Origin of the sequence: Pedobacter cryoconitis, assembly GCF_014200605.1 — a bacterium.
GTDB classification, from domain to species: Bacteria; Bacteroidota; Bacteroidia; order Sphingobacteriales; family Sphingobacteriaceae; genus Pedobacter; species Pedobacter cryoconitis_B.
The window spans coordinates 115,343-173,013 of sequence record NZ_JACHCE010000010.1 but is presented as its reverse complement, the minus strand read 5'-3'; the positions used below and the strand labels follow the sequence as shown (position 1 = coordinate 173,013).

Sequence of the window (57,671 nt, the reverse complement as noted above, 5' to 3'; positions counted from 1 at the left end):
AAAACTGATAAGCCGTTTAATGAACCGGCTGGTGGTTGCTGTGCTGATGTCCGGATTGTTTATTGGGTCGGCTATACTGGTTATGGCAGATAAAGCTCCCCGGTTTAATGGAATACCTGTACTTGCGCTGTTTGGTTTCCTGATTAGTATGGTATTGGGTATTGTGTTGTTCATCTCGTGGATGACTAAGGACAAATAAATCCCATGCACCTGAGTTAAAGAGAAGGAGCCTTTCCATACTGTTTTTTAAAGGCGGTAGAAAAATGCGAATAATCTTTAAACCCTACATCCAGATATACAGCTGTTGACCGCATTTTCTTTTCTTTGATCAGATAATATGCATCTTCTAATCGTTTTTGCAATAACCATTTATTAGGTGTTATATGATAGATCTTTTCAAAGTCCCTTTTGAATGTAGATAAACTTCTTCCGGTAAGGTAGGCGAAATGACTAAGGTCACCATTGTATTGGTAATGCTCGTTCATATAAGCTTCAAGATCTATTTTACCAGGTTCGTTAAAATTAAAAAGAATATCCTTTAACTGAGGATTGGCTTCCAGAAAGATAAGCACTGCTTCTTTGATTTTAGCTTTTAAAAGCGCACTGTTTATTTTTGTGCCGTTTGCTAAGTAAGGTAAAAGAGAATCGAAATAATTATGAAATATCTTACTCGGATTTAGTGGGAAGACGTTTTCGAAAGTATAACTGGCTATTTTATTCAACTGATACTGATCTTTCATTTCAAGCAATGTATCCTGATCAATGCAGATGGATATTGACCGGTATTCGCCTCCTAAAGGCGGTTGCTTTGTAAATTTACTAAGACGGTTTTTTACAGCAAAGCGAAAATCGCCTGTCTTGTATAAATAAGATCTACCACCAAAATAAACTTCAGAAGTACCTGAAATGATATAATCGAACACATGTTGTTTAATAAAAATTTCTCCTTCAATAATGCGTTTTGAAGTAGCTGAATAAACAATCTGCGGAATATTTGGATCTGTAATATTTGACATCTTAAAAAATAAGCAGCACTAATATAATCGGAATTAATGCTGCTTTTAAATTTTTATAAAGCTTTTTATTGGAAGGTTATTGCGCTAAAAAAAGATGAGCCATTTCTTTAATTGAGGCTTCTGCGCCAATTTCTAAACGTCGTTCATGCATACTTACCGAATCCGGGCCAGCAGTATAATGTACCTGATCTTTACCATCGGTTGACGCTTCATATGCTAATTCGGCTATCTGTTCAACGGATGAACCGCTCGTATCTGGATCCATCATGCTAAATACCACCTCAAGGTACTTATCCATTAAGGGTTCATAGGCTTCATGATGTGTCATCAGGATATTTGATGCAAATTCACTTCTTATATAACCAGGTGCTATTGCTTTGATGCCGATACCAAAAGTTGCCAGTTCATAGCTCATTCCTTCTGTCCATCCTTCCATACCCCATTTTGCTGCATGGTATAAGCTGTCAAAAGGAAAGGTCACTAAGCCGGCAATTGAGGTGATATTTATAAATAAACCACTTCTTTTCTCTCTGAAATGGGAAATAAATGCCTTTGTAACCCTGATGGCACCAAGTAAATTTGTGTCAATCTGGTTAAGCAATTGTTCATCGCTTACGCTTTCCAACGGACCTATAGCTCCATAAGCGGCGTTGTTGATCACTACATCTATATCTCCTAAAGCAATAGCAGCAGCCACAGTGCTGTTTACCTGTGCAGGATTGGTAATATCCAGAGGTAAAACTGTAACCCTTTCTAAAAGATCAAAGTCTTTTATTTTATCCGGGTTACGCATAGTGGCTATTACACTCCAGCCTTTGCTGTGAAATAATTGAACCATTGCTTTTCCAAGACCGCTGGAGGTGCCGGTAATAAATATTGTCTTCATAATTTTTCTATTTTATTCATTACAAAGAAAGTAGAAGCAACAGTCTGCAGCATTGCTGTGAAGGTCAATCTGCATTGTTTTAAAGTTCAAATAATTTAAAAGTTCAAATCATGAGCTGTCAGAATTGTAAAAGCTATTGTCGCTCTTTAACGGAAATCGGGTAGGCTTTTGAACGGTCTTCGAGCATTTGATCTGCTACTGAAATGCCATTTGGTACATGGTTAGGAATGAAAAATAGTTTTTTATCCTCAGCACTGGTATTATCAGCTACCTTTTCTATTGTTATCGTCCCCAAAAGTATCTTTTTCCTGGAATCCGGCCATGCTATAGATGGATCTTCAATTTGATCACCAGCTTCAGCTATTTGAGCATATAATTTAAATTTAACCGGATGCAAGGCTACTCTTTTTTTGATCTCGGCACTTAAATAATCAGGACCTGAAGCTAAGAGCTGCTCTTTTGAAAGAAACTGTTCTCCAGCCTCTGGGATGAACTGATAACGGACATAGTGAGATTGTCCTTTCTTATTGGTGAACTTGAAAGTATTTACACCATAATAGGAGAGTGTCCCGTAACTTACAGAAGCAGGTTTTTGTGTTGTAAGAAAGGTTTTTGCTATAGGATGTGTGCCCAGAAATCGTTCCAGGTTAGTTGGTTTTGGTGCATCGGCGCCGCTGGATGCTATAGCCAGTAATAAAGTCCTGAATTCATCGGTGGTGGCCACCGGGAAGCCATTAAAACTATGAGCAACAATATCAGTCGTAGAGCCGTCAGGCAAATAGAATTTTACGGCGAGACCTCTGGGATTGGATGCCGCTACGGTATCCGGAATATTCGGAATGCCTGTGAAGTCAGAAAAGCGCAACGTTACCGGCACAGTTTTTTGCTGCAAATGAGGGGCACTGCTGAGTTGATATGCTTCTGGAGCAGGAGTGAATTTTGCCGTTAAAATAATTCCTTTTGCATGAACGGCGCGGGCGGACGGATGTTTACCAAATACGGTATGTAATGCATCTACCATTTGAGCCGGTTGCGATACTGTAGTGTTACTTTGAGCGTGTGCGTTGACAGATAATAAGGCGGTTAATGTGATACACAGCAATAAGGATTTCTTTTTGCTGTATTGGGTTGTTGCAATGTTTGTCATATGATGTTTTTTGAGTAAACGGTTTATTATTTTACTCAAAGGTATTATTGGGCTATTTTATAATTGGTGACAAAAGTCACTGGCATACTTTCTCCTGGTATCCGGACTTCTTTAATCAATAAAAGCTTTAAAAAAAGAACCGCCTCCTGTTTTTATTCAAGAGGCGGTTCTTCTTCTTTTTATTGAAGCAGTTCTTCTTCGATTATATTTAATTTTGTAAAAACCGGATCACTGCTTTACCGTCTGCGTCCTTTAAGCTGATCCCTAAAAGTTTAGCTACCGTTGGAGCCACATCTTCCAGTCCGATTGAATCCAGGACAACTCCGTTTTTAACCCCTGCTCCGGCAATAATAAAACCGGTTTGTATTTCGGGGATATCGGGGAAAAAACCATGAGCGCCTCCTTTTTTAGGACTAACTACTGCTCCTGAAGCAGCATCCTGAATATAAACTCCTTTTGAAGCAGCTAAAGCAAACATGGCATGTGGATCTGCTCCGATTTTATCCAGCTCCTCCCGTTCTACTATTCTGAACATTTGCTGATACTCCTGAGGTAATCCGGCCAGTTTTTTACGGACTTTAGCCAGTGTATTCAGATCTTTAGGATCTCTCAGGTGAAAAAAAGCAGCCCCGCCTGCGGATTGAAATTTTGCTATAGGCTCAACTGCACCGACCTGGCTATCAATCCCGATTTCTGTCAGCCAGACGTTGGGAGAAAGTCCTTTATTGATATCTAAAAAGCCGTGATCACCTGTAATGATAAGCGTTGTGCTCTGTTCCAGTCCTGCTTTTTTTATCGCATCTATCAGATTCATAACCGCATGATCTGCAGCAGCAATTGCTTTTCTTACACCAGGTCCGGAGCGCCCTTCTTTATGTTCTGCCCCGTCAACTCCAGCAATGTGAATGGTTAAAAGACTGGGTTTATATTTACAGAAAATATAGGCTGCCATCCTGCTGTTGTTTTCATCCATTGCTAAAGAACTCAGGTTAAGATCTTCCATGCCAACATCTCCAATGGCGTATTTTTCCATTTCTTCCAGTAAACCTTTTGGTGTTGCAAATTCTGATATAGCACTTTTACGGTCGGCCATATTGGTTGCAGACCATATTTCGGGTAAATTATAATCAATTTCAGCGCCAACAGATATTGGCCAGGAGATAGAGGCAGATTTCATTCCTCCTTTTTTTACCGCCTGCCATAAAGTTTCAGCTTTGATTTTTTTACTATCCGTTGTCCATTCATATTTTCGCTGTTCATTGGGCATGGTGTTATATGTGATACCGTGGCTGGCCGGGAAAGTTCCTGTGATCAGGGTAGTATGCGAAGGATAGGTTACACTTGGGAATATGCAGCGGACACCCTTTGCATAAGATCCATCTGTCATTAACTGTTGCAGATTGGGTGCAGGCCAGCTTTTATCGAGATAAAAATCAGGGCGGAAGCCATCGATACTCACTAAAATAACATGTTTAGTGGTTTGCGCATTAACGTTAACAATTGTGGCTAACATTAAGCCTGTATATACTTTTAAAATATTGTATTTCATCAGTTGGATTAATTAATAAACGGGAAAATTTCTTTGGCTGTTTTGTTGGCTACCATGACCTTATTCATGTCGTATTTCATGGTTACCACACCGGTTGCAGTATTATTTGTAAAATCGTCCATTTCCCTGTTTTTTGGAATAAAAGCTGGAATTTGTGCAACCAGATCGGCGGGTTTTACATTTGGATTGTTCAGCTGTTCGGTTTGTGATACAGGAAATTTAATGCCCAGATCGGTCATCCTTCTTCCTTCGGAAATAAAGATTTCCTGTCTCATTCTATAAACCAGGTATAAAAGGGCATCCTGTGTGGTTGCCGAATTGATATCATCGGCGGTAACCATAGTGCCCGAAACGGTAGAAATATTGATGTTGGCAATTTTTCTGTTTAACACATAACCGCTTCGTTCGATATCATTTTTATCGAACTGAACTTTCACTGCTGTTAAAGGATAATCAGTCCTGTTGCCACCGTTGCGGGTTTCTTTCACATCGCTCAAAGATACTACCGGGCGTTTGGCAATGACATCAGTCAAAAGGTTTTTTAAGGTAGTTTGTGCACCTGTCAGGTCATTTCCGGAAACCTGGACTTCTGCGACAATCAGGTAGGCTTCTTCTGATTTGATATAGCTCACTGGTTTTTGATCCAGTGCAATCGTTGTGGTGTTATAATATTTGGGATCCAGGAAATCAAGGCGTGGGAGTGGTGCAAACTCATTAGTTGTTGAGGAGAAAATATAGGTCTGGAAATCATTTGGGGCACCATTTTGACCATCAAAGGCCTGTTGTTTTAATAATAATGGATTAGCCATTGCTGCGGTGGCAAATATTCTGGCCTGCACAGCATCGCCCATATCGTAATATACCCTTGCTTTTAGCAAAGTATAGGCTAGTTTTTCGCCTGCATCTGTTTGCAGGGCCAGTGCCTGATCGAGCGCGGTAATAGCCAGTGCATAATGTTGAGCAGGACTTAATACAACACCTTTTGCTGCTCCCGGAAGGCCGGTGAATAATTCTCCGCTAAGCAGGTGTGAATAGGCATTGATGAAGTACATTTCTGCTTTTTGTACTGCGGTAGTAGTTTTATCTGCATTGATAACTGTTGTCAGTCCATATTCTGAGGATTCACGTAATCTTTGGATAGCAGACTGGATATTATTGACATCCAGATCGAAGTTATCAATCTGAGGAATGTCAAATACCTTGTTACTTAAAGTTCTATTGTTATAGTAGTTATCTGATACGAGTTCAGTATTGACAATTACCTGGTTCATTGTCAGCGCCATTTGTCTCTTCAGTCCTGCTAACCAGGTTGTGGATACGTTTGTGGTGTTCAGATAAACTTCATCTGTAATATTTGGATTGTCTTTTTTGCAACTTAAAAAGCTGATGGATATTGCTGTAGCAATAAATATGTTTTTGATATATGTCTTCATTTTCTGATCGTTAAAAATTTGCTCTGAGTGTAGTTACAAATTGCCTTGGTGCTGAATAAGTAGAGTAAGAAATACCTCCGGTTGTTGCGCCATTCTGCCCTTGTGAACTTCCGCTTATCGTGGCCTCAGGATCGAAGCTTGATGCAGAAAAGTTTAACGGATTGACTACAGAAAAGCCTATATTGATGCTTTTTGCTATACCTTTGGCAGGCTTAAGATTATAATTGACACCAATGGTTCTTACTTTGATGAAATCTGTTTTCTCTACGAACATATTGGTGAAATCAAGCCATCTGGTTCTCCCGCTTTTATCAATTTCTGCCTGTGGAATCCCTTCGGTTGAAGCCCCGTAATTGAACCTGAACTGTCTGTCGAATGATACTGCATAAGCACCTTTCTGGTAATCGGCATTGGCAAAGAAGTTGAATGACTTATATTGGAAGTTGATCCCCATGCTGCCAAAGAGATCAGGCACCGTTGTGCCCAGATTTTGCTGTGCAGTTGTACTCACTAAAAGTCCTTTATCATCGAATACACCGTAATTACCTCTGATAAAACCAATCGGGTAACCTTCCTGTACCACAGTTTGAACCGTTCTGGCACTAAAACCGTTAATATTAAATGGAGCGGCACCCCCAGAGCTTAATACTTTGTTATAGAGTGTGTTTACTGATAAATTAAACTTCAGACTGGTACTTCCGGTCTTGATTGGTGTAAGAATCGTATTGAATTCCAGCCCGCGGTTAAGGATTCTGCCTGTATTTTGCAATTGGCTGGTTTGTCCTGTTGAAGGTGCCGGCGGAACTACAAAAAGAGCATCCCTGGTAATGGAATGATAAAAACCTGCTGAAATGATCACCTGGTCATTTAGAAAACCAAGGTCAATTCCTGCCTCGATTGTACTTGTTTTCTCAGGTTTCAGATCAGGGTTACCAGGTTGTCCGAAAGAAGCGGCCTGAGCACCATTGAAACCAACAAATGATATAGTACGTTCGTTGGCAAATGGGGTAGGGAAGTTTCCGGCAATACCATAGTTACCACGGATTTTAGCGGAAGAAACTACATTAGCAATGGCTTTGAAATAAGGTTCAGCACTCGGAATATAAGATATCCCGATTTTAGGATAATACTGTATGCCAATATTCTTTCCAAAAGCAGAGTTTCCATCTCCGCGCAGACCAAGGTCCAGAAACAGCTTGTTTTTATATCCGGCGTTCTCCTGAAGGTATATTCCATAACTCGTTACCGCAGAATAATATTCATCACTCGTACGGGATGCTGCAATGCTGATGGTTTGTGCACCATCTCTGATGTTGGAACCTAAGTATTCTATTTGGTGATCCTCATTTCTAAAGAACTGCCCGCCAGCAGTGGTAATAAAGGAGAAGTCTCCTGCTTTTGCCTCGTATTGTCCGTTGAATTCGAAAGTCAGGCCAAGGTAGTTCCTATCGAAGTTATCAATGCTTCCCTGATCGGTTATAGAGGTATTAGTGGTATGGGAAAGATATTTATTGGTGGTAATGATTTGTTGGCGCTGTGCCCTGTAATCAACACCTCCGGTCGCTTTGAAAGTAAGGTTTTTAAGTGGCTGATATTTGAATACCTGGGAAGTCTGAAACCTGTTGATGGAAATACCATTGTCCTGTAGCGCCTCTGCCTGGTCAACGTATGCTTTAATAGCCGCGTATTCGTCGGGTGTCATGGCATCCAGGTCATTTTTAAACTTGGGGCCGGTGATAGCCGATGCGCCACTTTCGGCAAACCATAAGCCGGTATAGCCACCCTGATTTCCGTTACGACTGCGTTTGTACTTGTTGCTGACATAACTAAATGAACTCTCATAGGTAACATTATTGCCCAATGTAGCTCTCAAGCCTGTTCTGAGGTCGATTCTTCTGTTGCTGTTCTGATCGTAGATTTGTGTACCCGTACTGTTTTGATAACCTCCTGAAAAGCTGTAACCAAATTTTCCATTACCACCGTTTAAGGCCAGGTTGTATTTCTGGTAAAATCCGTTTTGAAAAAGCAGATCTTTAGTTCGTTTAAAGTGCAGGTAATCAGCGGTAGGAGTTTCTACACCCAATTGTGTTTCGAGTGTGATATCCGTTTTATCGGCACCGCCTTTTTTTGTAATAATCTGAATCACACCATTGGCTGCATCCGAACCATATAGGGTAGTAGCTGCCCCACCATTCACAAACTCAATTTTTTCAATATTATCCATCGGGATATCTGAAATTGAACTTATTGCGGCACCTGTTGCACTCCCTCCACCCAGGGTAGCTTTGGTATTAAGGTTGTCCATTCGTACCCCATCAACATAAATAATAGGGGTAGAACTGATAAAGGCTGAGTTTACTCCCCTTGACCGGATAATAGAGGTTGCTCCGGCCTGTCCGCCGGTTAACCTGATCTGTGCATTTGGCAATTTGGATTGCAGCAGCTGATCTATTCTGGAAGCCGGGATATCCCTGATATCTTTTTCAGAAATACTCACTACATTAGAGGATAGTCTTCTTTTACTCACGTCAATTCCCTGGCCGGTTACCACAACCTCATCCAAACCTAAAAGGTCTTCTTCCAGTTGAACATTGATAGTCAGGTTTGCAGTGTTTCTTAAGATATTGAATTCTCTGGCTTTAAAACCTATTGATCTCACCTCAATGATTACATCCTCTTTATCGGTTGGAATTGATAACCTGTAGCTACCTTTACTATCAGTTTGGGTCACAGTTGTACTTCCTTTCACTTTGATACTTACACCAGGAAGAGTTTCGCCTGTGCGCTTATCGGTAACTGTACCAGAGACTACCATTGGAGGAAATACTTTCCGTGTATTGATCAGAATATACTTATCACTGATCTGACGAATCTCTACGCTGGAGTTTTTCATCAGTTGTTTCAATATTTGAGCTACTGATTGTTGTTTGGCATCTATATTAAATACTTTGCCGGTATTGATAGTATTGTTCTCATAGCCAATAACAAAAGATGATTTTGTCTCGATCAGATCGAGAACCTTTCTTAAAGGGAGATCCTTTGCGGAAAGGTCTATCTTCATATCATTCATAGATTGCCCGGCGGTTGGACCTGCGTAGAGCAAAGCATTTGAAAGGAAAAGCAGGACGATTGTTAGCTTCATTTTTAGGGTAAAAAGTGACCATGTCGGGTGTTTGGAACCCGGGTAATATTTTTGCATCTTTGATTAAATTTTTAATGTTTGAATGAGCATTTGAAATAATGAGCATTGCTGCAATGCTCATGAAGAGCCGAAAATGTTAGCGCATTTTTGGCTTTTTTATGTTTGATTCTTTTACATAATCTTTATTTAATGGTGATTTGATTGGTTTGATAAGTAAATTTTCTTTTGGTCAGTATGGATAAGATTTCCATGACCCTGTTTGCTGGTTCTTTATTAAATTTTATCGTGTAGCGTTGTCCCTGATCCAGCCTGGTATTGAACACAACTTTTAAATGATAATATTTTTCAAGCTGTCTGGCAATTTCACTTATTGTGGCATTGTCTATATAGAGTTTATTGTCCTTCCAGGATGAAATAAGTCCGGTATCCTCAGTTTTGAGTTCTGTTTTTCCTGTGGTTTTATAGAAACTTAGTGTTGCACCCCTTGTCATTCCGCTGGCTATAATTTCCTCAACTCCGGCAATTTTTTTAGATACCCTGACTTTACCCGTCAATACTGCTATTTTTATCTTATCCATATCTGAATAAGCGTTGATATTGAATGAGGTTCCAACAACCTGGGTTCTCAAAACACCTGATTGGATAATAAATGGCCGGCTTTTGTCTTTAGCTACTTCAAAAAAAGCTTCACCGTGAAGTATAACCTTGCGCTGGGTTTCTCCAAAATCTTTTGAGATAACCAATTCGCTTGCTACGTTCAGCAATACTTTTGAGCCGTCGGGCAACAGGAGTTTCTTTTGTGTGCCTGCACCAGAAAAGAAGACAATTTCTTTTTTTGAAGCCTGTTTTAGTTGATGGAGATAGGAGTAGCCCAAAATGCCGGTACTCAGCATGAATACTACAGTAGCAGCATATTTAAAATAAGTTGTGTTGAGCCAGTGTCTTTTTTTGTGATGTATCTGATTGGCTAAATAAAGTTTAATATTGCTGCCCAGTTCAGCTTTTGAATTGGGGTCATTCAGTAATGGGGCTTCTTCATTGATAGAACCGATGGTATGATACCAGGAGTCTATTGCCTTGCTTACCTGAGCATTTGTTTCGTTTTTAAGATATTTCTTTAGGGTAGCTTTTAGCTCCTGCTGTTTGTTATAGTCTGACATCGTTACTATAGATATAACAGCTGGAGGGAGAGGGTACTTTAAGCGAATGTTACCAATACATCAATTATTTGTGGTAAAGGAAAGCGGCGAGTGCTAAAATAAAGCTGATCGTAGGATCAGAATCATGTTTGCCAAGTCTGAACCTTATTTGATTGAGTGCAGAAGTGATATTGTTCTTGACGGTTTGTTCCGATATAGAAAGTTTTAGTGCAATTTCTCTGATTGTTAATTGCTGTTCTCTGCTTAGCCGGTATGGCACCTGGAGCCGTTCAGGAAGGTTACTTATTTCTGAGTCTACTAGTTGCTGAAGTTCTTTAAGCAGCAGCGGATCATCTGTTTTTGTTCCTGATGGCGAATTAAGCGCAGCATATAAGGCGTTTTCATTGGTGATCGTAATTCCTGGTCTGGAAAAGTAGTTAATTATGGCATATTTTGCTGCCATGAATAAATAAGGTGCTATACTATCTCTTTCATCAGTAACAATTTTAGCCCTGTTTTTCCATAGACCAAGGAAAATGTCCTGAACGATATCTTTTGCCTCGTCAGAGTTTTTGATCTTTTGCCAGATGTGGCGGTATAAATCTTCCCAATACCTATCTACCAGCGCGGTGTACGCAATATGGTTATCGGTTTTAACCGACTCAATCAAACTGCTATCAGAGGACGGATTCATAAATTGCAACAAAACTACAAGCGCACTATAAACTCCATATTAAATTTAAATTAATACCCGATATTAGTTTCTATGAAATTACATCGTTTAGAATTTAAGGATGAATATAATCTTTCATTCCTTGAGCCGGGAGATGTGCATACAGAAAACAGCCCGGGAATGCGATGATTGAAAATATGACTAAAACACCTGGTCAGTTCGGAAACGACTTTGCTTTTATGGGAGGTAATTCAGATTGAAGTTAGATGAGATTAAGATTTTAATCGGATAATCGGTGATATATAATCTTTAAAACAAAAAAAGGCAACGTCTGGAGCAACGTCGCCTTTAATTAAGAGATAAATCTCTTGTACACCCAATAGGATTAATATTGAACCAATTTGTTGAGAAATTAGCAAAATTGCAAGAATACGGTTGTAAAATTTCGAAATGATTAACAATAAATAAATTACCAGGTTTATTTCAAATAGAAATACATTGGCAAATCAATCACACGATCTATGTCAATCATACCTGATAATTATCATCAGACACTTACGGAATTAAAGAAAAGGATAAGTCAAGCTCAATATAAAAGCTTATTAGCGGTCAATCAAGAATTGATTCTATTATATCTTGATATTGGAAAGATATTATCAGGAAAGCTCAAATCTGGTTGGGGGGACAGTATTGTAGATAATTTAGCAAGTGATATTCAAGCTGAATATTTTGGCTTAAAAGGTTTTTCATCTCGTAATCTAAGAAGGATGAGACTTGTATATGAATATACTAAAGGAGATACATTTTGGACACAGCTTGTGTCCAAAATGCCATGGGGACACACTAATTTAATCTTTGCTAAAATAAAAGATAAACAGCAGAGAATATTTTATTTACAGATGTGCATAGAAAGAGGATGGAGCAGGAGCATTTTGGAAGAAGAAATTAAGTTCGATAGTTATAGTAAACAAGAGAACTTTCAAAATAACTTTCCTAAGACGTTAAATGAACTTCATTTAAGTTTACATCGTTTAGAATTCAGAGATGAATATAATCTTTCATTCCTGGAACTGGAAGATACACATACAGAAAAGCAACTTGAAAATGCGATGATTGAAAATATCACAAAAACACTTGGACAGTTCGGAAACAACTTTGCTTTTATGGGAAGACAATTCAGATTAGAATTAGACGAGAAGGAATATTTTATAGATCTGCTGTTCTATCACCGTAAGCTTAAATTAATGGTAGCGCTTGAGTTGAAAACTACTGAATTTAAACCCGAGCATAGTCAACAGCTTAATTGGTACCTTCATTTATTGGATAAAACTGTAAGATATCCGGAAGATAATCCAAGCATTGGTATTTTATTATGCAAGAGTAAAAGTAAGCTGACTGTTGAATACGCGCTTGAGTTAATAAGTAAACCAATGGGAGTGGCTACTTATAAGTATAGGCAGTTGCCGAAAGACATAGCCAGGTATTTGCCAACGGAAGAAGATTTTAATCGGATAATCGGTGATATATAATCTTTAAAACAAAAAAAGGCAACGTCTGGAGCAACGTCGCCTTTAATTAAGAGATAAATCTCTTGTACACCCAATAGGATTCGAACCTATGACCTACGGTTTAGAAAACCGTTGCTCTATCCAGCTGAGCTATGGATGCATTTCCCCTTGTTAGGGACGACAAAGGTAAGATTAAAGTACTTTAAACGCAAATCTATTTTAAAATAATTCTAGAAATGCATAGATTTTAAGATGTCAATTCTTTGCTGAGGATGAGATTCTGCATAAGAAAGAACCATATTTAAAATATAATCATTTGATGTATAAGGAACTATGCACGACTTTAAATTTTCTATATCCGTGATATCGCTATGAAAAGAAATATAGCCCATGCCATGAAATTTACCTTCTTCAACCCATAAACAGCTCTTTTCTTCCTCATTTCTGCCAGAATCTATCAGAGCAAAGGAGGGAAGTGCAGATTTTAAATGTAGAATTGCTTCATTTACCCGGCTATTATAAGCAACAGGGTCTTCTAAACCAAAACATGCACCATGACAATTTCCTGTATCATGCGCAGTACAGGCTGACCTGTTCTTCTGAATGAAACATAGTTTTTCGCATAAGGTATGTTCAGTAATCATTCCTCTTAACATACTTTGTCCGGATAACAGACTATTGAAAGTATACAAAGCATTACTGTTCTTTTTATACTTATCAATACCCAGGCGGATATAACCTTTCTGATCTTCGAAATCATATAAAGCATATTTCTGTTCAAAACGCTTTAAAGCCCTGTTCTTTTCTGGCCAGTGTTTCTGAATTTCTGAAGCTTCCAGAATAAGCGCCATCAGTTCAGTACCACAGATTGTGAAATCAACGGCATAAATTTCTTTAAGAAAGTCCTGTCTTTGCTGATTAATCTTGTTTCCTGAAAAGTGAGAGCATACCCGCTTTTTGATATTAACGGCCTTACCCACATAAATAATTTTTCCCTTCTGGTCTTTAAAATAATAAACTCCCGGCTGATCAGGTAAAGCATCAATATTATCTTTTGATAAATTAGGGGGCAAAACCTGTTCTTTAGAAGTTTTAAGCAGAGAAAGCGGAATAGCTCCGCCCGCATCTTTTTCCAGCAAAAGCCGAAGCAATAATGCTGTTGCTGCGGCATCGCCACCAGCACGGTGACGATCATTCAGAGGAATACCCAGCGAAGCACAGAGCTTGCCCAAACTATAAGATGGAAGGCCAGGAATGATCTTCCTGCTCATTCTTACCGTACACAGCTTTTTTGACTGTAATACAAATCCTGACTGCGCAAGCTGGTGCCTGACAAAAGAGAAATCGAAATTGACATTATGGGCTACAAATATCTTATCATTTAACAGCTCATAAATCCGGGGTGCAACCTCTTCAAACAGCGGGGCACTACTAACCATTTCATCACTGATCCCGGTTAGCGTTTGTATATAAACCGGTATATCCTGCTGTGGATTAATCAATGTTTCAAATCGATCTATGACGTTTGAACCATCATGGATAAGAATAGAAATTTCTGTAATCCCGTTACCAGAGGCGAAACCACCGGTAGTTTCAATATCTACGACTGCGTATTTTAACATTTATGAATTGATAGGCGAATACAAATGTGCTAATAATTTTAGTAATATAAGTGATTATTAAAATTATTATCTGATTTGTAGATGATTACCTATACCGTAGTTGTTTCTATCTGTATAGGATTACTTAGTATTTTGTGAATCGGGCACTTATCTGCGATTTGCATCAGCCTGGTCAATTCTTCTGCTGATAAATCTCCGCTAAATTCAATTTTACGGGTAATCTTCGTTGCCGGTGACATCTCTTCTTCATTAACTATAGCCAAATGAATTTTAATGCCCTCCAGCGGCATTTCCTTCCTGTCTGCATACATTCTGATCGTAATCGCAGTACAGCTCCCTAAACTGGCTAAAAGTAATGCTCCGGGATTCATCCCTTCATCTGTTCCGCCAACATCAGCAGGTTCATCCGCATAAATGAAATGTCCGCCTGCATAAACTTTAGTCAGGTAATGTGAACGGTCCAGTTCTGTAACTGCGGTGATTTGTTTCTTATCCATAAGGTCGCTTTATTTGTTAAATTTAAAATTAGAAAAATTCATTCATGGAACAATCAGAAACACACGAACGATTGCTTTTTTTACAATCTTTTACAGGAAAAGAACTATCGGGATCGCCATCCAATTATATGAACTGGTTAAAGCCAACAGTTGTCCATGCAGAAAAGGGAGCATTGACTTTTAGTTATTTGATAAGAAATGAAATGACAAATCCCAATGGAATATTACATGGAGGGGTAACTGCAGGAATTATAGATGATCTGATTGGCGCCACGGTCTATTCACTGGGCTTAAATGATGCATTCACTACAGTTAATAATTCGATAGATTATTTTTCTCCTGCCAAAGAAGGAGATTTGATCATTGCTAAAACTTCAATTATCAAACAAGGCCGAAAAATTATCAATTTACAGTGTGAGGTATTTCTGCCTAAAAAAAACAGATTAATTGCAAGAGGGTACTCTAACATGCTTAATGTTAGCTAGGATTTAACAGAAAAATGTTGTCAATTTAAAATTGGTTAAACATTTGATAACCATATTTGTTATGATTGATGAACTAACCGGATATGACTATGTTAAGTAATTATCTCAATTTCGAATTTGATGTACAGGGTAAACCTGTCAATGGTTTTTGTATGAGAATTCAGGATGATTTTCATGAAACATATGCAGTGATCATGGATGGTTATCATTCATTTTGTATCTGGCTTGATCAGCCATCCTCTACCTGGAAGTCTTCAAAATATACCAACGTAGAACCAGGTGTACTGGAAAAAATCATCAGTCATTTAAACATACATAAATTAGCTTAATCCATATAAATATATAAAAAAAGCTCCTTTTGATATACAAAAGGAGCTTTTTTTATATTTAATAAACCGGGAGATGACTACAAATCCTGGGCTAATGGAAAAATAAATAAGCGACAAATACTGCGGCAATTATTCCTGCTAAATCCGCCAGTAGTCCGAAAGGAATAGCATAACGCGTACGTTTAATCCCCACAGAACCAAAATAAAGGGCTACAATATAGAAAGTCGTATCTGCTGAGCCATTAAAAACACAGGACAGGCGGCCTACAAATGAATCAGGGCCGAAAGTTTTCATGGTATCTACCATCATTGCTTTTGCACCGCTGCCACTAAGCGGTTTGATCATCGCCGTTGGCAGGGCAGGGGTAAAATCAGTATTGATGCCCAGGTGTACGAAACACCAGGTAAAACCATCAACTATATAACCCAGTACACCAGAATTTCTTAAAACACCAATAGCAACCAGCATGCCTACCAGATAAGGGATGATGGTAATACAGGTTGTAAAACCATTTTTTGCGCCTTCAATAAAAGCATCATATACATTTACTTTTTTGCGCATGGCACCCAAAATAAAAGCAATGATAATAAAGAAGAGGATAAAGTTTGAGGCTACTCTTGAAACTACCTCTATCTGCTCTTTACTAAGGAAATTGGTGAAATAGTAAATCATTCCAACCAGAAAAAGGGTAATTCCACCTAACCAGGAAATAACTACTGAATTAAACAGATTGATTTTTTGTTTAATTGCCACGGCTATTAATCCAACTACAGTAGCCACATAAGTAGCAATCATGCAGGGGATAAATATATCGGAAGGATCTGCAGCGCCCAGAATTGCTCTTTGTGCCATAATACTTAAAGGAATAAGTGTAAGGCCTGAGGTATGCAATACCAAAAACATAATCTGTGCATTGCTCGCGGTATCCTTATCCGGATTGATTTCCTGTAAACTTTGCATAGCCTTTAAGCCAAAAGGAGTGGCTGCATTATCCAGACCAAGCAGGTTAGCCGAGAAATTCATGACCATATGCCCTGTAGCAGGATGATTTTTAGGAACTTCAGGGAAAATACGGCTAAAAAAAGGGCCGATAATACGGGACAGAAAATTAATTGCTCCTGCTTTTTCTCCAATATTCATAATACCCAGCCATAAGGTCATAATACCAACCAGTGGTAATGCAATATCCATTACACCCACTTTAGCAGATTCAAATGTACCGTCTACAATCAGTTTGAATATTTCAGTATCACCGAAAAAGATTAACCTGATCAGTGCAACAACGAATGCGATGATAAAAAACGCAATCCATAGATAATTTAATGCCATATTTTAGTTTGAAGCTATGAAAGTAAAAAAAAGGATCTGCATTCATTAGAATACAGATCCTTTTTTATAATCAAAACGAATAATGTGAGCTTATGGCTTCTCGTCAGTCAGCTCAAAACCCCATGTTTTACCTTTTTCTGTAGCAGGTATTCCACCAGTCATCCAAACCGGTGCCTTTGCGCCTTTCAGGTAATAATCAAAAAACTGCTGTTCACGGATCTGTATATCTTTTTTATTCTGACGAAGAACCAGGTTATGCGCTTCATTGTTATAATTTAATAACCATGAAGGTTTACCTAATCTTTTCAAAGCAGTAAACATTTCAATTCCCTGGTACCATGGTACGGCCCCATCAGCATCATTAGACATGATTACTATAGGTGTGGTTACTTTAGGTAAGGAGAAAAGAGGCGAGTTCTCTATATATAACTCTGGTTTTTCCCATAAGGTTGCACCAATTCTGCTTTGTTGTTTCTCATACTGGAATTGTCTGTTCATTCCGGTTTCCCAGCGGATACCACCATAAGCAGAAGTCATGTTTACTACAGGTGCCCCAGCCCAGGCAGCAGCATACATATTTGTAGCTGTAATCAGGTGTGCAACCTGGTAACCGCCCCAGCTTTGACCCTGGATACCAATTTTTGTACCATCTACCCAGCTATTTTTCTTTAACGATTCTACACCCGAGTTGATATATTCTTCAGCTGATTTACCAGGATGTCCGGTTTCATAACTAATATCAGGTGCAAACACCAGGTAACCATTACTTACAAAGAATGAAATATTTAATCTCGATGGAGTAGGGGCTGGTGGTTGATAATTGTAAAGGCCGTCAGTTAGTTTTTCATAGAAATAAGCAATCATTGGATATTTCTTGGCCGGGTCAAAATTCTCCGGTTTGTATAAAATACCTTCTGCTTTATGTCCTTTTGGCGTAGTCCATTTAACTAATTCTGCTGTACCCCAGTTATAGTTCTGCTGCTGCAGATTCGTATTGCTTAGTTTTGTTTCTGTTTTCAAATCAGCAGATACATATACATTAGGGGAGGCTGTGTAACTTGCTTTATCATAAATAAAACGTTCAGCTCCTTTTGCTTTAGCCAGTGAGGAGTATTTGAATTTGGCCATCACAGCTATTTCAGGGCTCTTATTATCACCAGCCTTTGTTTTGTAAAAACCTTTCTCTTTGGTTAGGTGGTTATAAGCATTCAACCATAGGTCATCTCTTTTACTGATGAATTGTGCAGTTGTATCTAAGTTCTCATAACGGAAAGTAATACTATTCTGTCTGCCAAATCCATTGGTCATGTTTTTAGGTGCAGATTTACCATCTGGTGTAAAGCTCCAGATGTCATATTTATCATAGATTAAAACCTGTTTATCTTCTTCAGTCCATCCGGCAAAGCCATAAACTTTAGGGTCATCAGGTAAGTCGTTGTCTTCATCAGCAAATTTTACCATAGCACTGGTATTTAGTGCTGTGATCTTTCCGGTAGCTACTGTATAGGCAGACCAGATTCCTGTTTTATTATTATAAAACAATACATAATTTCCACCCGGAGAAACAGAAGCTTTACCATCTAAAGCAGAGATGATCTTCTTCTTATTACCTGTTTTAGTATCAACCAGGTAATAGTCAGCGATTTTGGAGCCAGTCCATTGTGCTTGTGCACGATTTCCGAAGTCTGTAGAAGCTAACACGAAATTTGCATCGCCTTCTCTGGCAATACTGGCTTCAGAAAGTTTAATATCTGTTAACGGAACGATTTTAGGATCGCTGCTAAAAATATCAATTACCGCCAAATAACTTCTTTTACTTTCTTTGTCTGCATTTTTCAACTGAATAGGTTGTAAATAATCATCTTTATATCCCCATATATCCAGTTTAGCATGCTCAAAATCAACCAGTGTAGTATCTTTTTCCTTTTTTACAGGAGCAATGCCAAAGAATAACTTATTTCCATCTTTACTAAAAGTAAGTTTTCCATCTCCGCTAACTGCCCATTTAGCTGGCATACCATCAATTTCATAATCGACCAATGCCTGTGCAGTATCCAGGGTCAGGGTATTAAAGTAGATGCTGTAATCTTTGATTTCTTTTTTTTCAGGAGAGGTTTCTCCTAAAAATGCAACCTGTTCACTAGCCTCATCAAAGATGAAACCTTTAAAGTTACCTTTAGCACTAACTAATGTTTTGACTGTTCCTTTTTCGGTATTCAGTAAAAATACACCAGGCTTTGCTGTTTTATCTGTCTTAGAACCCAGGCAATCAAAAACCAGTTGTTTTCCATTTTTGCTGAATTCATATTCAGAAACGTATTTAAAAGTTCTTTCTGTTCCAGTTAGCAGATTTCTCAATACCAGGTCTGACCCGACTTTTTTAGCATCTTTTTTAGTCGTTTCTTTCGCAAAGAAATCATTTGCTCCATCTTCCTTTTCTTCAGCGGCAGATTTGGCTTTTTTAGCTGTATCTAAAAGTGGTTCCTTCTGATAAGCTAAAAAGTTTCCTGCATTTTCAGGTATTTTGAATGATTTAATTCTTGGGACTTTAACAATTGCAGCAGAAGTAAGATTGACAAAGCCTAAAGAGTCTTTAGTCATTTCCTCTGGTTTTTTCTTTTTAATTTTTTCCTGACGTGTAGTCGTAAATAATGGTTTAATCAGAAAAGCAGCGAATTTTGAATCTGCGCTGAATTTAGGTTTCTCACCTCTTGGTACATTAATTTTAGCAAGCCCGGTTAAGCTGCTTATATATAAATTTGCATCACCTTCTTGTTTAAGTATGGAATAGGCGGCCCATTGTCCGTTGTCTGATAACTGTTTAATACCGATACTTTCCCAGGAATCATAAACCGAATGATCGAGCGGTTTTTTCTGAGCGAAAGTAGCGGTCGCAAAGCATAAAAAAATAAGAGTAAGGGTTTTCTGCATAATGTGTGTTTGAATTTAAATCAGCCTTAAAATTTGTAATTTTTCACCAATATATGCCATTTGTATATTAAATTTTACATTTTTCACAAACAATCATCGTTTGCTAAAAGGTATTAAAACATAAAAGGCAGCCTTTCTTATTGAATGGCTGCCTTTTGCATTATCGAATGAATGATTATTTATTCTTTTTTTCCTGTGTTTTAACTTGTTGTTGCTGACGCATATAATCGTCTAAACGAGTCTGGAACTTAGATTTTTTCTTTTGCTCTTCAGGTTTCTTTTTGTTTTCCTTAAGGATATTGTGAATTTTCTCGTCGTTAACCATTGATTTAATCAGGAACTGCTGACCAAAAGTTAACATGTTCGCAAGGAAATAATAATAGTTCAGACCAGCAGGGTAGCTGTTCAGTACACCTAAAAATACAACTGGCATAATATAACCGATGTATTTCATTTGTCCTGTAGCGCCAGATACCTGGTTATTGAAATAAGTATAGATCAATGTAGAGATCGTCATCAATACACACATTAAACTTAAGTGATCACCAATAAATGGAATTGTAAATCCAAATTTAATGAAGTCATCATAGGTTGAAAGGTCATGCATCCATAAGAAACTCTGTCCTCTTAATTCGAATAAATTCGGGAAGAAGAAGAAGAAAGCCATTACGATAGGCAATTGAAGCAACATAGGTAAACAACCGCCCAGTGGATTTACGCCAACCTGTTTGTATAATTTAAGATATTCCTGTTGTAATAAAGTAGCATTGTCTTCACCTACTTTGGCTTTTATCTCATCCATTTCTGGTTTCAATATTCTCATTTTAGCCATAGAGATATAAGACTTGTAAGTCAATGGTGACAATACAACTTTTAAGGCGATAGTTAAGACCAGAATGATCAGACCATAATTCCAGCCAAAACCTTCAAGGAAGTTAAATACCGGCAATACAACAAACCTGTTGATGTATTTCAATGGCCAGTAACCCATTTCTACCAGTTTCTCAATTTCTTGTCCCTGAGCTTTTAATACTTTGAACTGATTGGTTCCGAAATAGAACTTCATTTTATAGTTCTGCGCATCAAGCTGGTTGAAAGGAAGACTTACTTTTGCATTATAACCCTTTACCTGGCCTGGTGTAGTCAGTATTCTTACACCAAGATTAACCTTGGCAAAAGGATCAGCAGGAATCAGGACAGCTGAGAAAAAGTGCTGCTTAAAAGCAATCCACTCAATTTTAGCTTTAGATAAGTTTTCTGTTTCATCTTTAGCAATACTCAGGTGATCTGGATTTTTTTCTACATACTTATAGTAAGGTGCAGAATATTGCTGTTCGTTTTTCAGCGATTTTTCCTGTTGAAGTAATACCGTTTCCCAATCCAGTGAGATGCTATCTCTCTGAATAACCTGGTTCATCCCTTTTAAGTTGATGTTAAAACCAACATTATGAGATTTAGGCTGCAAATCGTAAACAAACTCAATGTATTTATCCGCACTGTAATTAGCACGCATCACCATTGAATTGTTAGTTTGTGTTGCCGTAAAATAAAGGTCATTTGTTTTTACCAGTTTACCGCCAACGTTTAAGGTTAAGCCGAATGTGTTTTCGTCACCATCAAACAATACTACCGGTTTATCAAGGTAAGTTTTTTCACCTTTAACTTCTACAGCCTTAATTTTACCACCTTTATTAGTGAAAGTTAATTTTAAAGCTTCATTTTCTAATACAGTTGTAGTAGCTGTACCAGAAATATTTGTGCCGAAAGGACCTTTCAGCGCTGCTGAGTCTAGTTTTGGAGCCTCTGCGTTTTCAGCAAGAGCAGCCGGAGCGTGTTTAACACCAGCTTTACTAGCGGAATCAAGAGAAATCCGCTCCCGTTCTTTCTTCATTTCAGCCTCACTAGGCTTGAAGAAATAGAAAGAACCCGCCAAAACGATCATGATCAGGAACAATCCTGTGAATGTATTTTTATCCATTATTGTTATTTAAACGCGTATTAGTTTGTTTTTTTCTTCGCATACTCCATCGCAGCGGCGACAAATTTAACAAAAAGTGGGTGAGGATTAGCAACAGTTGACTTTAATTCCGGATGAAATTGTCCACCAACAAAAAACGGATGGTTTTTAAGCTCTACAATTTCCACTAAATGACTGTCAGGATTAGTACCTGAAGCGATCATACCAGCTTCTTCATATTGATTTAAATAAGCACTGTTAAACTCATAACGATGTCTGTGACGCTCATTAATATGTTGTTTACCATAAGCAGCAAAAGCTTTAGTTCCTTTTTTAAGATCACAAGGATAAGAACCCAGACGCATAGTACCACCTTTAGTCGTAACTGTTTTCTGATCTTCCATCATATTAATAACAGGATCTACAGTTAATTCATCAATTTCTGTTGTATTTGCTGTTTTTAAGCCCAGTACATTACGGCCAAACTCAATAACCGCACACTGCATACCTAAACAAATACCAAAGAAAGGAACATTATTTTCACGAACGTAACGAATCGCATCAATTTTTCCTTCAATACCACGGCTACCAAATCCAGGTGCAACTAAAACAGCATCAAGATGACCTAATTTTTCCTTCGTATTTTCGGCGTTAACCTCTTCAGAATGAATATATTCTACTCTTACTTTACATTCATTTTTAGCACCTGCATGAATGAAAGCTTCAATAATTGATTTATAAGCATCCGGTAATTCAACATATTTACCTACCAGACCAATTCTAACCTCGGAAGTTGGGTTTTTAAGTCTTCCTAAAAAGTCTTTCCAGCTTTCCATATCCGGCTCATTTTTCTGTGCCAGTTTAAGTTTGCTCAATACTGTTTTATCCAGTTGCTCCTTCATCATTAACAAGGGAACAGAATAGATTGATGAAGCATCAATAGATTCGATTACTGCATTTACATTTACATTACAGAACAGGGCAATCTTTTTACGGATATCCATGTTAATGTGCTGCTCTGTACGGCATACCAGAATATCTGGCTGAATACCATATTCCAGTAAGGCTTTAACAGAGTGTTGTGTTGGTTTGGTTTTAAGCTCACCAGCTGCTGCAAGGTAAGGGATTAGTGTTAAATGGATCACAATAGCGTTATTGGCACCGGCTTCCCATTTAAACTGTCTTACTGCCTCAATGAAAGGAAGGGACTCAATGTCTCCTACAGTTCCGCCAAGCTCAGTAATTACAATATCGTAATCTCCTGTTTCACCAAGGATACGCATATTACGTTTAATCTCATCAGTAATATGAGGAACAACCTGAACTGTTTTTCCAAGATATTCACCCTGACGTTCTTTGTTGATTACATTCTGATAAATACGGCCTGTAGTGATGTTATTGGCTTGTGAAGTCGGAACATTTAGAAAACGTTCATAATGACCTAAGTCCAAATCAGTTTCTGCACCATCTTCTGTTACGTAGCATTCGCCATGCTCATATGGGTTTAATGTTCCCGGATCAATATTGATATACGGATCGAATTTCTGAATGGTTACACGGTAACCTCTTGCTTGTAAAAGTTTGGCCAATGAAGCGGAGATGATGCCCTTACCTAAAGAGGAAGTAACACCGCCCGTAACAAAAATATACTTAGTCATGTTTGTGAGTTTGTGAAATAAAAGCCGCTTTTAAGGGCGTTTTTATTGTTTTTGTACGGGATACAAAGCTACGGAAATATTGTGGAACTGGAAAACTAATTATGAATCAAATCTTATTATCTGGAATCAGAGGGAGTATTATACAAAAAAAAGACCAGGTAAATTACCTGGCCTTTCTCAATGTTATATTTGGTTAGAATATGCTTGGTTGAATAAATGTTAAAACGCTATGCCATAACACTAAGGTAAATCTAATATTAATTTTACAATTTAGTATATACATTGTCTAATAAAATCACTTTTAATTGTAAGTTGCTGATATTCAGGTATATTAATTGTTGTTTTATTCTGGTTATAACTGTTTTTGTAAGAAAATCGCAATATTATGTTATTTTAACGTAAATAGGTAAGCATGGCCCATTAATTATAAAATGCTTATCCAATACACTAACATTGCTGCGCTATTTACAGCATTCGTAATAGTTTTTCACCTTTTTATCCTGTTCAGACCAGGCAATATATACCTTGCTTTCTTTGCCTAAACGATACTTGAAACCATTCAGGCCAGTCCTTTTTAATTCTTCAAAAAAGTTTTTATCCGGTGTATTATTGTCAGGTTTTTCTGATTCGGTAACGGCGGGTTCAATAAAATTTTCCTCATCAAAAAAAAGAGAAAGTTCCTCTCTCATAAACTGCAACTGTTCTTTCTTTTTTGCCAAATCAATACTTTCTTTATAATTGTCAAGCAATGCTGTAGCTTTCAGTGTTTTGGTGTAAATCTGATGACCACCCTTAGGGGTAATGGTAAAAACAAGCTCCATGTTTTTTGGCTCATCTCCTTTAAGCACAATTTTGAAAGTGTCTAATTTTGTGGTATCACTAAAAGAACGCAGGGCTATTTTAGTGTTGGATGCAGGATCATGCAGTCCGGCAGGCTCAGAAGGGCTACAGGCTGTTAAAAAAAAAGGCAGAATCAAAAAGTAAATATAAATGCTTTTCATGCAGAGGTATTTTATCCCTAAGATAGGGAATTAATTGCCCTTAATCCTAATGATCTTATCCAGATCTTCGGGTGTGTCAACGGCAATTGTCTCTAAATCAGTTACCTTGGTTTGTATTTTATAGCCGTTTTCTAACCATCTCAGTTGTTCCAGGCTTTCTGCAACCTCCAGTGAAGAAGGTTTAAGCTTCGTGATTTTTAACAGGGTTTCCGTTGTGTAACCATAAATTCCGATATGCTTATAGAACTGAAAGGTTTTTAGCCAGTCTTGCGGAGCTGCGGTCCTGATAAAAGGGATAGTTTGTCTGCTAAAATAAATGGCCTCCTGATTAGAATTAAGAACAACTTTAGGGATATTCTGGTTGAACAGTTCCTCTTCAGAAGATATTTTTTTGACCAGGGTCGCTAATTCTACCTTTGGATTTTGAAAACAAGAACTCAGCAAATCGATTTGTACAGGGTCAATATAAGGTTCATCTCCCTGAATGTTGATGATTACATCAAAGCCCCTGAAATTCTCAGCTACTTCTGCACAACGATCAGTGCCACTTTGATGATCTGGTCTGGTCTTTGCATATTCACCGCCAAAACGCTTTATTTCGGCAATAATTCTATCGTCATCAGTAGCTATAACAACTTTATCAAGGCTTGCAGAACTGCAAGCCTGTTCATAAACACGCTGAATCATACTTTTACCGTTGATATCAATCAGCGGTTTGCCCGGAAATCGTGTAGATGCATACCGGGCAGGAATAATTCCAAGTTTAGCCATTTTAAAAAAGTCCGTGTATTTCTGCTTCTATAGCTTGTATTACCGTTCCCAGATCTTCCGGGTTATTTGTGAAATCTAATTTATCCTTGTCCAGAATTAATAGCTTACCCAAAGAGTAATTTTTAATCCAGGCCTCGTACTTCTCGTTCAGTTTTGACAAATAATCTAAACGGATACTTGCTTCATAGTCACGTCCCCTGCGTTGAATATTGTTAACCAGTGTAGGTACAGATGCACGCAGATAGACCAATACATCAGGTGGTTTAATGAAAGAAGTGATGTTTTCAAAAATATCTCTGTAATTCTGATGATCTCTTGTGGTCATCAAACCCATTTCATGCAGGTTTTCTGCGAAAATATGTGCATCCTCATAAATGGTCCGGTCTTGTATAACATCCCGTTTATTGGTCTGGATATCTACGATTTGCTGAAAACGGTTGTTCAGAAAGTAAATCTGTAAATTGAAACTCCAGCGTTTCATATCACTATAGAAATCTTCCAGATACGGGTTGTTATCTACTTCTTCGTACAAAGCTTCCCAACCATAATTCTTAGCCAACAGGCTTGTTAAAGTAGTTTTACCGGCGCCTATATTGCCAACTATTGCTATATGCATATGATTTTTATGATGAGCTTAAATTAAGCTAAATTTATTAACAAATATTAAAATGGTTTGAAACCTATCAGTTCCCTAACGTCTTTTATTGTCTTTCTTGCACTCTCTCTTGCCTTCTCTGCACCAAGATTAGCGACCTTACGTAAATATTCAGTGTCTTTTGAGATCTCTTCAATACGTTCGCGGATTGGGGAATTGAAAATAATCATGTCTTCGGCAAGTTGTTTCTTGAAATCACCATAACGAATCTGGCATTTGTTGTAAAGTTCGTCAAAATGCGCAATGGTATCTTCGGTTGAAACAATCTTCATCAGGTCGAACAGATTTTGAATAGCCTCTGGTTTAGGCTGGTTCTCTTCTGTCGGGCCACCATCAGAAACTGCTTTTAATACCTTTTTGCGAATAATTTCAGGAGAGTCAGCCAGGTAAATACAGTTGGCATCACCTTCTGATTTTCCCATTTTTCCTTTTCCATCCAAACCAGGAACTTTAACCAGGTTTGCAGAATAACTGAAAGCAAAAGGTTCAGGGAAATAGGCTGAATCATATAAACGGTTAAAGCGGTTTCCAAAAGTACGCGTCATTTCCAGATGCTGCTCCTGATCTTTACCTACAGGGACTTTCAGTGCTTTATGGATCAGAATATCTGCAGCCATCAATGCAGGGTAAGTTAATAGGCCTGCATTCACATTATCTGGCTGAGAACGGACTTTATCTTTGAAAGAAGTACTTCTTTCCAGTTCACCCATATAAGCATTCATATTCAGGTACAGGTATAACTCAGTTACTTCCGGTACATCAGACTGGATATAAATTGTTGCGACCTCAGGATCAATTCCGCAGGCCAGATATTCTACCAATACATTTTTAACGTAACCATGCAGGTCCCCCGGAGTAGGGTGGGTAGTTAATGAATGTAAATCAGCGATGAAGAAGAAACAATTATATTCATGCTGCATTTTAATAAAGTTGGCTACTGCGCCAAAATAATTGCCAAGATGTAATTTTCCTGTTGGACGTATACCACTTACTACTATTTCTTTCATTTTGCTGGATTTGTTTTGCTGAAACCTGTAATGTTAAATATAAATTGGCTGACATAAATCCTGCCGGCAGAGGTTTCTGAAGGTCGAAATTAATAAAAAACCCTTATCCGAAGGTTTAATAATTAATTTTAATGTTTGAACAGACTGTATATGACCTATATAATATTGAGATCTGGTTAACAGCGATCTGCATGCACACTGAAGCTATGTTACGTCTGCTTTTCCCTCTAAACAGGTAGTTCACTATTAAAAAACCTTTGTATCAGAGGTGTATTCGTGTTCAGGCCACTGTTATCTTATCAGATATTGCTGACAAAATAGTATTTTTGAGCTAAGAAAAATATCCTTTAAAAGATGAACATAGATAAAGCGACGATTTATAAGGTAGCAGACCTGGCAAGGATTGAGATTGCAGAACAAGAAGTAAGTACTTTACAAGCTGATATGAATAAGATCCTCACTTTTATGGAGAAATTGAATGAGCTGGATACAGCAAATGTAAAACCACTTGTTTACATGAATCCAGAAGTGAATGTATGGAGAGAAGATGTGGTAAAGCAGGATATTGCTGTGAGTGAAGGATTGAAAAATGCTGCCTTGCATAACGAAGAGTTTTTTCTTGTTCCGAAAATACTCGATAAGTAATTTCGTTTGTAACAACAGGAGTCTTAATAGGTCTAACCTCAGAAGCTACTAAAAGCTTGTCATTGTTAAAATATAGGCGCAAATGGAAAAACCATTAATTGTTATCAAAGAAATAGGTCGTAAATATGTGATAGGAACTGAGGTTATCCATGCCCTGAAATCAGTTTCACTAAATATTAATAAAGGTGAATTTGTGGCCTTAATGGGGCCTTCAGGTTCAGGGAAATCAACTTTGATGAATATTCTGGGTTGTCTGGATACACCTAGTAAAGGAGATTATATCCTCAATGGAATTGATGTAAGCCATATGACTGATGATGCGCTTGCAGAAGTCAGAAATCAGGAAATCGGATTTGTATTCCAGACTTTTAACCTGCTGCCACGGTCTACTTCGCTGGATAATGTTGCTTTACCGCTGATCTATGCAGGTGTAACCAAAAAAGAGCGGGACAGACGTGCTTCTTTAGCATTAGAAAACGTTGGCCTGGGAAATAGGGTTACACACAAGCCTAACGAGCTTTCGGGTGGTCAGCGTCAGCGTGTAGCTGTAGCAAGAGCATTAATCAATGATCCTTCTATTATCCTGGCCGATGAACCTACGGGTAACCTGGATACTAAAACTTCCATTGAGATCATGGGGCTGCTGGAAGAAATTCACAGCAAGGGAAATACAATCATTTTAGTAACGCACGAAGAAGATATTGCTTTACACGCACACCGGATCGTGAGAATGCGTGACGGACTGATCGAAAATGATTATTTAAATACAGATATTAAAACTGTTTCTCCGCGTTTATCTAAGCTAATGGAGGCTGGAGACGATTTTGAGAAAATGGGACATAATTAATGAAAATATATACCAAAACTGGTGACAAGGGGCAGACCTCATTAATCGGGGGGACACGTGTCCCAAAATTTCATCTGCGTATAGAATGTTATGGTACGGTAGATGAACTGAATTCCTATATCGGCCTGATCCAGTGTCAGGACATTGATCCGCATGCACAGCAAGTACTAAAGGAAGTACAGGATCGTTTATTCACCATAGGCGCATCTCTTGCAGCAGATCCGGAAAAATCTAAAATGAAGATTCCTGACCTGAACCTTGCGGACATTAGTTTACTGGAGCAGGAGATGGATAAGATGAATGAAATTTTACCAGAACTTAAACATTTTGTGTTGCCAGGTGGTGATACTGTCGTTTCTTATTGTCATATTGCGAGATGTATTTGCAGGAGAGCAGAAAGGCTGACCGTAAATTTAGCTGTCGGCAGCTTTGTTGATGATAAGGTTACGATATACCTGAACAGATTAAGTGATTACCTGTTTGTATTGGCAAGGAAGCTTGGTTTTGATAAAAAAACGGATGAAAGTATCTGGTTACCAAGGTTATAAAATGGTGGAAAAAAAATTTGTTTTCATCAGTATTTTTAATATACTTTTGCAAAATAAATAAGAACAATAAAATAGTATAGAATATGTATTGGACATTAGAATTAGCATCGCATTTGGAAGACGCTCCATGGCCTGCAACAAAAGACGAACTTATTGATTACGGAATCAGATCGGGTGCACCAGTAGAGGTGATAGAAAACCTGCAAGCATTAGAAGATGACGGTGAACCGTATGAAACTATTGAAGAAATTTGGCCGGATTACCCGACTAAAGATGACTTCTTCTTTAACGAAGACGAATATTAGAAGCTATTTAAAATTTAAAAGCATTCTTGAATACGCATAATAGAAAGCCCCGGTGACGGGGCTTTCATTTTTTTGGAACGATGATTGTTTATGAAATGTCAGGAGTTATATAAAATTCAAATCATTTAATTAACAAATCAAAAAAAAATACTATTATGGGAAATTTACTTTATTTAGTTGCAGTCGTGTTAATCATTTTATGGGTAATTGGCTTTTTCTTTCATGGCTTCGGCGATGTAGGAGGTCTGATTCACGTATTATTGGTGATTGCAGTAATTGCAATTATCCTAAAAATAATTAATAGAGCAGCTTAAGAAAACCGCATAGCGAATATGATAGATAGAGGCTTCTGAGAAATCAGAAGCCTTTCTTTTTGAGCAGAAATGAAGCCATTTCCAGGTCCTGCTGGTAAGTTATTTTGATATTACTCCGGTCTCCGGGAAGCAGGTGGATAGAGAATCCTGCTCGCTCTACAACAGAAGCATCGTCTGTAAATTCATTCCTATAGGGCTGAAGGTAAGCCTTTCTGAGCTGTTCGACCTGAAAAGTCTGAGGAGTCTGGATCAGGTAAAGTTCATCTCTGCTTAAAGCCTCAGAGTCCTGTCCGTCACGTTTTATTCTAACAGAATCAACAGGCTGTATTGCAGCGATTGCATTCCCTTTTTCTTCGGCCATCTGATAAGACTGCAGGATAAGTTCTGCATTGACCAGCGGGCGTACAGCATCATGTATGGCCACAATAGCTTTGCCTTTAATATTTTTTAAACCATTACGTACCGAATCAAAACGTTCCTGACCACCTTTAATCACCTGATGCGGGATTTTGAAATCATGTTTGATACATAGTTCCTCCCAAAACAGATGCTGATGAATATTCAGGACTAAAATGATTTCTGGATTTAGGACACATTGATTAAAAGCTTCCAGCGTATGCATCAGAATAGGCTTGCCATCGAGCTCTAAAAACTGCTTGGCTACTGCTAAATTCATTCTGTTACCTTTACCGCCTGCAACAATTATAGCGTAATACTTCATCTCTTTTTCTTATAAGGGGTCAATGCTATGTCTTAAATTTATACATTTTATTAGCTTTCAGGACAAAAAAAATAGGAGAATCAAAAGATCCTCCTATTTTAATACAGTATTTTTTTGCAATTAGATGATCAGCATAGCATCACCGTAGCTATAGAAACGATATTTCTCTTTCAATGCAACTTCATAAGCATGTCTTACATAGTCATAACCTCCAAATGCACTAACCATCATCAATAGTGTAGATTCCGGGGTGTGGAAATTCGTGATCATTGAATTTGCAATGCTGAAATCATATGGAGGGAAAATAAACTTACTAGTCCAGTCATTTGCTGGTTTTAGTAATTTTCCTGAAGAAACAGCAGATTCAATTGCACGCATAGAAGTCGTACCTACAGCACAGATACGTCTTTTTTCATTTAATGCTTTGTTAACGATATTAGCTTGTGATTCTTCAATAATGAACTGCTCTGAATCCATCTTGTGTTTAGTTAAATCTTCAACCTCAACAGATCTGAAAGTACCTAATCCTACGTGAAGGGTTACTTCTGCAAAATTAATTCCTTTCAATTCAAGACGTTTCATTAACTCACGGCTAAAGTGCATACCAGCAGTAGGAGCGGCAACAGCACCTTCGTGTTTAGCGAAAATAGTCTGGTAACGTTCTTTATCCTGAGCAGTAGCTTTACGTTTGATATATTTTGGAAGTGGAGTTTCTCCAAGGATTTCAATGTTTTTTCTGAATTCTTCGTCAGTACCGTCAAATAAGAAACGGATAGTACGGCCACGTGAGGTTGTATTGTCAACAACTTCCGCTACCAATAAATCATCATCACCAAAATAAAGTTTATTACCTACACGGATTTTACGTGCCGGATCTACTAAAACATCCCATAAACGTAATTCTTTATTTAGTTCACGTAGTAAAAACACTTCAATTGTAGCACCTGTTTTCTCTTTATTACCGTATAAACGTGCAGGAAAAACTTTGGTGTTATTCAATATCATTACATCCTGATCATCAAAATATTCCAAAATATCTTTAAAGATTTTATGTTCAATTTTACCTGTATCCTTATGCAAAACCATTAAACGGGCTTCGTCCCTATGTTCTGAAGGATTATTTGCAACTAATGATTCAGGTAGGTTAAACTTAAATTGAGATAACTTCATGTTTTTATAAAATAATTAAGGCCGCAAATTTACGAAATTTAATGCTTATTAATGTATAAATATTTTTTCTGATAAATTTATGTTAATTTTTCACGGGCAGTATGCTCCGGATAAACGATCTCGTAAAGATATTTTAATAATAAACTCATTTATACTGTAACGTTTTCACCCTTTTTTAATCTAAAGTGTAATTATGATGATATTCAGACTTATAGGTGAAAGTTTCAGGTTTGCTGCCGATGCACTCCGTCAGAATAAACTCCGTACGACGCTCTCTTTATTAGGGATCACGATCGGTATATTCACAATCATTGCTGTTTTTTCGGGTGTAGACACATTGAGAAATAAACTACAGGAAAGTGTTGATAAACTGGGGTCTAACACGCTTTTTGTGCAGAAATGGCCCTGGGGTTTTGGCGGTGATTATCCTTGGTGGAAATATATTAACAGACCTGATCCGAGTTTGAGGGATTACCAGGCCTTAAAAGAGCGCATGGAAAATGTGGATGGAATTTCTTTTGAGGCATCTGCCAATAACAGGACAATCAAATACAGAAGCAGTTCTGTGAACGGAGTCACTTTAAATGCGGGTACTCAGGATTATGATAAAACCTGGACACTGGATTTTCAGGAAGGAAGATATTTTACTGAAAGTGAAGGTAAAGCTGGTGCTCCGGTTGCTATTATCGGCGCATTGGTTGCCGAAGGTTTGTTTAACGGCGAATCTGCTATTGGTAAACAAATTAAAGTAATGGGGCGCAGGGTGACAATCGTGGGTGTATTTAAGAAAGAGGGGGAAGATATGATTGGTATGTCACAGGATAAAAATGTACTGATCCCTTTAAATTTAGCCAGAGGCTTATTCGATGTTCAAAATGGCAATTACGGTCCTCAGATTACCGTAAGAGGGAAGGCTAGTATTCCTTTAGCAGAAGTTGAAAGTGAGCTTGAAGGGGCTATGCGTGCAATACACCGGACTAAGCCTGGTGCCGAAGAGGATTTTGCCTTGAATAAAACGACTATGATTTCCAATCAGCTGGACCTGATGTTTAAAATGGTCCGGATAGCGGGCTGGGTAATCGGAGGTTTTTCTATTCTAGTGGGAGGATTTGGTATCGCTAACATCATGTTCGTATCTGTTAAAGAGCGGACTAACATTATAGGAATACAAAAATCACTGGGTGCAAAGAATTATTTTATCTTATTGCAGTTCATGTTTGAAGCGATTGCACTTTGTGTTATGGGAGGATTGCTGGGGTTGCTCCTGGTCTATAGTCTGACCTTAGTCTTTACCTATGTAGTGAAAGTAGAAGTCTTTTTATATATGAAAAATGTAGTTATGGGAATTGGTATCTCCGTGATTATAGGAATGATATCAGGCTTCTGGCCAGCATACTCAGCGTCAAGACTGGATCCGGTAGAGGCCATCAGGTCTTAAGCTTAAAAAAAGCAGGCGGCATTATTTATCTAAGCCGCCTTGTCTTTGCTGTCTGTAATAAATCAGTACTGCCAGCACAAAACCTGTAAATACCACGGTCATACTAAATGGGAAGATGTACAGCATCCCAAAATGGCTGGCAACTCCGCCTACCAGCGGACCGGTGAGTCCAAGAGAAAGATCTATGAATAATCCATAACCTCCTAAGGCAGCACCTTTATTAGATGCAGGTACACGTCTGACGGCTTCTACACCAAGGGCCGGGAAAATCAGGGAAAAACCCAGTCCGGCTATACCAGCACCTGCAAGTGCAAGATGAGGGTTGGTAGCCAGTGCAAGGATCAATAAACCTATAGATTCCAATGCCAGACAGGCTATAGCTGTTTTCATCCCGCCATATATTTCTATGGAACGGCCAAAAATAAGCCGTCCTGTTATAAATAGCAGACTAAAAACAGATAAACATAAAACTGCTCCGCTCCAGTTTAAGGAGGCATAGTAAAGGGTTATGAATGTAGAAATCGTACCAAATCCGAGTCCTCCAAGAGCCAGGCAAATTCCATAAGGGGAAACTGTTTTAAGCACCTGAAGAAAGGGTTGTCTTGGTTCTTTATGATCTCCTCTTAAAGCTTTCTGACTTCTGGCATAAAAGAACCCCATAATTCCAACTACAATAATCAGCAGCCCAATGCTTCCTATGCCATAAGCATTGTGAAGAATCACTCCTAATGGCGCCCCTACTGCAAGGGCCCCATAGCTGGCAATACCATTAAAGGAAATTGCTTTGCCGGTATGCTGATCTCCAACGGCAAATATAGCCCAGTTGATCGGGCTGGCACCAATCAGGCCTTCTCCGAAACCAGTCATGAAACGGGTGAGTACAAGAACTCCAAGGCTTAGTGCCGGGGTATCTTTGAGATAATAAGCTACAAAAAGTAAAATACCGCTTAAGGCAAATCCGCTCATGCCAAGCAATACTGCTGGTTTTGGTCCTTTTTTATCAACAATGCTTCCGGCGTAGCCGCGAAATAAAAAGGTAGTTACATATTGTAAACTGATCACTATACCGGCAATCATTGGACTATAGCCCAGTTGCTGATGGATGAAAACGGGTAATACCGCCAATGATAAACCTATAGTAAAGTAGCCGAGAAAAGTAAATGTGACGAATTTTGTTATTGTTAAACGAATGCTTGCTGAAGTAGCATCCGGAATTGTATTTGCTTGCATAACCTTGATATGTACTTAGGCTGATTAGCTGAATTTAAATCAGCCCTTAAGATGAAAGCACAAAGTTAAAGAGATTTCAAAAGCCTGTGGTATTTAAGGGGATATAAATTGGATAATTACTTTGAGATGAAATTAAGAAAACGGCTATAAAGCTGATCGTATTAATTGAACATAAAAAAAAGGTATGCTAATCGATTAGCATACCTTTCTGTTTTATAAAGTTTATTTGTGATTAGCTCAATTTAGAAAGTGCTTCGCTGATTCTTGAAACAGCTTTTACCAATTGCTCCTCTGCAGCTGCATAAGAGATACGGATACAGTCTTCGTTACCAAAAGCCTCACCTGTAACAGTGGATACATGTGCCTCGTTTAACAGATACAGACATAACTCTTCTGCATTGCTGATCACCTGGCCGTTTACACTTTTTCCGAAATATTCTTTCACTTCGGGGAAGAAATAGAAAGCTCCGTCAGGAAGGTTCACCTTAATGCCCGGAACTTCTTTAAGTAGACCGTATACTAAATCTCTGCGTTTTCTGAATTCATTTTTCATCGCAACTACACTGTCAAGACTGCTTTGATAAGCAGCAAGGGCTGCACGTTGTGAGATAGATGAAGTACCTGAAGTGATCTGGCCCTGTAATTTATCACAAGCATTTGCAATTGCAGTGTTCGAAGCCATATAACCAACTCTCCAGCCTGTCATTGCATAAGCTTTTGAGAAACCATTGATAATGATCACACGGTCTTTGATCGCGTCAAAAGAAGCAATAGATGCGTGTTTATCTACGAAATTAATATGTTCGTAAATTTCATCAGAGATGATATAAATATTTGGATATCTTTCAAAAACAGCAGCAAGGCTGGCTAATTCTTCATGGCTGTAAACTGATCCCGTTGGGTTACAAGGAGAGGAGAACATGAAAACCTTAGTTTTAGGTGTAATTGCAGCTTCAAGCTGATCAGCAGTGATTTTGAAATCATTTTCTACTGTAGCATTAATGAATACTGTTTCACCTTCAGCCAGTTTAATCATTTCTGAGTAGGAAACCCAGTATGGAGTAGGTACAATAACCTCTTCTCCTGGATTAACCAGGCATAGTATAGCATTTGCCAATGATTGTTTTGCACCAGTTGATACTACAATCTGATCAAAAGTATAAGTTAGTCCATTTTCATTCTTCAGCTTTTCAACAATCGCCTTACGCAGTTCAGGGTAACCAGATACAGGAGTATAATAAGAATAGTTCTCATCAATAGCCTTCTTTGCGGCCTCCTTAACATGTTCTGGTGTAAAAAAGTCCGGCTCTCCGAAGCTTAAATTTATTACATCAATTCCTTTAGCGGTGAGTTCTCTCCCCAGCTTTGCCATTTTAATGGTCTGTGATTCTGATAGATTGTTGATTCTTTTCGATAAAAATGTCATGATTCGCTTATAAGAAAGCAAATATAAAAACCTGGAGCAATTTGCGGCTATAAAAATGAAATTTTAACTCATAATTTGTACAAAATACTTTATATACCTGCTTATACGTTTGTGTTTAATACCAGACATCTTCAGAATATGGCTTGTAAAGCGTATTTTTGAGGGCTAAACCATTTCCTTTGCAACCCAAAAAGAAAGCAATACTCGTTTCACTCTGCATCAGCGTTATACTGATGCTGGCCAAATTCGGTGCATACTTTATCACACATTCCAATGCAATTTTAACTGATGCCGCCGAAAGTATTGTAAACGTACTGGCCAGTAGTTTTGCTTTTTACAGTATTTATCTCACTACTTTACCTAAAGATGAAAATCATCCTTACGGACATGGAAAAGTAGAGTTTTTCTCTGCCTTTGTAGAAGGGGTACTCATTGCGGTTGCCGGGCTGATTATCATTTTCAAATCCAGTTATGATTTGATTGTTCCAAGAGAAATTCATCAGTTACTGGATGGTGCTATCATTATAGGAATTACCGGTTTGATTAATATGTTTGTTGGCTATTATCTGATCAATACAGGTAAAAAACATCGCTCGCTTACGCTGGAGGCTGACGGTAAGCATTTACTGACAGATGCGGTTACAAGTGCGGGGCTGGTTTTGGGAATTCTGCTGATTCAGGTCACCAGGATTTACTGGCTGGATAGCGTGATTTCTATTCTACTTGGATGTTATATTGTATATAGCGGTTATAAACTGACCAGAAAATCGGTGGGGGGGCTGATGGATGAGAGTAATGTAGAGCTGGTTGAAAAGATAGTAGGGATTTTACAGCACAACAGACATGATTCGTGGATAGACGTACATAATCTCAGGGCGCAGCAGTATGGCTCAGATCTTCATATTGATTGCCACCTTACGCTTCCTTATTATTATGATCTTAACCGGGTACACACTGAAATTTCATCAATTGATCATTTAATTAATGGCAATGCAGAAAGAAATACAGAGTTATTTATACATGCAGATCCTTGTTTACCGGAATGCTGTAATTATTGTAAACTAAAGGATTGTCCGGTAAGACAAGAAGCATTTGTTGCAGAAATTGGTTGGAATATTGAAAATGCGACTAAAAATAAAAAGCATTTTAGTCAATAGGACAAGATTATCATCAGCTGTTTATCCTGAAAATTGCCTAAAAATCTTCTTTAATCCTGGTTTTTGAATTGATGTCAAAAGAATTTATTAGTTCGCTGTTAATGAATTTTGCCGCCTTGATGTCATGACCCCTGGTACTTATTTTAGAACGTTTATCTTTGGCCATAAAGGATTCAATGGACAGATCGAATTTATATTTGACCGTATCAGTACGATCATAATAATCTTTAACAACCATGTTAAATACAGTAACTCTATATTTACCGTCTTTAATCTGGATCAATACATCTGCATTTAAGGGATGAAAAAGGAACTCTGCTATTCCATAATTGTTGTTTTGTGACTTCCTGAAATTAATAAAATAGGAGGAAAGTCTTCCTTTTAACTGGTAAGCTGTTTGATTGGTTGCATCAGCTAGTTGAAAACTCTTTATACCTGGTAGAAACAATTTTAGTTTGCTGGCCAGATCGTCCTTATTCAGTGCTGTCGAATATACCTTTTGAAAAATCAGGTCATTATCTTTTAAAATAATAGAGGTTTCCGGTACACTATCCTGGATTCCACCTGGCGGAATAACAGTTATACTATCAGTCTGTGCAGCCAATGCCAAAGGAAATAAGAGAAGAAGTAATACTATTTTTCTCATGAATATGTAATTTATATGATCTAATGTAGTCATTTAGCGATAATGAAATTAATAATATTTATTTTTTTATTAATCTAAAGATTATGTTTCCTGACTGTTTGGGATAAGCCTTTCTGAGCTAACTTAAAAATGTTTTTATCATAGCAGGAGTGATATGTTTGTTTATATTTGTCGCCTTATTGAGTTTATTTTAGATAAGCTCTTCATTTAGCAGCATAAAAAACATTTCAAATCCATGAGTTATTTCAATGTAAGAGTTTACGGTTTATTAATCAATGCAGATAATCAGATATTGGTTAGTGACGAACAATCAGGAGGAAGAAGCTTCAGCAAATTTCCTGGTGGTGGATTAGAATATGGTGAAGGCCTTATTGATGCACTTAAACGTGAATTCATGGAAGAGTGTAACGCTGAAATAGAAGTGTTAAGTCATTTCTATACCACTGACTTCTACGAGAAATCCTCTTTCAATGATAGCCAGATCATCAGTATTTATTACCTGGTTAGAGAAGTGGCCCCATTGGAATTGAATTTCAAAACTAAGGCCTTTGATTTTGATCCGGAAACTTTACAGTCTTTTCGCTGGATTCATCTTCACGATCTTGCTGAAAGTGATGTAACTTTTAAAACTGATCAAACGGTTGTAAATATGTTGCTGTCATTAATCGCACAGTCTGCGGAGCAGGAAGATATTACTTTCGAAGATTAACCTGAATTATTGTTTTGATCTCAATGATAATCCTTTATAAGGAATTATTTCTTTAGGTTACACCAGAACTACTTTTTCTGGTGTAATCGCATAAAACAAATCCTCTTTTGCTGCATTGATTTTACTTAAGCCCGTAAAAGCGCTGAATGCCGGTAAAATAGCACATGTTTTTCCGAAATAAAAACATGGCAGTCTGATCAGCTGACGCGCTTTCCCGTAAATAGTTACGCCAGGATGAATGTGTCCGGTAATATTATAATAATCATCTGTAACTGCTGGCTGATCATGGATAAACCTGAAAGGTTTGCACAAAAATTCTTTGGGATAGATTTCTATCGCTAAATCTGAATAATCCTTAGCTTTCAGGGTATCATGGTTTCCTTTAATCAGCAGAATTTTAAGCTCAGGATACTGTAACCTCCATTGACGAAAAAGTTCCGCTTCGCTGTTCATCTGATGATGAAACATATCACCTGTGATCAATAAACTATCAGGATTAAATTCCAGAATCAGGGTAGTCAGTGTATTCAGGTCTGCTGTATTTACATGAACAGGAATCTGAATGCCAGCTTTCCTGAAATATGCACCTTTACCTAAATGCAGGTCGCTGATGATCAGCATCTTTTGGGCTTCCCAATAAATCGCTCTGTGTTTACTTAATATTAAATCTTCGCCTTTACAATTGATGGTCATTCTTTTTTCTGCGTTGTGTCTGTTTTTTATCCGCTTCGGCAGTCATTTTTGCTATTCTTGCCCCGAGTTCTTCTGTACTCATATTCTCTCTTAAACTATCTACTTTAATAGGAAAACACAAAGGAGTATAACTTTCAGCTTTAACAATTATTACTTTACTTGCCTGAATCCTGTGCAAAGCTGCGGCCAGTCTCGGTTCTTCAATTTGCTGATAAAATGCTTCATCATATGCCTGGCGCAATAATAAGTTATGTTTATCATAATCACTAAAAACGTTAAAAAATAGAGAAGAAGAGGATTGAAGGTGTTTATTGGCTACATATTTTCCAGGGTAACCCTGGAACACAAGACCCGAAATACAAGCAATATCCCTGAATTTACGTCTTGCCATCTCCGTAGCATTGATACTGGCTACAATATCTTCTCCTAAATTGACAGGACTGAACAACAATTTAACATTTTCTTCATCCAGTGGAATTGGCTGCTCACTGAGCAGTTCAAAACCATAATCATTCATGGCAATAGAAAAACTGATCGGTTTTACTCTGCCTAAACGATAAGCAATTAATGCGGCCATAATCTCATGAACCTGACGGCCTTCAAAAGGATAAGCGAAAAAATGATAACCGTCCCTGGTTTTAATCAATTCTATCAAAAACTCATCATCCTTAGGTACATGAGAAACTTTAGCTTGTCTTTCAAATAAAGGAAGGATGATATCGAGTTCTTCATCCTCATGTGTCTGATCAAGCGTCTGATTATACTTCTTGCGCAAAATTGCACCCAGATTAGCAGTTAAAGATATTCTGCCGCCAAGCCAGCTTGGTGTAATTGCACTTTTGAGTTTGCTTCTGCGAACCAGTACAGTCATCTCTTTAACCATCACAAATTCCAGCACCCTGCCGGCCAGCGTGAAACTGCTGCCGGGTTTCATCCTTGAAATAAATGACTCTTCGAGCATACCGATATATCCGCCAGTCAGGTATTTAACTTTTAACATTGCATCACTCACAATTGTTCCTATATGTAAACGGTGGCGCATAGCAAGCTGTCTGCTTTTTACTTTCCAGAGCCCATCTTCTTTTTCTACTTTACTAAATTCGGTATAAGCAGTTAAACTGTCTCCGCCTGTGGTAATAAACTGCATCATCCAGCTCCACTCCGGGGGTTCCAGTTCTCTGAAAGCAAAAGTGCTTTTTACTTCATCGTATAATTTCTTATCGTCAAAGCCATCTCCAACAGCAAGGGTAACCATATATTGAATTAGGGTGTCAAATGCCATAACTACGGGTTCGCGGCTCTCTATATTCTGAGTTCTTGCAGCCTCTTTAATTGCAGCAGCTTCTACCAGTTCCAGTGCATGGGTAGGTAAGAAATATATCTTTGAAGTTTCAAAAGGAGAGTGCCCGCTGCGGCCTGCACGTTGTAAAAACCGGGCGACACCCTTAGGTGAGCCAATCTGAACCACTGTATCTACAGGTTTAAAATCAACACCAAGGTCAAGAGAAGAAGTACTGATTACTGCCTTTAATATTCCTGTGTGGATAGCTTCTTCAATCCAGTTGCGCAGTTCATAATCTATTGAGCCATGATGAATAGCGATCTGTCCGGCCAGGTTTTCATCGAGTTTAAGCAGATTCTGATACCAGAGTTCAGCCTGGCCCCTGGTATTGCAGAAAATCAAAGTGGTTTTACTTTTTTCAATAACGGGCAATAATTTATAGGCAAGCTTATGGCCCAGATGACCTGCCCAGGGTAACATATCAATATGATCAGGAAGGATTGATTTAATCTCTATCTTTTTCTCTACATCTGCGGTGACAGTAATTTTTAAGACCTCTTCATAGGGAACCAATACATCCAGGGCCTGCTCCATATTTCCTATGGTTGCCGATATGCCCCATATTCTCAAAAGTCTTTCCGGGTGTTTTTCTTTGATTAAACCTTTGATTCTGGAAATAGCCAGTTCTGCCATAACCCCGCGTTTACTACCCAGTAATTCATGCCATTCATCTGCAACAATGCATTGTAAATCATCAAAATAAGCTAAACTATTTTTCTGGGCCAGTAACAAATGCATGCTTTCGGGCGTGATAATCAAAACCTCGGGCATTTGCTTTTTCTGCTTCAGCTTTTCATTTTGTGGTGTATCACCATTGCGCACGCCTATTTGCCAGTCCATTTCCAGTTCTGTACAAACTTCACGCATCGCCCTGGCTAAATCCTTAGCCAAAGAACGCAAAGGAGTAATCCATATTAGTTTTAATCCTGAAGTCTTTCTTCCTTTTTTTGAAGTGGTTTTAATGGCCTTTCGATTATTGAGTTCATCAATCACTACAGCCAGAAATAAAGAAAATGTCTTTCCAAATCCTGTAGGGGCATTGACCAGTCCGCTATAGCCTTCGGCATAGTATTCCCAGGCATCCTTCTGGAATTTAAAAGGCTTTTTCTTTTTAGCTTTTAACCATTTGATTACCTGTTTGTAACCTTTGCTTTTTTCGAGTATCATCAAATTCCCTCTATCCGGTTAATATCACAATGTGGAGGCCAGTAACTGTCTCAGATCATCCAGCGTATTAATTTCTGCTGCAATTTTATCTTTTCGCCAGCGCGCGATACGTGGGAAACGCAAAGCCAGCCCAGCTTTATGCCGCTTGCTTTCTGCAATGCCCTCAAATGCAATTTCAAATACCAGTTCTGGTTTTACGGTTCTTACCGGGCCAAATTTTTCAATAGCATTTTTCCTCACAAAGCTATCTACCTCTTTAATTTCTTTATCAGTTAATCCGGAGTAAGCTTTAGCTATAGTTATCAATTGCTCTCCATCTCTAACAGCAAAGGTATAATCCGTAAAATGGTTAGCCCGCCGTCCGCTTCCTTTCTGGGCATAAATCATCACAGTATCAACCGTATAAGGATTAATTTTCCATTTCCACCAGTCGCCGCGCTTACGGCCGCTATGGTAAAGAGAGCTCAGTTTCTTTAACATAATACCCTCACTGTTATTCTCTCTGGAACCTTTTCTGATTTCAGCGAGTTCTTCCCAGCTCTGAAAACTAAGCACAGGAGAAAGTATGGCTATGTCTTTAGTGGTCAATGCTGACATCAGCTCAACCAGTATTTTTCTACGCTGAGAAAGCGGTTCTGTTCTGATATCTTTTCCTCCGGCTTCGAGTATATCATAACAGAAAAAGCCTATAGGTGCATCTTTTAACTGTGATTTATGTATAGTTTTTCTGTTTAGCCTTTGCTGAAGGATACTGAATGCCTGCACATTTCCTTCTTTGACAGAGAGGATTTCTCCATCTATCACCGTTCCGTCTGGCAATTCATCCTTAAGAAAATGTAATTCAGGAAACTGACCGGTAACCAGTTCTTCACCTCTTGACCAGATAAATAATTCTCCGTTTCTTTTCACCAGCTGACCACGAATGCCGTCCCATTTCCATTCTGCCTGCCATGCGGTAGTTTCGCCAAGACTTTCAGGTTCAGTTTCCAATGCATAGGCAAGACAAAAAGGGTAGGGCCATGAACTATCAGTATTGACATGTACACCTGCTATCAATTCTTTGTAGGTAATCTCTCCCGGAGCCCATTTACCCATAATACTGTGCATGATTTTATTACTGTCAGTATCACTTTGTTTAGCGATCGCATTGACCAGCATTTTATTGGATACCCCGATTCTGAAATTCCCGGAAATCAGTTTATTAAAAATGAAACGTTCCTGTGTATCCAGGCTATTCCATGCCTGCAGGATAAATTCTTTTTTTACATCATCATCCTGCCCGTTCAGTAAAGCAAGATCTGTAATCCATTCATGTAATTTGCGGTCTCTGGTCTGTTGGGCAGGCGGAAGTACCAGCGCAATGGTTTCACTTAAATCGCCGACACTATGGTAAGACTCTGCAAATAACCAGGCAGGAATAGCACTCAGTTCTATGGCCCATTCTTTAATTAAAGCTGTTGTAACAGGTCTGCGTGGTCTTTTACCGGTGAACATGGCAATGACATAAGGTTTGTCCTTTTCGTCTGCCATGTTGAAATAGTTAACCAGGGCCGCGATTTTGTCGTTGGTTTTATTGCTGGTCTCCAGCTCCTGTATCAGTTGAGTGAACCTTTTCAAATTATGCTTCTTTTAAAATTTCTTCTTCCTCTTCTTCATTGCCGTAACGTGTAGTTACTTCTTCTGCGGCTATTCCGGTTTCATTCAGATACCTGGAAAAGGTTGAAACGAATCCGTGCGTAATAAATACTTTTTCCGCTTCTGTGGCTTTGATGGCCGATAACAAACCTGGCCAGTCTGCATGGTCGCTTAGTGCAAATCCGGCATCGGCCGATTTCCATCTGCGGCCTGCCCTGACCTGCATCCAACCGGAACAGATTCCTGTGGAAGCGCTCATTAAGCTTTTCATCCATTTTCCATCTGCAAGAGCAGGAGGGACAATGACAATGCCTTTTTGTAAATCTTCTTTTTTTATATCCGGCGTAATCCGGATCGTTTGAGGTAAATCAACTCCAGCCCTGATAAATCCTTCATTTAAATTGGCGATAGACTGATGTACATAGATATTTTTATCGCCAGCAAGATTTTTAATTAACCGCTGTGCCTTTCCTAAACTATAGGCTATTAACACGCTTGTTTTTAAATGATCATGATTGTCAGAAATCCAGTTTCTTATCTTTCCAAATACTTCTTCCTGTGGCAGCCATTTATAGATAGGAAGGCCAAAAGTGCTCTCGGAAACAAAACTGTGGCATTTTACTGGCTCAAAGGGCGTACTGATCCCATCATATTCAACTTTATAGTCGCCTGAAATGACACATATTTCTCCTTTATATTCCAATCTGACCTGTGCAGAACCAATCACATGTCCGGCAGGGAAAAGGCTCAGTTTAACACCATTGATAGTAATTTCTTTGTTGTAAGGTAAGGTCTGGACCGGTAAATCTGCCCCTAACCTTTGCAGTAAAACAGGTTTAGTTAATTCATGGCATAAATATGCTTTATTACCAAATTTCACATGGTCTGCATGTCCATGGGTTGTTACAGCCAGATCTACGGGCTGCCAGGGGTCGACATAAAAACCTCCCTGTTTACAAAATATACCTTTATTAGTGAATGAAATCAGTGCCATTGGGTGTTACAACAAATAGCTATCGGTAAAGTTTTAAGAGAAGGTCCCTGCAGTTTTATTATCGGATAAGCTAAAACATATCATCTGGTTTTGGGGTTTTTATTAAAAAAGAATAGTAGAAAACATGAAGAAACTGGAAAACAAAATTGCACTCGTCACCGGATCAGATTCTGGAATAGGGCGTGCAATTGCTATCGAATTCGCTAAAAATGGGGCAAATGTGATTGTCTGTTACCATAGCAATGAAGAAAGAGGGCAGCAGGCGCTGGAAGCTGTACAGGAGCATGGCGGGAAAGCAATTTTAATTCAACTGAATGTGAGTGAGGAGCAGGAAGTGGAAGAGAAAATGGAAGCTATTATTCAGGAATTTGGCGGAATCGATATTCTGGTCAATAATTCTGGTGTGAACGGTTCTGGTATTCCAATTGATGAAATGACTACTGAGGTATTTGATAAAACGATCAAAACGAATCTTTACGGAACTTTCTTTTGCAGCAGGAAGTTTATTCAACATCGTAAATCACTCAGCAAACCAGGAAAAATTATCAATATATCTTCTGTTCACGAAGAGATCAATGCGCCTGGTAATGGTGATTATAATGCTTCGAAAGCCGGAATAAGAAGTCTGATGCGGACAATTGCGCTCGAAGTAGGCAAGTTTGGGATTAATGTAAATGATATAGCTCCGGGTATGATTCTGACTGCCATGAATCAAAAAGCAGTAGATGATCCGCAGGTCAGAGAAAAAGCAGAACAGCATATTCCGCTTGGCAGGGCAGGCAGACCGGAAGAAATTGCTTACCTGGCTTTATTTCTGGCTTCTGATGAGGCAAATTATGTCACTGGTAGTACTTATGTAATGGATGGTGGCCTGATGATCAATATTGGCCAGGGAGCGTAATTTATTCTTTAATCAAAAGGCCCTTAGCTGTTTAAACAGCTAAGGGCCTTTTGTATTTATATTGACAATACCTATTTGCCTCCTGCAGGGCAGTTTTCTTTAAGAAACTTAGTATAAATCTTAGAAAGATGTGCATTGGTGCCTTCACCTTCACTAATACCATGCGTACGGTTAGGATAAGACATTAATTGAAATACTTTTTGATTCTTGATCAGTTCATTAATCAGCATTTCTGCATTTTGATAATGTACGTTATCATCACCTGTACCATGAATGTATAATAAATTGCCTTGCAGGTTTTTGGCATAAGTAACCGGTGAACCTTTGATATAAGCTTCTTTAGTTTTTAAAGGAGAGCCCATATAACGTTCCTGATAGATATTATCATAAGTAAGCTGATTACCTACAGCTGCAATAGCGATACCTGTTTTATAGATTTCAGGATACTGGAACATCAGGTTAAGTGTAGATGAGCCACCACCGCTCCATCCCCATACTGCAACTCTGTCCTTATCTATAAATGACCACTTCAAAATCTCTTTAGCCGCCATTGCCTGGTCACGAATATTCAGGGTACCGATGTTTTTATAAATTGATTTACGGAATTCACGTCCTTTTGGTGCCGGTGTACCGCGATTTTCTATAGAGATATATACATAACCATCTTTGGGCATATCGCCTCCGTATAAGAAATTATGAGAAACACCATAAGTATCTGTTACCGTTTGTGCCCCAGGCTCACCATAAACATAAAATACTACCGGATATTTTTTTGTCTGATCAAAGTTATCCGGTTTTTTCATCCAGCCATCCAGCTCAAAACCATCTTCAGTTTTTATTTTGAAGAATTCAGTTTTGTTTTTCGGCAGGCGAATTCTTGCCAGCTGATTAGTTAAACTGCCTTCCATGGTGAATGGGTTACCAGTGTCTAATTTCATCCATTCACTTAGCGGCGAAACATTGGCATTCTCATAAGTATGAAAAGCAAAAATGCCGTTGGGAGAAATATCATAGCTATGTGTACCCGGGAAAATTGATGGGGTCACAGCTTCTAATTTTCCTTTTCCGTCCAGTTTTGTTTTATACAGATATTTCTGAGTTGCATTGGTTGGTGATGCCATGAAATAAAACGTATTGTTTTTCTCATCTACCAGACTGCTTTTGATAACATCATAGTCTCCTTTAGTAATCAGGGTCTGTTTTTTACCATCCTTACTGATTCTGTAAAAGTGGCGCCATCCGTCTTTTTCACTTGGCCAGATAAATTCCTTTCCATTGTTGATCCACTGCCATTCAGGTGCTGCATCAATCCATGCTTTATCCGTTTCTGTATAAATATTATTGACCGATCCGGATTGTGTATCCGCTACAAATACACGACTGGTATTCTGTTCTCTGTTGAGCTGTTGTAAAATAATATCTTTGGTATTGGGTACCCAGTCCATTCTTGGAATGTAGTTCTGTATCTCATCACCAGGAATTTTTACCCAGTCAGTTTGTGCAGTATTTACATTGACAATACCAATTCTGCACGAAGAAGGGTTTTCTCCAACAATAGGGTACTCAACCGGCACAGTAAAAGGATAAATTGAATCTGTATTGTTAATCATCAGAAAGTTCTTGATTTTACTTGCATCTAACTGCCAATACGCGATAGAAGCACCGTCAGGGCTCCATTTGAAACCATCTCTGCAATCAAATTCTTCTTCATAAGCCCAGTCAAAAGTACCATTGATTAATTTATCAGTACCATCTGTTGTCAGGGCCTTACCCGTTCCGCTGTTCACGTCTTCAACATATAGATTATGTCCGCTTACATAGGCAACTTTACTTGCATCAGGTGATAGTTTAGCAAACATTAGTGAAGAAGCCGGTTTATCTTTCCCGATTTGGGTTAGCTTATTGGCTGTTAGGTCTGCCAGCCAGTAATCACCTCTGGTTTCATAACGCCATACTCTTTTGCTGTTGGTATAGATTAAAGCTTTGGTGCCATCAGCAGAAAGAACAAAATCTTTGATCTGTAAAGGCTGATATTGTCCGGCAGGTGTAAGTAATGTGCTGCTGATTAATAATTTGGTTTCGTTTTTTGGTAGGGTGACTATTTCGATCCCTCTGTATGAATTCTGATAGTAACCGTTACCATCTTTTGTCCAGTTAACCCCCTCTTTTTTATACTGGGCAATTGCTCCGGGTACAAAAAAACAGGTGATAAATAAGACAGTAGTTAACTTTAGAATAATGAATTTCCGCTTCATCTGATTTGAATAATTTAATTTTTCCGGCGTTTAAGCTGTTGCAGGATTTTCTTGGTTTATCCCATTTATATAAAGGTTTTCGGATCTTTCCTGCAATTCAAATGTAGTATATAAAAAACAAAAAGAGGATATCCAAAATTCTGGATACCCTCTTTTTTGCTGTTTAAATAATTTTTATTGACCGCCCATTGCTCTTAAAGCATCCATAGTGGTCACTTCGTATTCGGATGGTACATCCAGTGATAATGGGCCAACTTTATCTTCAGCTAAAGCTTTGATTGTTAAAACTGCTTTTACACCATTTTGTACACGGGTGAATTTAATAGGAGTTCCTTTTACTGTTTTGAACTCTTCACCGATAATTCCTTCTGGTAATTGAATTTCAGTTGTTGCCCAAAGTTCAAAAGGAGTGCCTTTATCATCTTTGTAAGTATATTTCTCTGTATTGTAGTTACCAATCTTTAATTTCTCACCTGTTGCTTTGAAATCACTTAATACAGGAGTTTTACCCATAGTTTGTTCCGTCTCTTCTTTGGTGGTTTTTACTGCATATTGTTTTTGAATAGGAGGTATGTCAACCAATACCAAACCATTTTTTTGAACACCATCAGAAATTATTGTGATTTTTGCAGGGCCTTGCTGCATCTCAATTTTTAAAATATTTCCGTTGAATTTGAATTTAGTCTCCGCCGGAAGTTGTGACGCCATAGATTTTTGTTCAGGAGTCAGTTCGTAAGTGATACCATAAGTAAGTGTACCTTCGTTTACCTTTTTCTGTGCGTGTGCAATCACTGCAGTACTGATTAATATGACAGCCAGTACACTTGTTTTAATTGATTTTAACATATTCTTCTTTTTGATTTTTACCATTTAATTTTTTCCTTGCTGATAAAAGAAGCGATCCCTTTTTTAAAGTCTTCGCTTTCTCTAACCCGCGCATTAATTTGTACCGCTAAGTTCAAACTCTTTTCCAATTCCGGGTTAGTAGTCTGACCAATCAGTTGTTTAGTTACCATTAAGGAGTTTCCCGATGCCTCTTCGCAAAGCTTCTGCGCAAAATCCCGTACCTTTTGATCAATATCTTCCTTATTTGTTACATAAGTAATCAAATTATAAGCCAGTGCTTGTTCGGCTGAGAATAAATCACCTGTCAATAATATCTTTTTTGCTATGGTTTCACTTGTTTTTCGCATTAAAAAGCAGGAAACTATGGCCGGAACAAAGCCGAGTTTTACTTCTGTATAACCAAAACTAGCTTCAGGAACAGCAAAAGTAATGTCACAAACCGTAGCCAGTCCGCATCCACCAGCTATTGCATGGCCTTCAACTTGTGCGATGACTACTTTGGGCAGATAATAGATTGTGGTGAAAAGAGTTTTCAGGTTATTGCTGTCCCGGACGTTTTCTTCGTGTGTGTTATTTTGTAATTGTTGCAGGTAGGCAAGGTCAGCGCCTGCACTAAAAGTGCTTCCAATGGCCTTTAAAATGATCACTTTCACTTCTTCATCATCAGATGCCTGCAGTAATGCCGCTGTCAGTGCGCTTACCAGTTCCGGATTAAAGGCATTACGTTTGTCGGGCCGGTTTAATGAAATTGTAGCGATACGTTCATTAACTGTATATAATACCAGTGGTGATGTCATGAATTTTGTATGTATATTGATTATTTTATGTAAATCAAATATCTCTTATTTTTTCCTGAAACCATATATACAATCAGTTTAATTTATCTGTTAATATAAAAAAAGGCACCTTAACAGAGTTAAAAGGTGCCTTTTCTTTTTAATTTTCGGTTCTTATTTGAACATCTTATTTAATGCCTGTTCAATCTTGGCTACATCTGCTTCAATAGTTTTTGTCACCGCTGGGGTTACTGCACTATTTACCTGAGCTCCAATATGAATTTTATCAGACACATTCTTAATGGTCAGGTCAAACTTATTGTCCCCAAATTTAAATTGAGCAGTTAACTCCTCTATGTTTTTTTCTGTTGCTTTTACAAATTCATAGCTATCACTTAGTTCATCAAATGCAGCTCTTGCAGCCTGGAATATAAAATCCATTTCAATGCTCAGATCATTGACAACTATAGCAGCAGCTTTTAATGATTTTTTCAAACCTGCATCAGATTTAGCTGTGTCTTCTATATCCTGTAAAGTTTCTAACAGATCTTCGCTAAACAATATTTCTTTTTTATCAGTAAAGAAGATGGTATCGATATTTTCAGTGCTATCAAATAAATGCGTTATATGAATTGAATCATTCCCATCTTTTATAATTGAAACGCTTTCAGATTGCACTTCAACTTTAGAATCTGCTATGGCATTCTTAATTACGCTTACAATATGTTTCAGGACTGGAGATTGTTTAATTTCACTCATTGTTTTATAAAATTTTTTGCAAAGATAAATAAACAGCGGATACATGCTAAATAAATAAATTTACGTGTTTCATTCAGGAGAATTCAGCTCTATAATCCCCTCAGGCTGAATAACAAAATTTCTATTGCGCGCAGCTGTCCATATGCTGTTAAATCCGATATCCTGTCTCAGTTCCTCTATTTTTACCCGGGCTGATTTGTGTATCCATATCGCATCAAATAGTGGCTTATTCCCAATTCTTTGGTAGTTAAAAGCTGAATCAACCAGGAGTACAGTAAAGTTTCTGAACCGTAACTGATGTTCTTTGATAACAAGGTCTCCTGTATGGATACTTTCATTCCATTTCAAACAGGTAATCTTCCTGATCTTTAATTCATCCAGAGCAGGTTGTATATGGAACTTGAAAGCTTTATCGGCCGGTTTCAAATCAGTGACCAGTACTGCCTTTGACGAACTGATAAATGCTGCACCGTAATTTCTTTTTAAAGTGAAAAGAATGATTTTTTGTTGCTTTGCTGCCTTGATTTTATCGTAGATAAGGAGAACTTGAAAACCACAAAACAAGCCTAAAGAAACAGCGAATAAATGTTTGTTTTTTTGTGAGAAAGCAGCAAAGAGAAAAAATAGAAACAGGCAAAGCAAAATGAGCTCGGTTTTGGAATACCAGATCGGATGAATACTGGAGTAGGGGAGGCCCGCAATCTTTTCCAGGCCACGGTTCATAAAAATAATTAACCATTCAAATAGCGGTGAGATCCAATATAAGCGAAACATTAAGAGTATAATGCCTGTATACATTAAAAGTATAACTGGAATTGTAATGAATAAGTTGCTGAGAATAAAATAAACAGGAAACTGATGGAAATAATAACAGCTAAGGGGATAAGTGAAAATCTGCGCTGCCACAGAAACCGTGATCAGGCTCCAGAGTTTTTTCAACCAGTATGCCTTGAATGTGATTAGTTTTTCCAGCTTTGGCTGTAAATAAATTAGTCCCAGAATAGCCATATAAGAAAGCTGAAAACCTACATCCCACACTAAGAATGGATTACATAATAAAAGACAGAAAGCAGAGAAATACAGAATATGATAACTGTCTGCATTCCTGTGAACAGATTTTGCAAGGATAAACATGGATAACATGACTGCAGAGCGTAAAACAGAGGCAGAATATCCCGTCAGCAAAGTGTAGAACCAAATTAGTATAAGCAGGATAGCGACTTTAGTCCACCTTAAGATTAATTTTCTGTCCATCCATCCCAACAGCCAGTTGAGTACCATATAAATAATTCCGACATGCATGCCCGAAACTGAAAGTGCATGGATTGTTCCCGTTTTGGAATAAGCAGCAAGCGTTTCTGCATTCAGATCTGACCGGTAACCAAGGATCAGTGTAGCCGCCACAGCGAATGCATTATCATCTTTGATTAGTTTTCTGTATATACTGACCTGCCGTTTTCTAAGGTCTAGTGCAAACCTGACTAATGCTAATCCTTTATCTTCTTTTGAAGAGATAAGTTCATGTGCCTGGAGAAATACCTGGTGGTTTATATTTTGTAAAGCAAGCCAAGATTTGAAATCAAATTCTGCAGGGTTATGGGGAGGCTCAACTGCTTTATAATTTGCGGGTATGAAGTAAACTTCGCCATAGTGGATTTTAACCGGGTGATGTAAACCGGAGGGGAGGGAGACTAATATATTACCGGTTACTTCACGTTTCTGATCAGCCGTGTAAGCGGTATGAACTCTGGCTGTAAATCTTAAAATTGATCCTTGCTGCTGCGGTTCCCCGGCTACAGAGATGCGAAGAAAATCTGCCTGGTTACATGAAAAGTTGTTGAAATTTGTTGTCTGATTTGCATTGACATACCAGAATGACCCCAGAAATAAAAACGAAATATTTACTAAAATAGCGATAGACCATTTGTAATTATAAACTTTAAGTGGTTTGTATAAAACACTGATTATTAATAATAAAAAAATAAGAAAAAAAGTGAAAAATTGAACTAGCAAATTTAATTTGGTGTTCTCTGTCTCGCGCAAAACCCATATTCCTATAGAAAATGGGAGTAGAATTTTACCGAAAAAAGAGTGGCCCTGATGCATAGCCGTTTAGAATTGATAGCGTATTTGAAACTTGATATCAGACTTTTTACTTCCGCTTATTTCCTCAGGTCCTGAACCTGTATTTGTCTTTGCCGGATAGTAATAAATAGCATACCTGCACCAGATACGCAGTTGCTTAGCTAAGCGGTAACTCAGGTTTAAAAATGTCCTGATCCCTTCATCACTATAAACTCCCGATCCGGCCCCATGCAAGACATCATCCTCATAGGCATAGATCCTGCTATTGTAAGAAAAGGTATTGAAATAGGCTATTCTGAGATTACCTGAAAGCCTGGAGGACATTGGTTGATAGTCTGCATCCTGGTAAATCATGTACCCATATTCCGTATCAATTAACCCTTTTTTATAACTGGTGATCTCCAGTCTGTTTTGCAGCGTTATTTTTCTGCCGGCTTTCCAGTGTACTTCCATTCTGTAATTGTCTTTTCTGATCTGAACTATTTGGTTTACAGGCAGACCAGAACCTTCATTCTGCTCACTGTGTTTGATTTTCCATCCCAGCAGGACTTTAAATGTCTTGTTTGGTTTGAAATTGAGGTGTCCCGTCAGTTCGTATCCTGAAGAAGATCCGTCAATTCTATATTTCGCCCATGGAAACCAGAATAGATCTCCATAAACAGATACTATCCATTTACGGGTAATACTGAAATGCAGGCCACCATAAATCCCTTTCTCATTTGCTGCTGTGGTTCCTTCTCCCATTGCCTTATGGTAAAAACTTACATGTTCTTTGCCGTAGTTCCGTAAAAGAATGATGGTCGAAATGCGTGGAGAAAGGCTTGCCATAGCTCCATTCAGCAGAGCGATACCACCAGGTATGCTTTGGGCTATTTCTCCAAAAAAATAAATATTCTTAAATGTATAATTATAATGAAATCCAAGATTGGTTAGCTCTTTACCACTAAACCCATACTGTTTATAACGCTGGGTGCCTGTCGTAAATTCATGTTGATAGCTGGAATGATAAGCTGTTATGCCCAGGTCTAAACTGTTTTGATTATAGGTTGCAGCCAGGCCATACAGCAATAATCCCAGACTCCCTTTATGGTCAATTTCAGTAGCAGTCCGATGTAAACCGCTGGTGTTTATGGCCGAAAGGGTATAGCTGCCGGTGCTTGTTTTAGTCAGGCTGGCGTCTAAGTTTCTAAAGGATATAAAGGAAGTTAAGTCTATGTTTTTTAACAAACTATATGTAGCCGATACGCCCCTGAAAAAGGAGTATTCATTTGCAGAAGTATAAGGTTTTAACCCGCTGTCCTTTTTTGCTATCCCTGCCACATCATCTCCTTTTCCAAAAGATGAACCAGTCCATAAGCTCAAACCCTGACCAAATTGCAGACTATAGTCTCCTGCAATTATTTGCTTAAACCTGCCGGTTTTATAAAAAGCAAGACTGCCCGATAAAAAGTCAAATCCAGTTTTACCTGCTCCGCTGAAAAAGCTTTCGCCTGCATCTTTTTTTGCCAGTACAGCAAACCCAATCCGATCATTCAGCTCATATTTGTATTTAAGCAGGATCTTTGCTGGACTGCCCATGTATTTATTTCCCGGAACCGGTTTGTACCCTTTTTGCTTTTCCAGCACCTGCCCGTATCTCAGTGTTAGCGTATGGCTGCCTGTATGGATTTTTCCAAAATTCAAATCCATATTTTCCTTCACCGTAATCAAAGGGATTAACCTGGTAATGGTTAGGAGATCAAAACCATCAATGGATTGAAGTTCTAATACATCTTTTAGTTTTCCATTAACCCGGATATGGATGAAAAGATTACTGATTTGCAGAGCGGAAAGAAAAAACAGTTCTTTCAGCTGTTCTGGACTTGTATGGTTGAGATCTATCGGGTGTTTCAGATAAAAGGAAAGCCGCTCAGTGAATTCAGACAGATCCTCTTCTTCTGTAAAAGATGCTGCCAGCGGAGAAATAATTTCCCTGATATTTATCTGTTCCTGTGCAAAGGCAGCAGGGAATGGATAAAAGAGGAGAAAAAGAAGTAGTATACTGTATCCCGGTAAACAAATTCTGATGTTTTGGAATCCGGGACACTGAACGAAGGGGAGAGTTAGCTTTGGCACCATGATGCCAAAGTAATATTGATTTAGTTAATTCTGTTAATTTATTAATTAAATTTCTTCGTTTAATTTTAACAAGAAGTCTTTCAGTTTTTCCAGTGATGCAATGATCTTCTGGTTTTCTTTGACATCAGCACTATTGTTTTTTAAATGGTCTTTAGCACCTTTTAATGTGAAACCTTTATCATCTACCAGGTGGAAAATAATCTTTAAATTTTCAATGTCTTCAGGAGTGAAAAGACGGTTACCTTTCTTGTTTTTCTTAGGCTGGAGAACGTCAAATTCCTTCTCGTAAAAGCGGATCTGTGAAGCGTTTACATTGAACATTTCAGTCACCTCACCCATCGTGTAATACATTTTATTAATTTCCCGTTCCTTGTAAGGCATACTTCTTTGTTGATATTTAGTGGTTTATAGCTTTTATGTAAAGCATTCAAATGTAAAGGGATTTTAGTAGAATACCGCAATAAAATTTTAATTTTGTTGGATAATTTCTACTAAGAATGACAGCAAAAGAAATCAGACAAGCATATTTAGCATTTTTTGAATCGAAACAACACCATATCGTTTCATCTGCCCCAATCGTTGTAAAGAATGATCCGACACTGATGTTTACCAATGCAGGTATGAATCAGTTTAAAGACATTTTTTTAGGAGAGGCACCAGCCAGGTACCCAAGAGTAACAGATACACAACGTTGTTTAAGGGTTTCAGGTAAACATAACGACCTGGAAGAAGTGGGGATTGATACTTATCACCATACTATGTTCGAAATGCTGGGCAACTGGAGTTTTGGTGATTACTTCAAAAAAGAGGCTATTGCGTGGAGCTGGGAGTTACTAACAGAAGTTTATGGTATTCCTAAAGATAAGTTATACGTTTCCATTTTTGAAGGAGATGAAAAAGAAGGTCTCCCAAGAGATACAGAAGCCTTCGAATTATGGAAGCAATATGTTCCTGAAGAAAGAATAGTTCTAGGAAATAAAAAAGATAATTTCTGGGAAATGGGGGATATGGGACCATGTGGCCCATGCTCTGAAATCCATGTGGATTGCCGTCCTGATGAAGAACGTGCAGCGATAAGCGGAAAAGAACTGGTCAATGCTGATCATCCACAGGTAATTGAAATCTGGAACAATGTATTTATGCAGTTCAACAGATTGAAAGATGGTTCCCTGCAACCTTTACCTGCACAGCATGTGGATACAGGAATGGGCTTTGAGCGTTTAGTCCGTGTTTTACAGAACAAGGCTTCAAACTATGATACTGATGTATTCCAGCCGCTCATCCAGTTTATTGCAAATAAAGCTGGTATAGTTTACGGAACTAACGAAAAAACAGATATCGCCATGCGTGTTATGGCCGATCATATCCGTGCAATTTCTTTTGTAATTGCCGATGGACAATTACCAGCAAACAATAAAGCGGGTTACGTAATCCGTAGAATTCTGAGAAGGGCAGTGCGTTATGCCTATACTTTCCTTGATTTGAAAGAGCCTTTCTTAAATCAGCTGGTGCCTGTTCTTGCCGAACAGTTCAAAGGTGTTTTTGAAGAATTGGTTTTACAGCAGGATTTTGTTCAGAAGGTGGTATTGGAAGAAGAAGTTTCTTTCTTAAGAACACTGGCTACAGGTATTCAGCGTTTTGAAAACTATACCGCTAAACAGGCTGAATTCCTGATGTCCGAAAATGCAATTGATCTGGAGAAATCTTTTGAGGATGCCTGGGTTTACAGTATACTGAAAGACCAGATGGTGATCTCTGGTGATTTCGCTTTTGAATTACAGGATACCTATGGATTTCCAATTGACCTGACCGAGTTGATGGCAAGGGAAAAAAGATGGACTGTAGATATGGATGAATATCATAAAAGCCTGCAAAAACAAAAAGCCAGGTCAAGAGCTGCAACTGCAATTGATACAGGCGACTGGATAACTGTACATGATGATCCTGAAACCGAATTTGTAGGTTATGACTTCCTGGAAATTGAAACTAAAATATTAAAATACAGACAAGTTACTGCAAAAGGGAAAGAGCAATATCAGATTGTATTGCAAAAAACTCCATTTTATGGGGAAAGCGGTGGTCAGGTAGGAGATACAGGCAGATTAGAAGATCATAGCAGAATGTTCTCTATTGAGATTACGGATACCAAAAAAGAGAATGGTGTGATTGTACATTTCGCAGATACATTACCAGAAGACATAGATGGTCAGTTCTGGGCTGTTGTGGACGAAGATAAGCGCGTACAAACGAATAATAACCACTCGGCAACACATTTACTCCATGCAGCATTAAAAAGCGTTTTGGGTGATCATGTAAACCAAAAAGGCTCTTTAGTAAATTCAGACTATCTGCGTTTCGATTTTTCTCACTTCGCTAAAATCACAGATGCTGAATTAGCAGAGATTGAGCATATCGTGAATAAAAGAGTAAGAGATAACATCTCGCTGAAAGAGCAGAGACTGGTGCCTTATGAGGAAGCTTTGTCGAGCGGGGTGACTGCTTTATTTGGTGAAAAGTACGGTGACTTTGTACGTATCATTACTTTCGATGATAATTATTCAAAAGAATTATGTGGTGGTACACATGTACAGGCTACTGGTCAGATTGGCTATTTCAAAATCATTTCTGAAAGTGCTGTAGCTGCTGGTGTAAGACGTATTGAGGCAATTACTGCAGATCGTGCAGAAGAATATGTAGTTAATCAGGATAAAGAAATCAGTGAATTAAGAGCCTTGCTTAAAGGAAATAAAGATTTAACCGGTGCGGTGACCGCTTTGATGGAAGAAAATGCTAAGCTCAAAAAAGAAGCGGAAAAAGCTGTGATAGAGCGTTCCGGAAATCTTAAACATGAAATCGTTCATCATATGAAAACGATTAATGGCATCAATATGATTGCAGTGCATGTAGACTTGCCAAATGCTGATGCAGTGAAGAATCTTGCTTTCTCTATTAAGGATATCGTTGATAACCTGTACCTGGTTTTCACGACCCTGATTGATGACAAACCTGGAATCAGTGTGATGTTATCTGATAACCTGGTTGCAGACAAGAAACTGAATGCTTCAAATATTGTCAGAGAACTGGCTAAGGATATTCAGGGTGGCGGAGGCGGACAGCCTTTCTACGCTACTGCAGGAGGAAAGAATAAAGAAGGATTATCAAAAGTGCTGGAGAAAGCGGCAACGTTAATTCAGTAATTAAATAATTCATTCCATATAAAAATGGGCTGTCTCAGAAGAGATAGCCCATTTTTATATCAAATGTGCTGGTAATAATCTCTACGTGCGTGGCCCTGATAGATAGCGTTGGATAAACTACAACAAGTCCTTGTTCGTCAACCGTCAGTATGGCCCCATAAACATTGTCAATTAAAAGCCGCTTTGGGTTTTAAAAACATTCTTCCATTTGCATCCCTGTGCCAGTCATAATGAGTTTCCGGCCATTTTTTTTTCTTGTCCGGCAATGGACTTTGATATTGATCCGAAGGAATACTATCTGTTTCAAATTTACCACTTGGATAATGGAATTGATAGATATAGTCAAAACGGTCAGTGGAGCTGCCCTTTGCATTAAAAACTGCAGTTTTTCCATCAGGTGACAGTGTTGTAAAGTCTGCCTGCATTCTTTCTTTCGGGTCTGGTCTGGGGATCAGGTATGCCTTTCCTATCCGCTGATTAAAAATATAATCGTTGTTTACCAACAGCAGATTACCGCCTATTTTAGAAATACCCATGTAGATATTTTCATCTCCCGAAGAGATCTGTTCTTGAACCGGACGCTCAATTCTGTAAACATTTAAGCCGTTTGGTTGCTCACAAAATACAAAAACACGGCTGCTGATATGGGAAGGGCCCGGCATATCTGCAAGGAATGCGGTTTTTTGTGGATTCAGATAATAGATCGTATAAAAATTATATAAAGGTGTTTCATCTGACTGATAATCCTCAACCAGATTTTTCAGATTAGGATTAAAGTGGATCGTTGTATCTCTGTAATTGATAATATTCCAGGACATGTGCCCTTTACGCCCAAATATACCACCTATCAATTCTTCCTTTTTACTGGTTAATGTTAGTCTTTTAAAGAGCTGCACCGTACTTTTTGCGGCTGTATTCAGTGCTGTCTTTTCCGTAAATAATTCTGCCTGATAAACTTTATCTTTCGGATGACTACAGGAAATTAAGCTGATTAGTAACAGACTTAATTTC

49 protein-coding genes and 1 tRNA gene (2 of these 50 running past the window's edge) are annotated in these 57,671 nt (G+C 38.3%); 14 read left to right on the top strand and 36 right to left on the bottom strand.

Going from position 1 to position 57,671, the window contains the following annotated elements; translation table 11 throughout:
- Positions 1 to 199, top strand: partial view of an ABC1 kinase family protein gene (locus tag HDE68_RS23330; RefSeq protein ID WP_183884641.1) — the 3' portion only. The gene continues 1,463 nt to the left of window position 1, outside the view; 199 of the gene's 1,662 nt are visible here — the last part of the coding sequence; the start codon falls outside the window, past its left edge; it ends in the stop codon at positions 197 to 199.
- A 16-nt stretch (positions 200 to 215) separates the two neighbouring features.
- Here HDE68_RS23330 and HDE68_RS23325 read toward each other — a convergent pair whose 3' ends face one another.
- The 8 genes from HDE68_RS23325 to HDE68_RS23290 form a co-directional block, all read right to left on the bottom strand.
- Positions 216 to 1,016, bottom strand: a complete 801-nt coding sequence (locus tag HDE68_RS23325; RefSeq protein ID WP_183884640.1) for a helix-turn-helix domain-containing protein — start codon at positions 1,014 to 1,016, stop codon at positions 216 to 218.
- Positions 1,017 to 1,092: 76 nt separating this feature from the next.
- A complete protein-coding gene (locus HDE68_RS23320; RefSeq protein ID WP_183884639.1) occupies positions 1,093 to 1,902 on the bottom strand; it encodes an SDR family oxidoreductase in 810 nt (269 codons plus the stop codon).
- A 133-nt stretch (positions 1,903 to 2,035) separates the two neighbouring features.
- Positions 2,036 to 3,049 (bottom strand): catalase family peroxidase, encoded by a 1,014-nt coding sequence (locus HDE68_RS23315; protein WP_183884638.1) that lies wholly within the window; start codon positions 3,047 to 3,049, stop codon positions 2,036 to 2,038.
- Between the two features lie 208 nt (positions 3,050 to 3,257).
- Positions 3,258 to 4,598: an alkaline phosphatase family protein gene (locus HDE68_RS23310; RefSeq protein ID WP_183884637.1), complete on the bottom strand. Its 1,341-nt coding sequence runs from the start codon at positions 4,596 to 4,598 to the stop codon at positions 3,258 to 3,260.
- A gap of 8 nt (positions 4,599 to 4,606) precedes the next feature.
- Positions 4,607 to 6,031 (bottom strand): tetratricopeptide repeat protein, encoded by a 1,425-nt coding sequence (locus tag HDE68_RS23305; protein ID WP_183884636.1) that lies wholly within the window; start codon positions 6,029 to 6,031, stop codon positions 4,607 to 4,609.
- Between the two features lie 10 nt (positions 6,032 to 6,041).
- Positions 6,042 to 9,173: a TonB-dependent receptor domain-containing protein gene (locus HDE68_RS23300; protein ID WP_260171847.1), complete on the bottom strand. Its 3,132-nt coding sequence runs from the start codon at positions 9,171 to 9,173 to the stop codon at positions 6,042 to 6,044.
- A gap of 182 nt (positions 9,174 to 9,355) precedes the next feature.
- Positions 9,356 to 10,333 carry a FecR family protein gene (locus tag HDE68_RS23295; RefSeq protein ID WP_183884634.1) on the bottom strand — a complete coding sequence of 326 codons (978 nt, stop codon included), beginning with the start codon at positions 10,331 to 10,333 and terminating at the stop codon, positions 9,356 to 9,358.
- A 64-nt stretch (positions 10,334 to 10,397) separates the two neighbouring features.
- Positions 10,398 to 11,006 carry an RNA polymerase sigma factor gene (locus HDE68_RS23290; protein ID WP_183884633.1) on the bottom strand — a complete coding sequence of 203 codons (609 nt, stop codon included), beginning with the start codon at positions 11,004 to 11,006 and terminating at the stop codon, positions 10,398 to 10,400.
- A 500-nt stretch (positions 11,007 to 11,506) separates the two neighbouring features.
- Here HDE68_RS23290 and HDE68_RS23285 point away from each other — a divergent pair, with 500 nt between their 5' ends.
- Complete coding sequence (locus tag HDE68_RS23285; protein WP_183884632.1) at positions 11,507 to 12,514, top strand: YhcG family protein; 1,008 nt, start codon at positions 11,507 to 11,509, stop codon at positions 12,512 to 12,514.
- Between the two features lie 65 nt (positions 12,515 to 12,579).
- Here HDE68_RS23285 and HDE68_RS23280 read toward each other — a convergent pair.
- The 3 genes from HDE68_RS23280 to HDE68_RS23270 all read right to left on the bottom strand — a co-directional run bounded on the left by HDE68_RS23280 (position 12,580) and on the right by HDE68_RS23270 (position 14,612).
- Positions 12,580 to 12,653, bottom strand: a tRNA-Arg gene (locus HDE68_RS23280).
- A gap of 70 nt (positions 12,654 to 12,723) precedes the next feature.
- Positions 12,724 to 14,115 carry an exonuclease domain-containing protein gene (locus HDE68_RS23275; protein ID WP_183884631.1) on the bottom strand — a complete coding sequence of 464 codons (1,392 nt, stop codon included), beginning with the start codon at positions 14,113 to 14,115 and terminating at the stop codon, positions 12,724 to 12,726.
- 89 nt (positions 14,116 to 14,204) lie between these two features.
- Positions 14,205 to 14,612 carry an OsmC family protein gene (locus HDE68_RS23270; RefSeq protein ID WP_183884630.1) on the bottom strand — a complete coding sequence of 136 codons (408 nt, stop codon included), beginning with the start codon at positions 14,610 to 14,612 and terminating at the stop codon, positions 14,205 to 14,207.
- A gap of 44 nt (positions 14,613 to 14,656) precedes the next feature.
- Between HDE68_RS23270 and HDE68_RS23265 the strand changes: the two genes are divergently transcribed.
- Positions 14,657 to 15,097: a PaaI family thioesterase gene (locus tag HDE68_RS23265; protein ID WP_183884629.1), complete on the top strand. Its 441-nt coding sequence runs from the start codon at positions 14,657 to 14,659 to the stop codon at positions 15,095 to 15,097.
- 89 nt (positions 15,098 to 15,186) lie between these two features.
- Positions 15,187 to 15,426: a hypothetical protein gene (locus HDE68_RS23260; protein ID WP_183884628.1), complete on the top strand. Its 240-nt coding sequence runs from the start codon at positions 15,187 to 15,189 to the stop codon at positions 15,424 to 15,426.
- 91 nt (positions 15,427 to 15,517) lie between these two features.
- On the opposite strand, the gene HDE68_RS23255 is transcribed toward HDE68_RS23260, so the two are convergent.
- From HDE68_RS23255 to trpS, 8 genes are all read right to left on the bottom strand, one after another.
- Positions 15,518 to 16,756, bottom strand: a complete 1,239-nt coding sequence (locus HDE68_RS23255; protein WP_183884627.1) for a nucleoside recognition domain-containing protein — start codon at positions 16,754 to 16,756, stop codon at positions 15,518 to 15,520.
- 90 nt (positions 16,757 to 16,846) lie between these two features.
- Entirely contained in the window at positions 16,847 to 19,687 is a 2,841-nt protein-coding gene (locus HDE68_RS23250) for a prolyl oligopeptidase family serine peptidase (protein WP_183884626.1), read from the bottom strand.
- Positions 19,688 to 19,862: 175 nt separating this feature from the next.
- Positions 19,863 to 21,665: a membrane protein insertase YidC gene (yidC, locus tag HDE68_RS23245; protein ID WP_183884625.1), complete on the bottom strand. Its 1,803-nt coding sequence runs from the start codon at positions 21,663 to 21,665 to the stop codon at positions 19,863 to 19,865.
- A 20-nt stretch (positions 21,666 to 21,685) separates the two neighbouring features.
- Positions 21,686 to 23,302 (bottom strand): CTP synthase, encoded by a 1,617-nt coding sequence (locus HDE68_RS23240; protein ID WP_183884624.1) that lies wholly within the window; start codon positions 23,300 to 23,302, stop codon positions 21,686 to 21,688.
- A gap of 461 nt (positions 23,303 to 23,763) precedes the next feature.
- Positions 23,764 to 24,303: a hypothetical protein gene (locus HDE68_RS23235; RefSeq protein ID WP_183884623.1), complete on the bottom strand. Its 540-nt coding sequence runs from the start codon at positions 24,301 to 24,303 to the stop codon at positions 23,764 to 23,766.
- A 30-nt stretch (positions 24,304 to 24,333) separates the two neighbouring features.
- Positions 24,334 to 25,074 (bottom strand): 3-deoxy-manno-octulosonate cytidylyltransferase, encoded by a 741-nt coding sequence (gene kdsB / locus HDE68_RS23230; RefSeq protein ID WP_183884622.1) that lies wholly within the window; start codon positions 25,072 to 25,074, stop codon positions 24,334 to 24,336.
- A gap of 1 nt (position 25,075) precedes the next feature.
- Positions 25,076 to 25,690 (bottom strand): deoxynucleoside kinase, encoded by a 615-nt coding sequence (locus HDE68_RS23225; RefSeq protein WP_183884621.1) that lies wholly within the window; start codon positions 25,688 to 25,690, stop codon positions 25,076 to 25,078.
- A 47-nt stretch (positions 25,691 to 25,737) separates the two neighbouring features.
- Positions 25,738 to 26,736 carry a tryptophan--tRNA ligase gene (gene trpS / locus HDE68_RS23220; RefSeq protein ID WP_183884620.1) on the bottom strand — a complete coding sequence of 333 codons (999 nt, stop codon included), beginning with the start codon at positions 26,734 to 26,736 and terminating at the stop codon, positions 25,738 to 25,740.
- 354 nt (positions 26,737 to 27,090) lie between these two features.
- Between trpS and gatC the strand changes: the two genes are divergently transcribed.
- The 5 genes from gatC (at position 27,091) to HDE68_RS23195 (ending at position 29,395) form a co-directional block, all read left to right on the top strand.
- Complete coding sequence (gene gatC / locus HDE68_RS23215) at positions 27,091 to 27,381, top strand: Asp-tRNA(Asn)/Glu-tRNA(Gln) amidotransferase subunit GatC (protein WP_183884619.1); 291 nt, start codon at positions 27,091 to 27,093, stop codon at positions 27,379 to 27,381.
- A gap of 82 nt (positions 27,382 to 27,463) precedes the next feature.
- A complete protein-coding gene (locus HDE68_RS23210; protein ID WP_183884618.1) occupies positions 27,464 to 28,228 on the top strand; it encodes an ABC transporter ATP-binding protein in 765 nt (254 codons plus the stop codon).
- Positions 28,228 to 28,776, top strand: a complete 549-nt coding sequence (locus HDE68_RS23205; protein ID WP_183884617.1) for a cob(I)yrinic acid a,c-diamide adenosyltransferase — start codon at positions 28,228 to 28,230, stop codon at positions 28,774 to 28,776. Before HDE68_RS23210 ends, HDE68_RS23205 begins: the two co-directional genes overlap by 1 nt.
- An 83-nt stretch (positions 28,777 to 28,859) precedes the next feature.
- Positions 28,860 to 29,081 carry a DUF2795 domain-containing protein gene (locus tag HDE68_RS23200; RefSeq protein ID WP_008240955.1) on the top strand — a complete coding sequence of 74 codons (222 nt, stop codon included), beginning with the start codon at positions 28,860 to 28,862 and terminating at the stop codon, positions 29,079 to 29,081.
- A gap of 155 nt (positions 29,082 to 29,236) precedes the next feature.
- Positions 29,237 to 29,395, top strand: a complete 159-nt coding sequence (locus HDE68_RS23195) for a lmo0937 family membrane protein (RefSeq protein WP_111632538.1) — start codon at positions 29,237 to 29,239, stop codon at positions 29,393 to 29,395.
- Positions 29,396 to 29,438: 43 nt separating this feature from the next.
- Here HDE68_RS23195 and HDE68_RS23190 read toward each other — a convergent pair whose 3' ends face one another.
- The gene (locus tag HDE68_RS23190; protein ID WP_183884616.1) at positions 29,439 to 30,116 is read right to left on the bottom strand and encodes a 2-C-methyl-D-erythritol 4-phosphate cytidylyltransferase; all 678 of its coding nucleotides are present in this window, start codon (positions 30,114 to 30,116) and stop codon (positions 29,439 to 29,441) included.
- Between the two features lie 120 nt (positions 30,117 to 30,236).
- Complete coding sequence (gene queA, locus HDE68_RS23185; RefSeq protein WP_183884615.1) at positions 30,237 to 31,286, bottom strand: tRNA preQ1(34) S-adenosylmethionine ribosyltransferase-isomerase QueA; 1,050 nt, start codon at positions 31,284 to 31,286, stop codon at positions 30,237 to 30,239.
- 193 nt (positions 31,287 to 31,479) lie between these two features.
- On the opposite strand from queA, the gene HDE68_RS23180 reads away from it, so the two are divergent.
- A complete protein-coding gene (locus HDE68_RS23180; RefSeq protein ID WP_183884614.1) occupies positions 31,480 to 32,724 on the top strand; it encodes an ABC transporter permease in 1,245 nt (414 codons plus the stop codon).
- Positions 32,725 to 32,745: 21 nt separating this feature from the next.
- Here the strand turns inward: HDE68_RS23180 and HDE68_RS23175 are convergent, their stop codons facing one another.
- On the bottom strand, positions 32,746 to 33,954 hold the full coding sequence (locus tag HDE68_RS23175) for an MFS transporter (protein WP_183884613.1): 1,209 nt from the start codon (positions 33,952 to 33,954) through the stop codon (positions 32,746 to 32,748).
- A 232-nt stretch (positions 33,955 to 34,186) separates the two neighbouring features.
- Positions 34,187 to 35,380 (bottom strand): pyridoxal phosphate-dependent aminotransferase, encoded by a 1,194-nt coding sequence (locus HDE68_RS23170; protein WP_183884612.1) that lies wholly within the window; start codon positions 35,378 to 35,380, stop codon positions 34,187 to 34,189.
- A 179-nt stretch (positions 35,381 to 35,559) separates the two neighbouring features.
- On the opposite strand from HDE68_RS23170, the gene HDE68_RS23165 reads away from it, so the two are divergent.
- The gene (locus tag HDE68_RS23165) at positions 35,560 to 36,537 is read left to right on the top strand and encodes a cation diffusion facilitator family transporter (protein WP_183884611.1); all 978 of its coding nucleotides are present in this window, start codon (positions 35,560 to 35,562) and stop codon (positions 36,535 to 36,537) included.
- A 37-nt stretch (positions 36,538 to 36,574) separates the two neighbouring features.
- On the opposite strand, the gene HDE68_RS23160 is transcribed toward HDE68_RS23165, so the two are convergent.
- Positions 36,575 to 37,183 (bottom strand): hypothetical protein, encoded by a 609-nt coding sequence (locus tag HDE68_RS23160; RefSeq protein ID WP_183884610.1) that lies wholly within the window; start codon positions 37,181 to 37,183, stop codon positions 36,575 to 36,577.
- Between the two features lie 235 nt (positions 37,184 to 37,418).
- On the opposite strand from HDE68_RS23160, the gene HDE68_RS23155 reads away from it, so the two are divergent.
- Positions 37,419 to 37,892, top strand: coding sequence for an NUDIX domain-containing protein (locus tag HDE68_RS23155; protein WP_183884609.1), 474 nt, complete (start codon positions 37,419 to 37,421; stop codon positions 37,890 to 37,892).
- A gap of 57 nt (positions 37,893 to 37,949) precedes the next feature.
- Here the strand turns inward: HDE68_RS23155 and pdeM are convergent, their stop codons facing one another.
- Genes pdeM through HDE68_RS23135 form a run of 4 tightly spaced genes read right to left on the bottom strand, consistent with a single transcriptional unit; the run spans position 37,950 to position 43,723 of the window.
- Complete coding sequence (gene pdeM, locus HDE68_RS23150) at positions 37,950 to 38,585, bottom strand: ligase-associated DNA damage response endonuclease PdeM (protein WP_183884608.1); 636 nt, start codon at positions 38,583 to 38,585, stop codon at positions 37,950 to 37,952.
- On the bottom strand, positions 38,569 to 41,094 hold the full coding sequence (locus HDE68_RS23145; RefSeq protein ID WP_183884607.1) for a ligase-associated DNA damage response DEXH box helicase: 2,526 nt from the start codon (positions 41,092 to 41,094) through the stop codon (positions 38,569 to 38,571). Before HDE68_RS23145 ends, pdeM begins: the two co-directional genes overlap by 17 nt.
- Before the next feature lie 24 nt (positions 41,095 to 41,118).
- On the bottom strand, positions 41,119 to 42,711 hold the full coding sequence (locus HDE68_RS23140) for an ATP-dependent DNA ligase (RefSeq protein ID WP_183884606.1): 1,593 nt from the start codon (positions 42,709 to 42,711) through the stop codon (positions 41,119 to 41,121).
- 1 nt (position 42,712) lies between these two features.
- A complete protein-coding gene (locus HDE68_RS23135; protein ID WP_183884605.1) occupies positions 42,713 to 43,723 on the bottom strand; it encodes a ligase-associated DNA damage response exonuclease in 1,011 nt (336 codons plus the stop codon).
- 124 nt (positions 43,724 to 43,847) lie between these two features.
- On the opposite strand from HDE68_RS23135, the gene HDE68_RS23130 reads away from it, so the two are divergent.
- A complete protein-coding gene (locus tag HDE68_RS23130) occupies positions 43,848 to 44,624 on the top strand; it encodes an SDR family NAD(P)-dependent oxidoreductase (RefSeq protein ID WP_183884604.1) in 777 nt (258 codons plus the stop codon).
- A 71-nt stretch (positions 44,625 to 44,695) separates the two neighbouring features.
- Here HDE68_RS23130 and HDE68_RS23125 read toward each other — a convergent pair whose 3' ends face one another.
- From HDE68_RS23125 to HDE68_RS23095, 7 genes are all read right to left on the bottom strand, one after another.
- The gene (locus HDE68_RS23125; RefSeq protein ID WP_183884603.1) at positions 44,696 to 46,879 is read right to left on the bottom strand and encodes a S9 family peptidase; all 2,184 of its coding nucleotides are present in this window, start codon (positions 46,877 to 46,879) and stop codon (positions 44,696 to 44,698) included.
- A gap of 174 nt (positions 46,880 to 47,053) precedes the next feature.
- The gene (locus HDE68_RS23120) at positions 47,054 to 47,725 is read right to left on the bottom strand and encodes a DUF4412 domain-containing protein (RefSeq protein WP_183884602.1); all 672 of its coding nucleotides are present in this window, start codon (positions 47,723 to 47,725) and stop codon (positions 47,054 to 47,056) included.
- 17 nt (positions 47,726 to 47,742) lie between these two features.
- Positions 47,743 to 48,522 (bottom strand): enoyl-CoA hydratase/isomerase family protein, encoded by a 780-nt coding sequence (locus tag HDE68_RS23115; RefSeq protein WP_183884601.1) that lies wholly within the window; start codon positions 48,520 to 48,522, stop codon positions 47,743 to 47,745.
- A 153-nt stretch (positions 48,523 to 48,675) separates the two neighbouring features.
- Entirely contained in the window at positions 48,676 to 49,260 is a 585-nt protein-coding gene (locus HDE68_RS23110) for a hypothetical protein (RefSeq protein WP_183884600.1), read from the bottom strand.
- A gap of 69 nt (positions 49,261 to 49,329) precedes the next feature.
- Entirely contained in the window at positions 49,330 to 51,273 is a 1,944-nt protein-coding gene (locus tag HDE68_RS23105) for a ComEC/Rec2 family competence protein (protein WP_183884599.1), read from the bottom strand.
- Positions 51,274 to 51,372: 99 nt separating this feature from the next.
- Positions 51,373 to 53,463: a helix-hairpin-helix domain-containing protein gene (locus tag HDE68_RS23100; RefSeq protein WP_221300906.1), complete on the bottom strand. Its 2,091-nt coding sequence runs from the start codon at positions 53,461 to 53,463 to the stop codon at positions 51,373 to 51,375.
- A 45-nt stretch (positions 53,464 to 53,508) separates the two neighbouring features.
- Positions 53,509 to 53,844 carry a MerR family transcriptional regulator gene (locus HDE68_RS23095; protein ID WP_041877209.1) on the bottom strand — a complete coding sequence of 112 codons (336 nt, stop codon included), beginning with the start codon at positions 53,842 to 53,844 and terminating at the stop codon, positions 53,509 to 53,511.
- A 116-nt stretch (positions 53,845 to 53,960) separates the two neighbouring features.
- Here HDE68_RS23095 and alaS point away from each other — a divergent pair, with 116 nt between their 5' ends.
- Positions 53,961 to 56,660 carry an alanine--tRNA ligase gene (alaS, locus tag HDE68_RS23090; RefSeq protein WP_183884598.1) on the top strand — a complete coding sequence of 900 codons (2,700 nt, stop codon included), beginning with the start codon at positions 53,961 to 53,963 and terminating at the stop codon, positions 56,658 to 56,660.
- Positions 56,661 to 56,827: 167 nt separating this feature from the next.
- On the opposite strand, the gene HDE68_RS23085 is transcribed toward alaS, so the two are convergent.
- Positions 56,828 to 57,671: the 3' portion of a hypothetical protein gene (locus HDE68_RS23085; protein WP_183884597.1), read on the bottom strand. The gene runs 32 nt beyond the window's last position; only the last 844 of its 876 coding nucleotides appear in the window; its start codon lies beyond the right edge, outside the window; the stop codon is at positions 56,828 to 56,830.

Coding starts and splice junctions, on each gene's coding strand:
- trpS (WP_183884620.1), bottom strand. CDS start 26,736: ATGAAAGAAATAGTAGTAAGTGGTATACGTCCAACAGGAAAATTACAT.
- HDE68_RS23320 (WP_183884639.1), bottom strand. CDS start 1,902: ATGAAGACAATATTTATTACCGGCACCTCCAGCGGTCTTGGAAAAGCA.
- HDE68_RS23305 (WP_183884636.1), bottom strand. CDS start 6,031: ATGAAGACATATATCAAAAACATATTTATTGCTACAGCAATATCCATC.
- HDE68_RS23275 (WP_183884631.1), bottom strand. CDS start 14,115: ATGTTAAAATACGCAGTCGTAGATATTGAAACTACCGGTGGTTTCGCC.
- HDE68_RS23295 (WP_183884634.1), bottom strand. CDS start 10,333: ATGTCAGACTATAACAAACAGCAGGAGCTAAAAGCTACCCTAAAGAAA.
- HDE68_RS23265 (WP_183884629.1), top strand. CDS start 14,657: ATGGAACAATCAGAAACACACGAACGATTGCTTTTTTTACAATCTTTT.
- HDE68_RS23125 (WP_183884603.1), bottom strand. CDS start 46,879: ATGAAGCGGAAATTCATTATTCTAAAGTTAACTACTGTCTTATTTATC.
- yidC (WP_183884625.1), bottom strand. CDS start 21,665: ATGGATAAAAATACATTCACAGGATTGTTCCTGATCATGATCGTTTTG.
- HDE68_RS23145 (WP_183884607.1), bottom strand. CDS start 41,094: ATGATACTCGAAAAAAGCAAAGGTTACAAACAGGTAATCAAATGGTTA.
- HDE68_RS23170 (WP_183884612.1), bottom strand. CDS start 35,380: ATGACATTTTTATCGAAAAGAATCAACAATCTATCAGAATCACAGACC.
- HDE68_RS23135 (WP_183884605.1), bottom strand. CDS start 43,723: ATGGCACTGATTTCATTCACTAATAAAGGTATATTTTGTAAACAGGGA.
- HDE68_RS23160 (WP_183884610.1), bottom strand. CDS start 37,183: ATGAGAAAAATAGTATTACTTCTTCTCTTATTTCCTTTGGCATTGGCT.
- HDE68_RS23235 (WP_183884623.1), bottom strand. CDS start 24,303: ATGAAAAGCATTTATATTTACTTTTTGATTCTGCCTTTTTTTTTAACA.
- alaS (WP_183884598.1), top strand. CDS start 53,961: ATGACAGCAAAAGAAATCAGACAAGCATATTTAGCATTTTTTGAATCG.
- gatC (WP_183884619.1), top strand. CDS start 27,091: ATGAACATAGATAAAGCGACGATTTATAAGGTAGCAGACCTGGCAAGG.
- HDE68_RS23095 (WP_041877209.1), bottom strand. CDS start 53,844: ATGCCTTACAAGGAACGGGAAATTAATAAAATGTATTACACGATGGGT.
- HDE68_RS23260 (WP_183884628.1), top strand. CDS start 15,187: ATGTTAAGTAATTATCTCAATTTCGAATTTGATGTACAGGGTAAACCT.
- HDE68_RS23190 (WP_183884616.1), bottom strand. CDS start 30,116: ATGAAGTATTACGCTATAATTGTTGCAGGCGGTAAAGGTAACAGAATG.
- HDE68_RS23325 (WP_183884640.1), bottom strand. CDS start 1,016: ATGTCAAATATTACAGATCCAAATATTCCGCAGATTGTTTATTCAGCT.
- queA (WP_183884615.1), bottom strand. CDS start 31,286: ATGAAGTTATCTCAATTTAAGTTTAACCTACCTGAATCATTAGTTGCA.
- HDE68_RS23100 (WP_221300906.1), bottom strand. CDS start 53,463: ATGGTGCCAAAGCTAACTCTCCCCTTCGTTCAGTGTCCCGGATTCCAA.
- HDE68_RS23155 (WP_183884609.1), top strand. CDS start 37,419: ATGAGTTATTTCAATGTAAGAGTTTACGGTTTATTAATCAATGCAGAT.
- HDE68_RS23175 (WP_183884613.1), bottom strand. CDS start 33,954: ATGCAAGCAAATACAATTCCGGATGCTACTTCAGCAAGCATTCGTTTA.
- HDE68_RS23115 (WP_183884601.1), bottom strand. CDS start 48,522: ATGACATCACCACTGGTATTATATACAGTTAATGAACGTATCGCTACA.
- HDE68_RS23250 (WP_183884626.1), bottom strand. CDS start 19,687: ATGCAGAAAACCCTTACTCTTATTTTTTTATGCTTTGCGACCGCTACT.
- HDE68_RS23110 (WP_183884600.1), bottom strand. CDS start 49,260: ATGAGTGAAATTAAACAATCTCCAGTCCTGAAACATATTGTAAGCGTA.
- HDE68_RS23290 (WP_183884633.1), bottom strand. CDS start 11,006: ATGAATCCGTCCTCTGATAGCAGTTTGATTGAGTCGGTTAAAACCGAT.
- HDE68_RS23310 (WP_183884637.1), bottom strand. CDS start 4,598: ATGAAATACAATATTTTAAAAGTATATACAGGCTTAATGTTAGCCACA.
- HDE68_RS23240 (WP_183884624.1), bottom strand. CDS start 23,302: ATGACTAAGTATATTTTTGTTACGGGCGGTGTTACTTCCTCTTTAGGT.
- HDE68_RS23315 (WP_183884638.1), bottom strand. CDS start 3,049: ATGACAAACATTGCAACAACCCAATACAGCAAAAAGAAATCCTTATTG.
- HDE68_RS23300 (WP_260171847.1), bottom strand. CDS start 9,173: ATGAAGCTAACAATCGTCCTGCTTTTCCTTTCAAATGCTTTGCTCTAC.
- HDE68_RS23195 (WP_111632538.1), top strand. CDS start 29,237: ATGGGAAATTTACTTTATTTAGTTGCAGTCGTGTTAATCATTTTATGG.
- HDE68_RS23130 (WP_183884604.1), top strand. CDS start 43,848: ATGAAGAAACTGGAAAACAAAATTGCACTCGTCACCGGATCAGATTCT.
- HDE68_RS23270 (WP_183884630.1), bottom strand. CDS start 14,612: ATGGATAAGAAACAAATCACCGCAGTTACAGAACTGGACCGTTCACAT.
- HDE68_RS23180 (WP_183884614.1), top strand. CDS start 31,480: ATGATGATATTCAGACTTATAGGTGAAAGTTTCAGGTTTGCTGCCGAT.
- HDE68_RS23225 (WP_183884621.1), bottom strand. CDS start 25,690: ATGCATATAGCAATAGTTGGCAATATAGGCGCCGGTAAAACTACTTTA.
- HDE68_RS23255 (WP_183884627.1), bottom strand. CDS start 16,756: ATGGCATTAAATTATCTATGGATTGCGTTTTTTATCATCGCATTCGTT.
- HDE68_RS23210 (WP_183884618.1), top strand. CDS start 27,464: ATGGAAAAACCATTAATTGTTATCAAAGAAATAGGTCGTAAATATGTG.
- kdsB (WP_183884622.1), bottom strand. CDS start 25,074: ATGGCTAAACTTGGAATTATTCCTGCCCGGTATGCATCTACACGATTT.
- HDE68_RS23205 (WP_183884617.1), top strand. CDS start 28,228: ATGAAAATATATACCAAAACTGGTGACAAGGGGCAGACCTCATTAATC.
- HDE68_RS23120 (WP_183884602.1), bottom strand. CDS start 47,725: ATGTTAAAATCAATTAAAACAAGTGTACTGGCTGTCATATTAATCAGT.
- pdeM (WP_183884608.1), bottom strand. CDS start 38,585: ATGACCATCAATTGTAAAGGCGAAGATTTAATATTAAGTAAACACAGA.
- HDE68_RS23200 (WP_008240955.1), top strand. CDS start 28,860: ATGTATTGGACATTAGAATTAGCATCGCATTTGGAAGACGCTCCATGG.
- HDE68_RS23285 (WP_183884632.1), top strand. CDS start 11,507: ATGTCAATCATACCTGATAATTATCATCAGACACTTACGGAATTAAAG.